Below are 57,671 nucleotides of genomic sequence, written 5' to 3' on the forward strand. Positions count from 1 at the left end.
TTATAAATCCCTTCACTCGGAAACGTAACGCGAAATTGCAATTGTCCTTCATCATTAACAGGAACAACGTACAAGAAATGTTGTTTTTTTTCATCTACTATGTGCAGTGCAGCACGTTCTCCTGTATTTGAGCGAAATTTTAGTTTTTGCCCTTTTTCTATTTGAAATTGAAACGTTAATGTTTCCTCTTCATTCGGATGTAACGTACGAAATAAAAGCGATGTTTTGTAAGTACCAATATTTTTTGTTAATACACTATCTACAGCAATTGGCTTTTGTTTTTTTTCTTCTTTATTGCCTACTATAATATTTTTTTCAGCAAACTGTTTTGTTGTCTCTCCTATTTCTTCATATAAGAAAATTGTATATTCCCCTGCTTTTTTAAATTGATACGTGGCTTTATATGAACCATTACCAGTAAACGTTGGTCTCACCTGATACGACTGCGCTAACTGCTTGTCCACAATAAATAACCGAATGTGGTCGTTTACACCATGAATCTCATTCCCTTTTTTATCTTGTAATTGAAATGTAATATGTGCATTTTTATTTACATCGATATCATCAAGTTGCCACTTCACTTGTTGTACTTGTCCCGTTGTTTCTTCGCTGCTTTTGTATTTTTTCATATAAAATCCGCCAAGAACAATAAGAAGCAAAGCGATAATTCCTATTATAAGATTTTTCACGAAATCACCTATCTACTTTTTGATAAATTGTAACACAATTCAGACTATTTTATATATAAAAACATCTAATCTATATTCTTTTTTGTGCAATTATTTTATCTTACACTCTCTCCACCTACCTTCCTTGTCTTTTCATAATCTTGAGGTGGGATTTTACCGCCCATAAATAGCAATATAAATAGAAATACACGTTTGAAAACACACTATTGAAAACGCTCTACTTCGTGTATACTACAAAGAGAAAACTGCTTAATCGATATTATAATCACTATATAATATCGATTGCTACATAACGAGGAGGATATATATGAGCGTTCATATCGGAGCCAAAGAAGGCGAAATTGCTGAATCTATTTTATTACCCGGAGACCCTTTACGTGCAAAGTATATTGCAGAAAATTTTTTAGAAGATGTAACATGCTACAACAATGTACGAGGTATGCTAGGATTTACAGGAACATATAAAGGCAAACGTGTCTCTGTTCAAGGAACAGGTATGGGCGTTCCTTCTATTTCTATTTATGTAAACGAATTGATTCAAAGTTATGGTGTAAAAAACTTGATTCGTGTAGGGACATGCGGTGCGATTCAAAAAGACGTAAAAGTACGTGATGTTATTATTGCAATGACTGCTTGTACCGATTCTAACATCAATCGTTTGACATTCCCTGGATTTGATTTTGCGCCGTGTGCAGACTTTGAGTTATTAAAGAAAGCATATGATGCTGGTGTAGAAAAAGGTTTACATATTCGCGTTGGTAACATACTAACAGCTGATGTATTTTACCGTGAAAGTATGGACATGGTGAAAAAACTTGGCGATTACGGTGTTTTAGCTGTTGAAATGGAAACAACTGCACTATATACATTAGCAGCAAAATACGGTGTAAATGCATTATCTGTTTTAACAGTAAGTGACCATATCTTTACCGGTGAAGAAACCACAGCTGAAGAGCGTCAAACGACATTTAATGAGATGATTGAAATTGCATTAGATGCAGCAATTCAATCGTAATTTTCACAAGAACTTGTCATACGTCTGGCGAGTTCTTTTTTATCCCGCATTAACGGGCAGTAAGCCCCCACCTCAAGATTGAGAGAGAAACAAATAAGATAGGTTTGGGATAACTGCTGGCATGCGCCCGATTGATTCAACTAACCATCAGGGGGGATGAAAAAATCCCCCCTGATGGAAGTTTCATTTTATATGACTTTTTGAAAAAAAACTGTCTCAACAAGCGACAGATTTCCTCTCCTACTCTCTTTATTCGTTTGCTATAATAAGAAGACTACTATGGAATTTACAATTTATGAGGTGAAGAAGTGAAAAAAAGAAGCATTGTGTTTAAGCTTTTTCTATTAACATCAGCATTGTTTACTGCTACATTTTTACTCTTTTTCCTTGGACAATCACTGTTTTTAGAAAAATTTTATATAAAGAAAAAAATTCATACGGTCCAAACATCTTTCGAAAAATTTGTAAGTAAATATGAAAAAAGCGATCAGTCAGTTGAAGAACTTTCAAAGTTAAAACAAGAGTTTTATGAAAAAACAAATGCTGAACTCGTCTTACTAGATCGTAATGGCATTATTCAGGATGACAAAAATTATCACATTGAACTTGTTGATAAGTCTAATAAAACATTTTTTATTCCACTCAATAACATTTTCACAAACGATGAATATTCTTCGTTTATAAAATTAGGATTAAACCTTAATGATCCAATCCGTGTACAAGGGATCTTAAAACAAGATATGATTATTCCTATTACAATTACTACTGCCGACAACAGGATATGGCAAAATGATAATATCATTTCAGACTTGAAGCAATTTGGTATACAACTTCAAGACGTGAAAAAAACTTTATATACAAAGGATTTCGGTGTTGGTGTTAGTACATTTGACGGTACTATTTCAAAACTGCACATTCCTTCCTCAAGTGATATTCGTCTTGCAAATAAAGATACATTAATCCAGGGCATTCAGCACTGGGAGCTTTCTGTCGCATTAGGAAAAACAAATACAAATGAAATGACGACGTATACAATGGGCGGGGAAAATGAAGTGAAATATCAGATTTTTGTTAAACCCGTTGTTAAAAATGGTGAAATAAAAGAATTTGCATTTGCAATGACATCACTGCAGCCCGTTGATGAAGCTATGCTTGTTTTGAAAGATTATTATGTTTATGCATTAATTATCGTCTTTATTGTCATTATTTTATTGTCATTCTATTACTCAAAAATTATTGCAAAGCCGCTTATTAAAATGAATCGTGTTACAAAGAAAATGGCGAACTTTGATTTTTCTGAAAAACTTCCAATATCAACAGACGATGAAATTGGAAGCTTATCAGGTAGTATTAACAGCCTTTCTGTAAATTTAAAAGATCGAATTGACAAATTGCATGTAGCAAATACAAAACTACAGCAAGATATTGAAAAAGAGAGACAGCTAGAGAAAACAAGAAAAGAATTTATCTCTGGCGTATCTCATGAATTAAAAACACCGCTAAGTGTAATCCGTAGTTTCGCTGAAGGCATTAAAGATGGTGTAAGTAAAGATACTACGTATTATACCGACGTTATTTTAGAAGAAACTGATAATATGAACCGCCTTATTGTCGAAATGCTAGAACTTGCAAAACTTGAATCTGGCACATATAAATTAGAAATTGAAGCTTTTTCAATTGGAGAATTAATCCAACAAGTTTATACAAAGCTATTATTTAGTATCGAAGAAAAAAATTTACACGTAGAGCTTGCATTAGATCCAACTATTTATGTACAAGCAAATCGCAATCGCATTGAACAAGTTGTCGTCAATCTATTAAGTAATGCAATTCGTTACACACCAAATGGGAAACAAGTAAAGCTATCTGTCATTGAGTATGAAGAAATGGTAAAAGTAGAAATTGAAAATAACGGTACGCCGATTCCTGAAGAAAGTTTAGATAAAATATGGGACCGTTTCTATCGATTAGACGCATCCCGTAGCCGTCATACAGGTGGAACAGGTCTAGGCTTATCCATTGTAAAAAATATTTTAGAACTTCATCATGCCGATTACGGTGTGTATAATAAAGAAAATGGTGTTGCCTTTTATTTCGAATTACAAAAAGCAAAAGAAGTCAAATAATTTGTTCTAATTTCACGAGGAGTTCACATGAAATTCACATACTCCCTTTATAGTAATAACTAGTTAATCCTTTCCTTTACACATATAAAAGAGGAGAGTGCGTGAAATGAAACAAGTAGGACAACCAATTCAAAATGAAAAACAATTAGAAAAAATCAAAGATATACTATTACAATCTTCGAAGCGTGATGCTTTATTATTCGTGTTAGCTGTGAATTCAGGATTAAAAGTAAGCGAGATTTTACAATTAAAAGTTGGCGATGTTATTGATGAAAATGAACATGTTCGTCATTCTATTTTGTTCTATAATGACAAAATGAAAAAACATAAATGGTTCGCTGTAAATGAAGAATTGCAACATACTATCGAACAATACATGAAAGAGCGAAAAGTATGGAAACGAAATGAACCATTATTAAAATCTCAAAAGGGAACAAAGTCTATTACAAGACAACACGCTTGGTACATTTTAAATAAAGCGGCAAAAGAAGTTGGTTTAGAAGGGATTAGCTCACATACACTTCGCAAGACATGGGGATATTGTGCTTACAAATCTGGTGTAGATATTGCATTTTTACAACACTTTTTTGATCATAACACCCCATCCAAAACTTTAAAATACATCGGTATTGCTTAGTCATAATTACTGTAAATAGATTTTAAAAAAGGTAACTATTTTGTCAATAGTTACCTTTTTTAATCCAATAAACTCTATTACTTTCTTCACCATATTAATATATCTTTCTCTTTTCTTGTTTCTCCTATCTTCTAGTGATACTCTAGTAGTAGGGGGGAGAAATATGAACACATTAACAATTGAATTACCTAAAGAAACATTGGAAAAACTGCAATTATTACAACAAGCTCACAAACAGAAAACAGGTGCTGTCGTTACCGAAAGCACACTCATTCAATCTCTTATATCAAGAGAATTCATTCAAGAAATTACACCGTTTGATTTACAGAAATATGTACAACAAAAAGAACAGCGATAAAGTTCAACTTTGATTAGTAAGCGTTTTCACTACTGATTATTAGTTGAATCAAACTTGCCATTATAGGCAGTAAGACTCCCACCTCTTTTCTTGATGGTGGGAGTCTTACTGTTCGCAAATAGCGGGATAAACACCACTATTTTCTATTGAATTGATTTTACATATTCCGCAATTGCATGAACTTCCTGTTTTGACAGTTGTGGCTTTTCTTCATATTGATGCTTCTCTACTGCCTCTTCAACGGTTTTCGCACTACCATCGTGTAAGTACGGGGCTGTTGCCCATACACCGCGAAGTGTCGGAGGATCAAAGTATCCTTTTAGTCTTTTATTTTGGAATCCCCCACGTGCATCACCATCATAATTTGTATCTGTTTCATTAGCAGTCCCAATGTTATAAAGGAAGTTTGTATTGTTCGTCGTTAATTTACCATTTTCATCAACAGCTTTTGTGCTATTTGTGAAATTATCTCCGCCGTGACATGTTAAACAATTTGCCTTGCCTTTAAACAGCTGCTCTCCATCCTTCGCAGTAGGTGTTAATTCTCCATTCCCTTGACGATATGGACTTTTTGGGACAGGAAACGAATTCGGATCGTCCAAAAAGGCTTGCAAAGCATCATACATATGCTGCACATCTTTTGGAAGTTCTTTTCCAGGATCAATTTCCATCATACCGCCCATTTCACCTTGTACGGTATGAATATAATCTGTAAAATCATCACGTGATCCATCCCACATAAATAAACCTGTTTTTGTCGTTAAAACGTTGCTTGGTACATTTCGCTTCCCTTTTGGTGTCATTAATGATAAACCATTAATTTCTCCATCACTATGACATGTTGCACAGCTCATCCAGTTGTTTCCTGTAATCCCTGCTGCATATTTATCGCTATTTGCACTGTAGAATATTTCTTTTCCTTCACGTACAAGTTTCGATAAGGAATCTTTTGCAATTAATTTAACTGTCTTCTTATCAGCTTGCACTTTTGCATATGAATCATTACCACCTGTTTCTAAGAAAGCAAGATCATGACTCATCGCATTATGAACTACTAATGTGTTTTCTTTTGGAAGCAACATAATACCGCGCGGATTACTTCCTGGAATACGCCTTACAATTTGCGTTGCATTCCCTCCACGTGTTAAATCAAATACCATAAGATCTTCACTACCAGACATCACAACAAATGCCTTTGTTCCTTTTTCGTTAAAGGCTACATCGTATGGGTTTGATACAATCATCGTTTCATTTTTTGTATTCTTCACATTCATTGCTTCGAATAATTGTTTACGCTGATCTATAATTTCCTCATCTTTTTCTAAATCAATAATCGACACAGCTGGGAAAACTGTTTCTTCAAACTGAATTGGTGTATCTACATTTGTAAGCATATGTGGAACCCAGGCTGTTTTTCCATCTGGTGCAATAACAAATTGCTCTAATGTGTTTGGAATTCCTTGACTCTTTTTACGGTCTTCTTTATCTGGTGAAGATGCAAGTGTAATCACTTTCTTCACTTTATTACTCCCTGTATCTACAACACTAATTTTCCCCTCTAAATAGTGCGGTACATACAATTTCTTTCCGTCTTTTGTCATTGCAAGCGTACGTGGGCGATCACCAATTTCAATCTTTTGCACTGTTTTCTTCTTTTCAAGATCAATAACTGATACATTACCAGAGCGAAAATTCGATACATATAACTTCGTTCCATTTGGATTTGTAACAACACCAAATGGCTCAATTTCAGTTGGAATTCGATCAATGACTTTCTTCTTATCAAGTGAAACAACATCAACTTTATTATCGTACATACAAGAAACATATAATTTCGTTCCATCCGGACTGATTGTTAATTGTCTCGGTTCTTTACCAACTGCGATCTCTGACACTACTTTTCTACTTTTTGCATCCATAACTGTCACTGTATTAATATCAATATTCGCTGTATAAATCCATTTCCCATCAGCACTCGTTACAATGTTATCACTATGAACAGCGGTGCTGCGCTTCTCTTCTTTTCCTGATGTTTTCATCCCACAACTAGCAAAAATCCCTATACTTAGGAGTAATACAACCGCCATAAACAATCGCTTCATTATCTAACCCTTCTTTCTCACTCTACCGAGCATCCCCTGTTATCTATATCTCCTACTGATGGAAATTTACTTTGTTACACCCTTTTTTCATAAAAACCGAACAAGTTTATCAACTTGTTCGGTTTATTAATATCATAAACTTATTTTTCTTTCTTCACTTCAACATTGACAAGCACTGGAGCAATACCATTCTTACCATGACCTGCTTGAATTTGTGGTACATTATCCTTATCTGCATTTCCAAGCTTCCCTTTTATATAAACATCGCCTGTATCCCAGAACTCACTTGTTTGCATCCCTTCTTTTAATGAAGGCCCATTGATTACTTGATCATAAAAATCAACATAACGAGAAGTAATCGTTTTTTGTTCTAATGAATCATATTTCGTTTTATCTGCATCTGTATTACTTAAATTTTGCAATGCAACACGCAACACTGCTGATACACTTCCAGCTGTATAAGGCGTATATTTCATTTCACCTTTTTTCGTTTCATATGCATGTGCTTCTTTGTTCCACATTTTACGATCTACTAAATCATATAGTTTACGCGCTTCTTCGCGATACGTTTCATCTTTCGTTGCTAAAAAGGCCGCTGTTAATCCTCGGATTGCTCCAAGCTGTGCTTCTAATGTAACAGGTTCAGTATCTTGTCCTTTTCCAATTGTATAACTATTTGCCATAAAACCATCTTTTGTTTTCATATTCTTTAATAAGAAATCTGCTTGCGTCTTAATCATATTTAGGGCACGTTTTCCTTCTTCTGTTTGTAAGCCTTGTGCCTCTGCCCCGCTTGCATATCCAACCGGCATACCATCAATGGCACGCTGGAATATACGAAGTGCCTCTACCATATAACCTGCATCAAACGTATCAATACGTTTGCCTTGTTCTGTTCCGCTATGCTCTGTAACAAATGCACCTGTTTCTTTGTTATAATGCATTGCTTCAATATTTTCAAAGACTTGTAACATGACATCACGATTCAATGAATAAGGGTCATCTGCTTTTACATCGTTAGACGTGTCACCATCTACATTTTCTACTGCTGCTTTAGCAAATGGTGCTCCATCAAATGCTGCTTGGAATGCTGGATTCACATTTTTATTATTAGGACGCTGATCTGCCATTCCAAAAAATTCAGCAGTTGGCCATAACATCATCCATTGATCGCGAAGCACACTGCGTGCATCTTTCACTTCTAATTGACCAGCTTTAGCAATGCCATTCTTTTCATCTTCATTTACTTTAATCTCATGAGGTAAGTAAACAAGGCCGCCCTCAGGGCTATATTTACTTCCTGCTCCGTTCGTTAATTGCTTTGTATTTGCATCATAAAATAGACCATCACGAATATATGAAAGTTTATTCCAAATTTCTTCTGTTAAAATAACACCTTGCATACCATCAGCACTACTTTTTCCAAGGCGAATATTCGGATCTTGATCTTGCGTATTTGATGTAGCTTCTAATTCTTCGTCCTTATCTACTGTATGGAAACCACCTAAAAAATCTCCCGCCCATAATGCTTGTTTTAAAAATGCTGAACCGTATGCGGCTGGTGTTAACGTTTTATTCATTTTCGAACGATCCCAGCGCAATGTTTTAAAATCCATTTGGAAGGCTGGTACATACGTCTTATCATCATTTTCTGCATATATAGACGTATCTACTTTTTGCATATAATGAGGGTCACCGCCAGCATATTCCATAAATGTCGGATACATATTTGCAAAAATTTCTTTACGTGGATATCCTACACTATCTGCTAGTGTATAAAACCGCTCTTCTAGCCAAGATGGAGCTTCTTTATTTGTTTCTTTTGTCATCTTCTGTACAATTGGGGCATGAAGTAAATGGAAACCAAGCCCTGATTTTTCTACTACCTCATACATTCCTTCTTCTGAGTACTCATAAGACTCGATTCCAGCCATATAATCAAATTTCGTTGGTTTATTTTGTTTTTGTGCATCTAAAAGATCTAAATCTAATCCTAAGCTTTCTGCTAACGGTTCCCCAGCTAATTCAAATTCTGCATATGCAAACATGTTTGCAGCTGTATCAAATGTATAGTCCGTTACTGGTACACCATATGTACTTTTTTCTTTTGCCGTCGTCTCTTCCTTTTTACCTGTACACCCTACTGAAAGTAACAGTGAGGAAACAACAGCAACTGTTGTCATCACTTTCCATGGCTTTTTCATCTATTCCCGCCCCTTTTAACGATACTGATAATTATTATCATGTAAACGCTGTTATTATATTATTAAATCAATCTTTTGTAAACTTTAAATTTTTCAAAACAAAAGATACAAAAACTATTGACAATGATAATGATAACCATTATCATTTATTATGAAGCCAACAATTGATGAATCAACCAAACGCTCAGTAACATTGTTACCCCTCTTTTTTCATAAAGAAAAACACTGTACATTCCCCCTGTTTGTACAGTGTTTTTCTTTTTATCCTAATTAGCGCTTTCAATCAATGAAGGTGAAGTCCCTTGATAAAAATACTACTTTATCCTACTACTATTTCACTTCATTCAAATAAATTTAGTTGTTCAGGTCTAGGTTCGCCATACGTAACACCAAGCATATCCATCATTTGTTTTGCATTATCTGCCGCATCTCCGCCAGAGTTATTGTTAAATAAAAGGTAAATTTCCTTTGTTTTTGATTTTAATTCTTGTAACCTCTCTATCCATTCTTCTAATTCCTGTTTGTTATAGCGATATAAACAGCGGACTGCTCTCCAATTCTCTCCCGTATTCAGCCACCCATGTACATTGCGCCCGTGAAATCGAACTAAGGTCATCTGTTCATGCGTTGCTTCTAGTACAATTGGAATAGAACCAATTCCTGCTTGTGGTTCATCACAAATAGTATGAATCCAACCTTCTTGTTTCATAAATTGCAATGTTTGATTACGAAATTGTGGATAAAACCACGTTTGATTACGAAACTCTAATGAACATGGTATATCTCTCATCTTTTCTTTCGTATAGCGTAATAAATCCACATTTTTCTTTTGACAGTCGAACCAAGGTGGATACTGGAATAAAACCATTTTTAACTTATTTGCTTTTTGGAGAGGAACTATCGATTCTTTAAATGCCTGAAACATATCTTCAATATTTGCAAAAGGGGTCTCTCCGCGCATATGCCCTGTCATTCCTTGATAAGCTTTCACAATAAATGAAAAATTTGGTGGTGTTTCTAAAACCCATTTCTCATAATTTCTTGCAGGCTGTATGGCATAAAAAGAACTATCTACTTCTACGATTGGAAAATACTCACTATATGTTTGTAGTTTATGCTTCATTTCATAGGCATCTTTATATAAAGCGTTATGATCTCCCCATCCTGTTAACCCAATAGAAATCATCCGAACACCATCTCCTATCCACCTCTAAATCTCAAAAACATATTATGATATATGGAAAAAATCCAAATTACAGAGTCATTTAATTGTCTCACATTAACGGGAAGTCCCACACACATACTAATGTAAGTTTCACTTTATAAATAATTCATCACAAAATTACAATCTTAACAATTTCTATTCCATTGTTATCCTATGGCTTCTTAATCTACTATAACAAACCGAAAAAAAGTTTTGCTATACAAAAAACTCTCTTTCTTTACTTTTCTTTACCTCAGCTTAACGTTAATTTAACGCTTATTTTGTATAATTCATAGTGAAAGAACTTATACGAAACGAGGGTGAATGCAGATGAAAGTATTATCATCTATCCGCTTTTGGATTATTTTCATGTCATGTATAACGTTATGTTTTGCACTCTTTGTAATTGGAGAATACAATAAACCAAAAGCAGCCTCAAACGAAGGCACCATACCCTATGACGTCCTATATACAAAACAAAATCATATACCCCTGGTGCATGATGCGCAAAAAGAAAAGGTTGTTCTGAAGGGGATGGTGATAACCGACGCCACTTCGTATAAACAATTAGAAATAATTGCCAAACAAATCAAAGAAAAATATGCACATGAAAAACTCGATTCAATTGAACTTACAATCCACAATAAAAATAACAGTCAATATTATGATGATCTTGCTTTTGAGCCAACCGCTAAAGGAAACATTGTCATCTCCTATACACCGGTAACTAAAACCGCGCACAGTATGAATACAAATATAAATATTCAACTCAACAAGCACCCTTAATCTAAAAGGGTGCTTGTTTCTATGTATACGCACATTTTTTATAAATTAGTCAAGTATCCTAGGTCTTGTCCTGCAAAGATGAATATCATATATCGACAAATGATTTAAAGAGAGAGAACTTACATTAAGGAGGAATTATGTATGATGTATCCATACAATCAGTTCAATCAGTCGTATTATTCTAGAAATGCGATGAGAAATTACAAAAATTTAATTGGCACAAACGTTCAGGTTAATTTAGGAGGTCCAGAAAAAGCAGAGGGAACATTATTAAAAGTTCAAAGTGATTTTTGTGTCGTACAAAATGACGATGGTGTTGTTTACTATCCGTTACATCATATTAATGGCTTTGCCGAGCAATATGAAGATGACTCTGAAGAATCAGATGATAATGAACAAAACAACAATCAAAATAACCAATATGAGGCCCCTATCATTGTAAGCGGAAACCGTTTTGGAAGTGTTATTAACCGTCTAAAAGGAGAAACAGTTCAATTTAATCAAGGTCCGAAACAAATAGAAGGAACTGTTGTCGGCCGTACTAGAGATCATATTCTTCTTGAGGTTGATGGTCAGGTTACGTATGTACCAACGTTCCATGTTCAAAGTATGCGTTGGAACTATAATAATGATAATAATGACAACAATAACGATAATAACAATAACGATAACAACAATAATAACAATGATGATAACGAAACACGTAATCAAGATAACAGCGAAAAAAAGAGATGCAAACGATGCAAAAAACGCCGTTAAGACAATAACGGCTCATGTACTAGAAAATAAAAACATAAGTAAATCCCAGATTACTCATTTCATAATCTGGGATTTACTTCTTAAAAGAATGGAATCCATTCTTTTATTTTATTCATCCAATTTTCTTGCTGTTCTTTTCTCTGCTTTTCTTCCTCTTGTCGTTTTTTCTCTTCTTCTTTTCGCTTTTTTTCCTCTTCAATGGTTTGTAAATGTTTTGTATACTCAGCTTCTGGTATAAGCGACAAATCAAAGTTTTTTTGACTTGGCTGCCCAACTGCTTTTTTCATAATATCTTGAAACATCGTTGTCGTTATTTGACTACCACCAGGGACAAAATGTTCACTATCTGTTTTATCGTAGCCAACCCAAATGGATGCAACTAATTCTGGTGTATAGCCAACAAACCATGAATCTTTTGCACCGCTGCTCGGGCCATCTACAAGTTGTGTTGTACCCGTTTTTCCAGCAGTCTCTACAGATTTAAGTTTTGCTTTTTCTCCCGTTCCTTTCTCTACAACCCCTTGTAATAAATACGTCATCTTTTGTGCCGTTTTTTCATCCGTAACACGAGTTTCTTTTTTATACCATTTCCCTACTACATTCCCTTCACTATCTTGCAGTTCCCGAATCGCATGTGCTTCCATTTGTACACCATCATTCGCAAAGGTCGCATACGCTTGTGCCATGACAAGTGGAGACGTTCCTTCACTCATCCCTCCTAGCGCTAACGCATAAGATTGATCATCATCTTGAAGCGGAATACCAAAACGTTCTAAAGACTTCACACCCTTTTCCAGACCAATTTGTTCCAGTAGCCAAACGGCTGATACATTATAGGAATTAGCAAGTGCTTCATACATCGTTACATTACCATGGTATACATTCCCGCTATTTTTCGGTGTATATCCATTAATGTCTAGTGGTTCATCTTTTAATACATCATATACCTCATATCCTTGTTCCAATGCTGGTGTATACACTGCCAATGGTTTTAATGTTGAACCTGGCTGGCGTTTTAATTGCGATGCATGGTTAAACTGTAAAAATTGATACGGCCCTCTTCCTCCTACAAGAGCTGGAACATCACCCGTTTTGGGATTCATGAGTACAACACCTGTTTGCATAATTTGATCAGAAGTAGTCTTTGGAAAATAATGATCATTATTCACAACATCTTCTACCGCTTGTTGCATCTTTGGGTCTAATTCTGTGTAAATTTGATAACCACCTGATAAAATTTCATTTTGTGTCAAGTCGTATTTATTCATTGCCTCACGAACAACATAGTCAACATAGTAAGGATATTTTCCCTCATATTGCTTTTCGACACCACGGTGAAGCGAAAGCCCTTCGTCTTTCGCTATTTGAAATTGTTTGTCTGTAATATAGCCTTGTTCCTTCATTAAAGAAAGAACAACATTTCTTCTTGTAATTGATTTATTAAAGTCTTTAAACGGTGAATACGTAGAAGGCGCTTTAATTAATCCAGCTAAAGTGGCAGCTTCAGGAATCGTTAATTCCTTCACTTCTTTATCAAAATACGTCTTAGCAGCATTTTTAATCCCCCATGCTCCCTCACCAAAATAAATTTGATTCAAATACATTTCTATAATTTCATCTTTTGTATATGTGCGTTCAATTTTCTTTGTAATAAAATACTCTTTGAATTTTCTTGTAAACGTCCGATCTTGTGTTAAAAATACGTTTTTAGCAAGCTGTTGTGTAATTGTACTTCCCCCGGCAACAACTTCTCCTGCTGTTATATTTTTAATGATAGCATTAAAAATTCCGCTATAAGATATACCGCGATGCTCATAAAATTTTTGGTCTTCTACTGCAACAACAGCTTGAATCATAACGTCTGGAATATCTTTACGCTTAATTCCTTCTATTTTCGAAGAAGACAATTTTGCTGCTACCTGCTTATTTGCATCGTAAATCACTGTTGGCTGAGGTACTGCATGTTTTAATGCCGATATATCTTGGATTGTAATCATAATGTTCACAAAGATAAACAAAGATAAGCCAAAACTTCCTAAAATCAACAAAAATATCCGCAATTTTTTTCTTGTTTTGAACCACTCTCTTATCCTTTGTAATTGAGTACTGTTCCACTTCATTCATTCACTTCCTCTACCTTACTTTCAAATGTATATATATGGGTAACATCTTTATCTTTACAAATTTTCTATGATATCGTTATAATTCGTCAAGTCTAAGCTACCTTTTTCATACTTTTTGTATGAAAAGGACATTCTATAAGTACGAGTATTACTAAAAAAGTGTTAACATTACTAATTTTTCAACTTGTCTAATGTTAAGTTTTTGTAAACTTTTCGATAAAATGTTTTAAAAACCGACAACTTTTTGGTAGAATGAACTAGCCAATATGCTTTACATAACTATTTTTTGGTGGGGGTAACAATATGGTTTTCAAATCGAGAAAAGATAAATTTTCAGAAATGCTAACGAATATTTCTGAAAATTTAAAAGAAGGCGCGCAATTTTTTGTGGAGTATAAAATTAAAAACGCAAGTGATTTAAAAGAATTCTCCATGCGCATGAAAGAATATGAGTCAAAGGGTGATTCATTTATTCACGAAATCATTATGGAATTAAACAAAGCATTTATCACTCCAATTGAACGTGAAGACATTTTGCAACTTGCAATGAGTATGGATGATGTATTAGACGGATTAGATCATAGTGCAGGTCTATTTGAAATGTATTCTATTACAGAAGCAGACGAATACATGATTAAATTCGTTGATGCAATTAATCAGTGTGCGATTGAAATTGCGTCGTCTATTGAATTAATGTCCAACAAAAAGCTACTCGATATTCGTACAAATGCAATCAAAATTAAAGACTACGAATCAAAATGTGATGATATTCGTAGACATGCTATTAAGCATCTATTCTCTCGTGAGAAAGATCCTATTAAGATTATTCAATACAAAGAAATTTACGAAGAATTAGAAGAAGTTGCTGACAGCTGTCAAAGCGTAGCAAATGTTTTAGAAACAATTATTATGAAGAACGCATAAGGAGTTTGATCATGGATACACTCTTGATTTTAACCGTTTTAGTTGTCATTTGTGCTTTGGCTTTCGACTTTATTAACGGATTCCATGATACAGCAAATGCTATCGCAACAGCTGTTTCAACAAAGGCTTTAAAGCCAAGACAAGCCATTCTTTTGGCATCTATTATGAACTTTTTAGGTGCAATGACATTTACGGGTGTAGCACAGACTATTACAAAAGATATTGTTGATCCATTTACATTACCAAATGGTAGTGTCGTTATTTTAGCAGCGCTGATTGCTGCTATCGCATGGAACTTAATTACTTGGTACTATGCAATTCCAAGTAGTTCATCTCATGCAATTATCGGTGCTATTGCTGGGGCAGCTATCGCTGCTGCTGGGGTACATTCATTAAATTATAAAGGCTTCATTAAAATTCTTGAAGCTTTAGTTATTTCACCGATTATCGCTTTCGTTATCGGTTACATCGTATATAGTATTTTTAAAATTTTCTTTAAAAATTTTAATCTGACGAAAACAAATAAAAATTTCCGTTTATTCCAAGTGTTCACAGCCGCATTGCAATCTTATACACATGGCACAAACGATGCTCAAAAAGCGATGGGTATTATCACAATGGCCCTTATCGCAAATAATTATCATACTTCAACAGATATCCCTTTTTGGGTACAACTCGCGTGTGCAACCGCGATGGGTCTTGGTACTTCTATTGGTGGATGGAAAATTATCAAAACCGTCGGTGGACAAATTATGAAAATCCGCCCTGTAAATGGCGTAGCTGCTGATTTATCATCATCAATTGTTATTTTCGGTGCAACTTTCATTCATTTACCGGTAAGTACAACACACGTTATTTCATCTTCTATTTTAGGTGTTGGTGCTTCACATCGCGTAAAAGGCGTAAAATGGGGAACAGCAAAACGCATGTTAATTACATGGGTTATCACACTCCCTATTTCAGCTTCATTAGCTGCTTTATGCTATTACGTATTAGATCTTATTCTCTAAAGAAAAGTCGTCTTCTTATGTAGAAGACGACTTTTTTGTGAACACACATCATTCTGATTCAAAACATTGTATAATAAATGATGTATTTGTTACAAAAGAGGAGATGTTACAGTTGGATTATATTATGCTATTACTTGTTGGATTATTAGCAGGTACAATTGGAAGTCTAGTTGGTCTTGGCGGGGGAATCATTATCGTTCCGTTACTGATTAACTTACATAGCCTTTCTCCCCAATTGGCTGTTGGTACTTCAATTGTTACTGTCGTATTTACAGGTTTAGCTTCTACCCTCACATACATGAAGCATAAGCGGATTGATTACAAAAGTGGCCTTATTTTATTTATTGGGAGTGGTCCTGGAGGAATTATCGGATCGTGGGCAAATAAATTTTTAAATCAAGATTCTTTCTCTTTATATTTCGGGGGTTTTCTCATTTTGGTATCCATTTTACTCATGATACGAGATAAAATGAAACCTCTATCGCTTTCGACCGGTTCTATTATTAAACGCTCCTTTACAACTTCTGAAGGAGAAACAATAACTTATCAGTTCTCACCTTTTCTTGCTATCATTATTTCATTTGGTGTAGGTTTTATTTCTGGTTTATTCGGAATTGGCGGGGGTGTCTTATTAGTTCCAGCAATGATGATTCTTTTCGCTTTTCCAGCACAAATCGCTGTCGCTACATCAATGTTTATCGTTTTTTTATCCGCAATTGTAAATTCAGCAACTCATATTTCACTTGGTAATGTAAGCTGGCTCTATGCCCTTGTTTTAATCCCTGGAGCATGGATTGGCGGGAAAATTGGAGCTTATATTAATACAAAACTAAGTGGTAACGCTATTATCAATTTATTACGCATTACCTTAATTATTCTCGGTACACGTATGATTATTAGTTCCATTTTGTAACGCATTCTTTTAGAATGCGTTACTTTTATATACATGTGTAAAGAAACACTCCTAAAATAATACATAATAATGAGCAAACACATAATAAGAGAAAGTTAGAAATATGGAAATTCCTCATGATAATCACTCCTATGTTCATTACATTTTTGGTATTTCATTCCACTCTAACATGTAGTAATGCTTTCCTAAATTCAATAGGTAAACATAAAACTTTCATAAGAGCTTGCTTGGTTCAACTAATCATCTGTAGAGGATGAAGAATTCCCATTGACCATATCATACCGAAAAAAAGCAACATTTACATTTACAATGCCCTAACAATATAGAAGTGAGTGTTACAAATCATATGTAATTATTACATTATATATACAATCTTATTGTTTTCTATTTATAAACAAAAAACAAGCCGAGAAATGCTTCTCTTTACCTATAAGAGAAGCATTTCTCAGCTTGTTAAGCTTTCCTTAGTGTACAAGCGACCATCCCATAAAATCTTCATGGACTTGTCTTGCTCGTCTATCATTTCTATCATATAACTCTGCATAACTATCTGTTTCTTCATCATAAGCCATCGTATAAATGATTTGTCCATCTATTTCGACCGATAGAACAACTCCACCCTTCATTTCTTCCACATGTATCACTGCATCTGTTGAAATCTTCACATCAGTCATTTTTTCATCTAACATGGTATGCCCCCTAAAAAAATATTCCTTTCTAGTACCGTCCTTACACATACACACTAAACAGTATACTACTGTAATATGATATATTTCGTCAATAAATTAAAATTTCCATTAGCAGGAGACTACTAAATTGCAGAATAAAACTATAAGGTTTCTTCTGCAATTCACAAGTATAGTCTTATGCAAACAATTCCTCTATAATAAAATGAATAGCAATATATAAAGAGGTGCTTACATTGATTTTACATAAAGGAGAAATACTATTTCGTCAAGGAGAGGAAGGCCCTCTATATTTTGTAAAAAGCGGTCTATTAAAAGTAGTTCGCCTCCAAGAGGACGGCACGCCTTTTTTATTTAATATTATTGTTCCAGGTGAAACGATTCCTCACCACTCTTTAATCTCTCCAAAAGAATATCACGGCACTGCAATCGCTTTAATTAAGACAGAAGTAGAGCCAATTTTACGCAACGCATGGTATGAACAATTACATGCAAATCCCGAATCTTATGCCGATCTCGCCCTTCAGCTGCAAACAAAATTACGAATGATGCAAGAACGTATCGATCAGCTTACAACCGTTTCTCCAAAAGAGAGGCTACTTCGTTTACAAAAATGGTTTACAACATATTTAGGAGACATTCCGGTCTATGAAATTTTAAACCAAACAGAAATTGGTCAACTCATTGGCATCCGTCGTGAAACAGTAAATCGGCTACTTCGAGAACAAACAAAAAACGAGGTGAATTAACACCTCGTTTTTTTAATTATTGCAAGCTAGCTGCTGGACCAAAGAATTCAAAGTGAATATTCTCTGGTACCACACCCCATTCTGTCAAATCTGCATGAATATGTTTCATAAACGGTACCGGTCCGCAGAAGTAGAAATCTGCTTCATTGGAAGGAATAATAGTTTGTAACCACGCTAAATCTATGAAGCCTTCTTTATCATAATTTTTTACTTTCTTATCTTGCTCAGTTGGATTAGAGTAGCAAGTATATACTTTTACTTGTTCATGCTCTTTTGCTACATTTGTAACATAGTCTTTCATTGCGTGTACATCACTGTTTAACGCGCCGTGAATAAAGTATACATTACGGTTTAGCGATTGCTCAATTAATGTATTTAACATACTCATCATTGGTGTAATTCCTACACCACCACTAATCAATACAACTGGTAACTGTGAATCCATATTCAGTACAAAATCTCCTGCTGGTGCGCTTAACGGTAAAATATCTCCTTCATTTACATGATCATGTAAATAATTCGATACCATTCCATCTAGACCTTCTGCACTTTTCTCACGTTTTACACTAATACGGTAATAATTCTTTCCAGGTGCATCTGATAAACTATACTGACGGTTATGTGTATATGTTTCTCCTTCAATATTTAACTGTGCACTTACATATTGTCCTGGTAAGAATGAAGATAGCGCTCCCCCATCTTCTGGTTTTAAATAAAAGGATGTAATCACATCACTCTCTTTTTCTTTTTTCACAACGATAAAATTACGGAAATCTTTCCAGCCGCCTGCTTTTTCAGCAGCTTCTTCATACATCTCTGCTTCTATACTAATAAATGCGTCAGCGATCACACCATAAGCTTCTCCCCAAGCATCTAATACTTCTTGCGGAGCATCAGCTACTTCTTTAATTGCTTGTAGCAAGCATTTACCAACAATTGGGTAGTGCTCTGCTTTAATACCTAAGCTACGATGTTTGTGTCCAATTTGTTTTACAACTGGAATGATCACCGCTAAGTTATCAATATAATTAGCAGCTGCGTATACTGCATTTGCTAATGCTTGCTGCTGTCTCCCTTGTTTTTGATTTGTATGGTTAAAAATATTTAATAGTTCTGGATGCTCTGAAAACATAATTTGATAAAAACGTGTTGTAATCTCCACACCTTTTTCTTGTAATAACGGTACAGTTGATTTTACAATTTCAATTGTTTTTGGACTTAACATACTATCCACTCCTCTATTCCCTTGTCTATTCCCTTGTCTATTTCCTTGTCTATTTCCTTATCTATTCCCATTGTATACGATATCCAAACTATAAGTTGTGATTTTAATCACTATAAACATGATGGTTTTGTGAAAAACATCATAAAGTGAGACTTTAATCAGTGTCCTCACCCATCTTCTGTGCTTGTCTCTCCATCTTGAGATGGGGTCTTCCCGCCCGTTAATGCGGGATAAAGTGCAACTTTCATCAGCGGAATATAACCGTCTGTTAGAGTGGCATCAATAGTAAAAAGGCATACTTAGTTTATATCTAATACCATGTTTGTCCGCTTTTACGTGTATGATTGCTCGTCTTCTATAAAATGAGCAACATATATGAGGAAACAAGAAAAGGGATAGTTATAGTTCCCTATCCCTTTTTACTGTAATAATGACTCCTTAAGACACTTATTTACCACGACATTTTCATAACTCATTGCCGCCGTTTACCACAACATCTTATATAATAAACTACTCAAATTCCCCTGATGTCCATCTTTGATTTTGCGTCGCGATATATTCTTCCGCTGCCAGTATGCGATCAATCCGTTCTCTTTTTGTAAAGGTATTGTATCTCTTTCTCATTTGAACAACCTATAACGCGATATTCATAAATTGCCATCTCTTTTTATACCGTTTTTTGTTGTTGTAGTTATTTTTCTATGACCGAAAAACACGACGACGGCTAAAATAAGAAAAAGGAAAGGCATCATCGCAACTCCAAAGCCTTGACCAGCCTGTAAGTGCGTGAATACAGCACCAGCCATAACTACCGCTAATAATCCACCAAAAATAGGTACCAAATCTTTCTTCCAGTAACCAATTAGTAATCCAATGGCTGAAATGACCTCGATTGCTCCTACTATATACATGAAACCTGTGCCATACCCATACACATTATTAAATGCCTCTACCTGCATAGGATCTGCACTCAATTTCATAAAACCAGACAAAAGAAATCCAATACCCAATAATCCTTGTATAATACGAACTGTCCATTTCATCGTAACAATTCCTCCTTGTTTCAAATTAACTTCTAAAGAAACAATAATACCCAAGTCTAATTATTGGATGTAGACACTTTAATGTGGCATAGTATACAAAAAGATGCCTTATAGTAAATAAGAAAAATGGTTTACAAACGTAGTGGGTAAATATACAAAAAGAAGGATAAAAGTTATCCCTCTCCCATTTCATGATACATAAAATGAATTATCGCAAAGTTTTTAATGCACCGCTCCAAGCGATAACTTGGTCAAGCATATTATTGACATTATTAAGGTGTAATTCAGCTGGATTAAATGTAGTGAAATTTTCAAAATCTGTAAATAAAGATAGTGTTGGATGTACCCTAACATCCGCTATTTGTAATTCTGCACAGATTCCACGTAAATGTTCAGCTGCACGAGCTCCACCAGTCGACCCATAGCTAATAATACCAGCTGCTTTATTATTCCATTCATCACGAGCAGAATCCAATGCATTTTTTAATGCACCTGTTATGCTGTGATTATACTCTGCAACTATGAACACGAAACCATCTAAGTTATTAAGCTTTTCTGACCAAGCTTTTAACCCTGGCTCGTCACCAGCAGTTGTAAATACAAACGGCAAATTGAAGTCCGCAATATCAACAATTTCATAATCTGCATCTCCACGTTTATCCGCAATACCTTTAATCCATTCTCCAACTTGATGGCTAACTCGTCCTTGGCGTGTACTGCCTAAAATAATTCCTATTTTCAGCTTTTGATTTGTCATCGTTTTTTCCTCCTTGTCTTGTATTAACTTCTACTGTAAGAATAATCCTTGAGAATATTTTTTAGAACTTCTACTGTAAGAGTAATCCCTGAGAATATTTTTTAGAAGTAGACACTTAAATGTGTCATAGTACACAAAAAGATACCTTAAAGGGAGGAAAATAAAGTACCATTCGCTGCAACAATGTGGTCGCGGTAAGTAAAGGGGAATATGTTGTGGTAAAAGAGGTCTTTTAAAGAGGTCTACCCCATAAGAAAAGAGGTATATCATTCTACCTAAAGCAGTAGATGAAATACCTCTAAACAATATAATGTGTAACCTTATTTACTAGATCGCTCTAGCTCGCAATCAGAATACAGCAACTAGGATTTTACCTTACATATGTATGCCTTTTTTACTGTGCTTGTAATGCCTGTTCTATTACTTTTACATCTTTCCCATTTCCAAACTCTGTATACCCCCAAATATTCGTTTCACCTGTATATTTATTTACAAGAATATCAAGATCATGATATACACGATGTGCATAAATAACATATTCAATATTACGAGCTTCTACCCCTTTTTTCAAAATTTCATAACTTCGTTTCACATCTCGTTTTATTTGCTTGTTTTTCACTTTTGTCTCAACATCTTTTAAAGCATGTTCCTGTTCTTGAAACCATTTCATTAAATGGTTCCAGTCTCCATCTGTGTATTTTTCTGCTTTTCCATAATTTAAAAAGCCATTGTAGCTTTCATGTGTCGTGCGGATGAATTGCAGCACTTCTTTTGTCTCATCAACCTCTTCTACTTTCGGCATTGCCGTTACACCAACAGGCTTACTTGCATAGTGTACAAAAACTTTGCTTAAGCCGTAACTAGCGATTCCCATTACTATAAGAATTCCAAGTATACTGCACACCTTTTTCATACACCCGACTCCTTTTCTATACATAAACATTACATTTATTTCTAAAAAACGTAATATTTGTAATGTTCTATAAAAAAGAGAGAATTCCTGTTCAAATCATTCTTTCCATTTCGACAACGTTTTTCTACAAATTATTTGTAGGAAGTTGATTTTGTAAGATTGCATTTCCTTGATATGTAGCATATCCGAGTATTGCGAGTAAGAGTACGTATAAAATGAACATACCCATACGTGTTTTCATATTTGCAGAGTAGTACTTTTCATACTGTTCTTTTTCTTCTTCCCACTTATGTAATTTTCGCTCTGACACTGCTACTGCATCTTGCATCAATAGAAGATGCTGCTCTTTTTCCTCTTCATACGGCACGTAATCAAGTGGTTCAAATTTAGGAAACAAGTACTCTAATGCTATTTTTCTTTGACGCTCTTCTTTTGTTAATGATTTACCTCGCTCTTTCTGGCGAAGCATCGTTACTTCTTGGTGCATCATATAGATGGTACGATGTAGTGCTCCTGTTTCTCGTAATTCTTCTTTCAAACGTATCATATATTCTTTTACAGTATCTATTTTCCAACCAAGCTCTTGAATTGGTTGATTTCGTTTCGATACTCTGCGCCATTCTAAACAGCCTAATAGAAAAATAAACCCAAGAAAAATACTTTTTTGTACAATTGCATAACCAAGCAATATAACAAGGCCTACCGCCCAAATTTTTGTACTTACAACAGAAACAATTCGTCCCCCATCAAGTGGTGATACGGGAATTAAGTTAAAGAAATTAATCATACTACCAAGCATAATAACAAGTGCCCAAAACGGTTCTTTTGTTGTCATATACAGCGGAATTGCTGGTAAAAAAGAGAGTAAACCAAATAGCGGTCCCATATATGCAATGTATGCCTCGTCTTTTGCGTTTTTAGGCAATTCTTTCATTCCTATAACCGCTCCCATAAATGGGATAAAAATAGCAGGTGAGGTTGCAATTCCTTTTCGTCTTGCTGCCCACAAATGACCCATTTCATGAATTAGTAATAAGTATACGAGTGCAACACCAAATTTCCATCCGTATATCGCTGCATAAGCGCCAAGAGATAACAGCATACTAAATATAGTAGAAAACTTTGCTAGTTTGACAATCGCAAATACAAACTTTAATTTAGACAACAGAAAAAGACCAACTGCTACAATAATCCCCCATAATCCTTTTGTATTTTGTTTCATATTCCTCTCCCTACCAATAATCTTTTTCTTCTTATTATGCCATATATTTTAAGTTTATTGGAAATCACTGTTTAATTGATCCATTTTTGGCCAATACTATACATGCAAGGAGGTGAAAACGGTGACATTACAATCTGTTATGATCGGTGCCTTATCTTTTCTAGCTTCTATGCTTATTTTTTATACTGTTGGACACGTATTACTATTAGATTGGCTACCAAACAATATTTTCATTAGCTCCATTATCCTTTCTGCACTTATTATCGCTTATTTTATTACGCGAAAATCTATGAGTGAACCGTCAACAAAAACAAAATAAAAGAGTGATGATATCTATCACTCTTTTTCTCATCTCCTAAAAGAACGCCTCTTTATCTTTCTAACTCCATCTTTTCTCCATATTCTTTCACTATTTGAATAATATTTTGAAACGCACCAATCTCTTCTTTTTTATGATTAAACATTTTTAAATCATATTGATCATAATACGCTTCTAACATTTTTAGTTGAGACGATGATAAATTGTTAGCAGGAACAAAAAAGTTCACTTCATATTGTTTATATCCTTCTTTCACTATTTCACCTTGAATTGAATCACTTTTTTCTTTATTTATTATCTTTTGCACTTTCGGAGGAAAATGTAATTGAAAATAATAATTTTTTTCTTTTTCTAACTTTTTATATAATGCATCTGAAATCGTGTAATACACCGTATAATGAACTGCATTTTCCTTTGTTTTAATGTGAAAACGCGTAATTTGTAAATCCTTTTTCGTAATTTCAGTTATAGTTGATTGTTGTTCATCCTCATTTTGTGTTGAGGGTGCTGTCGGAAACAAAGAAAGCAGCTTTTCTGTATCCACCTTTGATATAAGGTAGAAATTCTTTGTATCGGTTTCTTTTTGTAACCAACCTGTTCTCGCTTCTGTACGAAGCCAAACTTTATACTTTTCTTCTTGTCCGTTTTTCTTAATTTTAATTACATATTCCGGTTCACCTAATTCACCTATTACGTTTTGTTTCTCCGCTTTATTTATAATATTTGCAACAATTTTTGCTTTCTCGTCCTTCAATATTTTTTCCTCTTGTCCTGTTTGGGATACAATTATTTGTATGCTCTCTTCCATAACACTCCCCGCTTCTTTTGCTGATTTCTCACCTTGTTCTATTTTCTTACCCATTTGGTTACATCCGACTAATAAGAAAAGAACAAACATGAATAACCATTTTTTTCGCATAGCTCCCATCCTCATTTCTCAAAATAAGAAAAGCTTATTGTTCTCAAAAGAAAACAAAATCAACCTAACAAACAAAATCGGATATAATATACATGAAAGGGGGCTTACAGCATGCCAATAGATTTTCACAGCCCAAACAATAAATATACGTATACAAATCGTCAAGCAACGGATTCATGGACGTCTATGATTCAAAATATTGTAGACGTCAAAGAAAAGAGAGTGATTGATATTGGATGCGGTGGTGGTATTTATACAAAACAACTCGCTATGATGGGGGCAGCTGAAGCAATTGGTTTTGATTTTTCAAATGAGATGCTCGAAGCTGCCAAGGAAAATTGCGCTCACATACAACACGTTTCATTTGTACAAGGTGACGCTCATAACCTTCCTTTTGCAGATGCAACCTTTGATATCGTTATATCACGAGCTGTTATTCATCATCTAGAGCATATTCCACAATTTTTACAAGAAGCATATCGTATTTTAAAGCGAAACGGTCTACTTATTCTCCAAGATCGAACAATTGAAGACTGCACGATTCCAGGAAGTTCAGAACATATTCGCGGCTATTTCTTTTCTTGCTATCCAAAATTACTCCATACAGAAGCTAAACGAAGACCTAAAACAAATCAAATACTATATTGGTTACACAACAGCGGCTTCCATACAAATCCTATTGAAACTCTTTGGGAAGTTCGTAAAGTCCATCCTTCAATTGAAAATTTACTTCAAGATTTATCACCTCGGACAGGTCGTTCTATTTTACATGAATTATCCGATGATGAACTCTCTCAATTATTAGAGCATATTTACTCTAAACTTCATAACAAATCTCCTATTATAGAACAGGATCGCTGGACTATTTGGACAGCCTTGAAAGAGTAGCAAGCCTCANNTGAGGCTTGCTACTCTTTCATAACCTTGTTCGGCAACACTCTTGATATCCACCGCTTCTTGCCTGTGCTCTTCCACACTTCGAGCATACTAAAAATCTGGATTGATTTCCAAACAAACTACCTTTATCAAAAAGTAACACTCCTGCTTGTTTAAACGAACGAGAATAATATAACCATATAAAACCACAAATTGCAGTAATACATACCAATACACCCATTACAAGCATCTTCGTCACCTCTGCTTTGTCTGTTCTTTCCAGCAAGTGGATGATTACATTATTCTCTACATTGAGCAATAAATCCTTCTTTTTCTCATAAAAACTCCCCGCACTTATCTTCCTCTAATCTTACAGTGGCAGATTTTCTCCTATTTTGATAAAGTGAAACTTCCATCAGTAGGGGGATTACTGCCTGTTCATATGGGATAAAAAACCTTACAATTTTCACAAAAAATTTACGATTTTTTAATAAAGTAAAAAGTTGTCCTTCTATTACAATAAAAACACCAGTATATGTAAGGAGTGACAACATGATTAACTTTCTTTTATGTATCCCTTTTCTCATTTCTATAACTCTTTCTTCATTGTTTCCCACTTCAAAACCTTCCGAAATACATGTGCAAATAATCGGATTAAATGATTTGCACGGACAAATCAATACAACTACAATGCTACACGGACAACCTGCTGGCCGCGCCGATTATATAGCCTCTTATATCAAATCATATAAAGAACAATTCCCTCATACCTTACTTGTTCATGCCGGTGATATGGTTGGTGGAAGTCCTCCCATTTCTGCTCTCTTTCAAGATGAGCCAACAATAGAATTTTTAAATATGCTGAAATTTGATGTCGGAACAGTTGGTAATCATGAATTTGACGAAGGTATAGACGAACTAAAGCGACTTATTGATGGGGGTTTTCATCCAAAAACAGGTATGTTTTCAGGTAGCTCTTTTCCTTACGTTTGTGCAAATGTAGTAGATACTAACACAAATGAACCTCTATTTCCACCATATGCGATTAAGTGGATTAATGGTATTCCCATTGCTTTTATTGGCATCGTTACAAAAGATACACCTTTTCTTACTATGCACAATGATATTTCAGCGGTCACTTTTTTAGATGAAGCTACTGCTGTTCAAAAGTACGTACGAGAATTACAGCAAAAAGACATCCATGCAATTATCGTTCTTGCTCATGTAGCTGGCAAGACAACAGGCGGAATTACCTACGGGCCACTTGCTGATTTAGCAAGCAAAGTTGACGATGATGTAGATGTATTATTTGGTGGACATAATCATTCTTATATGAATGGATATGTTAATGGAAAACTACTCGTTGAAGGGTATTCTTACGGAAGAGCTTTTGCAAATGTGCAGCTCACAATTAATCGCAAAACGAAAGATATTACAAAAAAATCAGCAAAGATTATTCCTACTTATCATAATCAAATACAACCTAATCCAATCATCCAAACATGGCTACAGAGCTATCAAACAAAGATAGCTCCATTAACCGAGCAAATACTTGGAAAAAGCGTACACAAGCTGACACGAGATCAAAATAGAAACGGGGAAACAGACCTTGGTGCTCTTCTTGCTGCATCTCAACGTCAAGCTATGCAGGCTGACATTGCATTCGTCAATCCAGGTAGTATCCGTCATGATTTACCAGCTGGTTCCATTACATGGGAAAATACCTTTCTCATTCAACCTTTTGAAAATAAACTCATTAAAATGGATCTAACGGGTAGAGAAATTCGAAGTGCACTGCATGAACAATGGACTGATGAAATACGTATGTTACAAGTATCTGGAATTCGTTACACATGGAAAGAAAATAAGTTAATATCAATTACACTAGAAAATGGGGAACCACTCGAAGATGATGCAACATACTCTGTCGTAGTAAATTCTTTTCTGGCAAACGGAGGCGATAAATTTACAATTTTCCAAAAGGGACGAAATCGCGTTGAAGGCCCGACAGATCAAGAAGCATTCGCAAATTACATTCGTTCTACTCCATCTTTAGAAAGCATTCAAGCCAATCATATTCAAAAATTGGATTAACATCATGAAAAATATGTTAAAAATATCTACCTTTATATACAGAAAGAATTGAATAATCCTTACTATATATTGGATATTTTTTCACGGAATCTTCCAAACAAGTAAACATAACACTAAACAATGCAAAATAAAAAGGCGTTTCTACGGCCTTTTTTATTTTGTAAGCTGGTGGCGAAACGCATAAATAACCGCTTGCGTACGATCACTTACATGTAATTTATTTAAAATATTACTTACATGCGTCTTTACTGTTTTTAAAGCAATGAATAGCTCATCTGCAATTTCTTGATTACTCTTTCCTTGTGCAATTAATAATAAGATTTCAAACTCTCGCTCTGTTAATTCTTCGTGTAGCGGCTGTTCTTTCTTTTGACGCATACGTGACATCATTTTCCCGGTAACTTTCGGTTCAAGCACTGTTTCTCCATCGTACGTTGCCCGCACTGCATCTGCTATATCACTTGCTCTTGATGTTTTTAATAAATAACTAGTTGCACCGGCTTCAATGACTGGATACAGTTTTTCATCGTCTAAGAAACTTGTTACAACAACAATTTTCGCTTCCGGCCATTCTTGAATAATCGCACGCGTTGCCTCGACACCATCCATTTCATCCATAACAAGATCCATTAAAATAATATCTGGTTTTAATGACAATGCTAATTCTGAACCTTTTCTTCCGTTTTCTGCTTCTCCTACAACTTCAATATCCGGCTGAGTTGATAAATAAGCAGATACACCCATCCGAACCATTTCATGATCATCAACGAGCAATACTTTAATCATGCTGTTCCTCCTCTCTATCTATAAGAATCGGCACTTTTACCTCAATTTGCGTTCCTTTATTCGGGAAGCTTAATACCTTTAAAGTTCCGCCAATTTCATGGACACGTTCTTGCATGGAACGAAGACCGTATGATCCAGCTTTATTGACGCCTACTTCAAAACCTACGCCGTCATCAATAATTTTTAAAATTGCATATTCATCAATTTGACGCAGCCTTACTTCTGTTTTCTTTGCTTGTGCATGTCGCAGTGTATTTGACAACGCTTCCTGTACAATACGGAATAAGTGATCTTCTACACCTTTTTTCAATTGAATTGGCTCAATCAACCATTCAATCTTCATATGTTGTTTTCTTGAAAGCTCCGTTAATAATTCTTCAATACCTTCTGTTAATTTTTTACCTTCTAATTGAACAGGACGTAAATGAAGGAGCAATGCTCTCATTTCTGATTGTGCATTTACAACCATATTTTCAACAAGTTGTAATTGTTTTTGAGTAGTTTCTGATATATTAGCAGTTTGCTCATTAATTGCTGCCATCATCATTGACATAGCGAAGAGTTGTTGACTTACAGAATCATGAAGCTCCCTAGCTAAACGATGCCTCTCTTCTGAAATAACCTTTTGTCTCATTTCTTCATTCCAATGCGCTCGTTCATTCGTTACTTTTTGAAATAATCCTGCTTGCTCCTCTAATCTCCTAGCAAGTACAATTACCTTTCGCTCCACTTCATGAAATTCATCTTCTGCAGTAAACGAAGCATCTTTCGGGAAATTCCCTCGTTCTACTTCAAATAAAAAAGTCGTTAAACCTTGAATACGCTGCTGCATATAATAACCAATCGCATACCCAACAACTCCACCAATGAGAAGACTCATGCAGATAAGAAACAATCCAACTGGAACAGAAGCAATCGATTCTTTCCATAATAAATCATATACAGATTGCCCACTTTTCCATACATATACGATGGTACAAATGAATGCAATACTACTAGCAGATAACATAGAGTAGCGAATATACATCCATGAAATATTCTTTTGCCTTTTCATTATACTTTCCTCACTTCCGTATCGCCTACGATAAGCGAAGAAATAATTTTAATACGCCTAGGAGCCTCATTATAGTGTTCTGTTTTGAATGTTACATTGCGATTAAAACCTGTTTCTTCATGATTAGGAAGCAAAACTTTTCCAATAATAACAGAATGATTTAAAGATAGTTCAATATCGTATGGAACATACAAACGAATATTACCAATAACACCACGAATAACAATGACGGTTTCTCCTTCTGGAATCATAGCTGTTGTTAAATCAATTTCAACATCACCGATTCCATACTGGACATTAATATCTTCTAACTCATAAATATGATCCATTATTCGTACGTTACCAACCATTATATTCTTAAGATACGGTTCTGTTCGATAGATTTGTTTTTCTTCATTTATATATCCTTTTTCCTTAATTTCGACCTGTACCATTTTTGACTTCTGCTGACCTTGCACAAGCTGATAACCAACGAAAGCTAAACAAGCAAATAGAACAAGCACGAAGGCTGCTGATGAAAACAGGAAAAATACGAAAATGAGTCCTCCGACAAATAAAAGCACATTTCCTCTCACATATCGGTTCTTTTTTCGATAATTCCTTCCAAACATAATCATAATAAAAGCAAAAATAAGGGCACCCGGCTCAAAATGTCCGAGAATCATATCAAGAACAAGACCAAATCCAAATATAATGAGGAGCATTCCTACAAATTGTGTTTTCGAAAATTGTTTCTTCATCTCAGCTCCCCTTTCTTTGTCATATGTAAAGTGAAACTTCCATCAGTGGAGGTTTTTTCATCCCCCACTGATAGTTAGTTGAACCAATCGGGTTTTTACGGGCAGTTATCCCCACCTATCTTCCTCGTCTCTCCTTGAATCTTGAGGTAGGGGTTTTACTGCCCGTTAATGCGGGATAAACAGAAGAAAAAGGTATTGCATTCCAACACCTTTTCTTCTATCACTATATCATAAGCTTGTTTTATAATGTACTACAATTATTTTACTGATTCTTTTGTTATAGATACTTCTTTTTTCTCCTTCATTTCGCGCTCAAGCTTTGCAATCTTCATATCAAATGTGTCACGTTCATGATCTTCATTGATGCGAAGCTCTAAATCAAGAATGTGATTTTCAATTTCTTCAAAGCGTAAAAATGGGTTATTTTCATCCATTTTATGCAGAGCCGTATTCATGCGACGGTTCGCATGTGCCATATTTTCACGTGCCATTAATTCCATACGTTTTGCATTCATTTCTTTTAATTTATTTTTCATTTCAGAAAGGCGACGCTCTAATTCATCAATTTGTTCCATAACACCTGCATACATTTCTTCTAAGCGAGCTACTCGCCCTTCGTAATATGCGACTTCTTCTAATGCACGTTCTTGCAGTTGCATTTCTCCTGCTTCTTGCGCAATTACAGCTTGCTTGGATCTCTTATTTACGAAATAACGCGCCTGCTCGAGCTCACGAGCAAAATTAGATTTTAATGTTTTATGACGCTCAATTAACTTTTCAATTTTTGTTACCTCACGTTCGCTATCACGTAAATATTGATTTAACATCGCAATTGGGTTCTTTCTTTCTTTCTCGTCTAACACATTATGAAGATCTGCAAGTATTGCCTCGCGTACACGTCCGAATAATGATTGTTTCATTTTAAATCTTCCTCTCTTCTACTTTATTATTTTAGTTGTTTAATATTAGTTATTTTTCATTAATTTGTTCCATTCATCTTCAAAATTGCTATATGGTTTAGAACCTTCTGAAGCAGACTCTACTACAACTTTTTCTTTTTTCCATTCGCGGTATCCATAATATAGAACGACTAATGCTACGATACCGATTAATGCTGGTGAATTAGAAAGGCCGATTGACAAGCCAACTAAACCGACAATACCCCAAGCTAACTTTCCAAAAAATGATCGTGCTCGCACAAATGACTTGTAGCTCCAATACACAATCCCTGCTCCAATTGCAAATCCTATAATACCAGCAAGACTTCCAAGAGCAATTAAAGCTAAAATACCGGCTGCGATAAACGCTAGAAACTGTTTCATCTTGTGCTTGCCTCCCTTCGATTTGATACTCTTATCTTAACTATTTTTTCATTTTTCTATAACGAGCTTAAGAACCGTTTTCTTCTCAGACTTAAGTCCTATTCATCATCAGACCTATATTTAAAGTAATCTAAAGTTAGTCTTTATATTCAAAACAAAAGAGGATGCCTTATACAAGACATCCTCTTTTTCATTATGCTGTTTTTTCATATTCCTTTTTCTTAGCTATAGGTGAAAGACGCGGAAAATTAATTACAATTGAAATAATACCGCAAACCGCAACTAACATTGGATAAAATGAATACGGTAATAACTCAACTGGTGAAAGCGAAGCAAATCCTGCCGCTGTTAACATTTGTGCACCGTACGGGATTAACCCTTGCACGCTACAAGAAAATAAATCTAACAGGCTCGCAGATTTTTTCGGATCAATATTGTATTGATCTGCAACATTCTTTGCCAGTGGACCCGTGAAAATAATAGAAATCGTATTGTTTGCTGTGCACATATTTGTCATACTTACAAGACCAGCAATTCCAAATTCCGCACCTTTTTTTGAGCGAATATTACGCGTTAATATATTCATTAAATACTGAATACCGCCGTTATATTGGATAATTTCAACCATTCCACCGATTAAAATCGCTAATAATACCATCTCCATCATACCATTAATTCCTACTGTAATACTTTTAAAGAAACTTGCTAATGTGTAGCTTCCATCTAACATGCCAATGATACCAGCTAACACTGTTCCTCCAGTTAATACAACTAGTACGTTACATCCGAGCAGCGCTGTAATTAACACCCCTGCATACGGTAAAATTTTCACCCAGTTAAACGCATGTGCTGTCATATTTGTATGAGTTCCTAACGTAAGAACGATTAAAAGTATACTCGTAATAATGGCAGCTGGTAATACAATCAAGAAGTTTGTTTTAAATTTATCTTTCATTTCCGTTCCTTGTGTACGCACCGCAGCAATTGTCGTATCTGAAATAAAGGATAAATTGTCACCAAACATCGCTCCGCCAACAACTGTCGCCATAGCTAGTGCCATAGAAATATCCGTGTGCCCACTAATTCCTACTGCAATTGGCCCCAATGCTGCAATTGTCCCCATTGACGTTCCCATCGCTAATGAAATAAACGCACCAATAATAAACAGTCCAGCAACTAACAAGCTTTGTGGAAAAATAGTAAGAGCTAAGTTTACTGTTGCTTCAACAGCGCCCATACCTTTTGCCGTTTCAGAAAATGCACCTGCTAATACAAAGATTAATACCATAATCATGATATCTGGATTGCCAGCCCCTTTAGCAAAACGTTCAACCTTTGTCGTAAAGTTTTCTTTTCTGTTCATTACTAACGCGATAGCAACTGCAATTAAAATAGCAACTACGATTGGTAACTTATAAAAATCTCCTGTAATCACACCAGAACCAATAAATAGCGCTAAAAATATACCAAGCGGCAATAATGCCCATCCATTTCCTTTTGTTTGTTCCAAAGTAATATCCTCTCCTATTTCTAAACCTTTCCTTCACAAGAGCGAAAAAGACCTCTTCTGAAGAGAAGAGGTCTTATATATCATATAAGAAACACTCTTCTCATCTATCAAGCATATCGCTTGCTGGATTTGGCACAGCACTCTACATGAGTCCGCTGCCGAGGCATCGTAGGGCCAGTCCCTCCGCCTCTCTTGATAAGAAGGTTTCATATTATATTTTGTGTAAATCAATCCTTTATTACTTTACTCGCTGCAAAAGAAAATGTCAAATATTATTTCTATCAAAATAGTTGGTATTTTTTTGATATTTATACGAAGTTATATTAAATACGCTTTATCAATTAACCGTTTCCACGATGATCCATCTCCATATTTCCGTTTCATTTACAGTCACTCCTTTCATATAGAAAAACCCTCACGTATAACGTGAGGGTTTTGTTGTAATTTAAGCTGCTTGCTTCTCTGAAATCTCCTTCAAATAAGCTTGTCCTTTTTCTTCGTCGTATTGACCTTCCCATTTAGACATAACAACTGCAGCTAATGAGTTACCTACTACGTTTACTGCTGTACGTGCCATATCTAAAATACGGTCAATACCAGCGATAAACGCTAAACCTTCAGCCGGAATACCTACTGTATGAAGCGTTGCTAATAATACAACGAATGATACGCCTGGTACACCTGCAATACCTTTTGAAGTAACCATTAATACAAGAAGCAATGTAATTTGCTCTGAAATTGATAAGTGAATACCATACATTTGCGCTAAGAAAAGAGCGGCAATTGCTTGGTATAATGTTGAACCATCTAAGTTAAATGAATAACCTGTCGGAATAACGAAAGATGTAATGGCTTTCGGACAACCGAAACGCTCCATCTTTTCCATAATCTTTGGTAGAACCGTCTCTGAGCTTGCTGTAGAATACGCTAAAATAAGCTCGTCTTTTAAAATCTTAAAGAATTGAAAAATATTAATTCCAAATATTTTTGCTGTAATACCTAATACAACAACAACGAAGAAAATCATTGCGCCATAAACAACAATAACTAACTTACCTAATGGGATTAATGACGCTACACCAAACTTAGAAACCGTTACGCCAATTAACGCAAATACACCAAACGGCGCAAATTTCATTACTTGATTTGTCACCCAAAACATTGAATCTGCTACACCCTGGAAGAAATTCAGAACTGGCTTTCCTCTTTCTCCAATGGCAGCTACTCCTAAACCAAATAATACAGAGAAGAAAATAATTGGAAGCATATCACCTTTTGCCAATGACTCCATAATATTCGTTGGAACAATATTTACAAACGTATCAGCAAATGAATGGTGCTGTACTTGTTCTGTTGTCGCTGTATACTTAGAAATATCTGTTTTTTGTAACTGTGACATATCCACGCCTTTTCCTGGTTGGAAAATGTTCGCTACTAATAAACCAACAATAATCGCAATTGTTGTAATGATTTCAAAATAAAGGATTGTTTTTCCGCCCAAACGTCCAAGCTTTTTGACATCACCAACGCCTGCCACCCCAACAATAAGACTGGCAACAACGATCGGTACGACGATCATTTTAATTAAGCGGATAAAAATATCACCAATCGGTTGTAAAATTTTAGCAACCATCGGATCACCATAAAAAATTGCTCCTACGGCAATACCGAGAGCAAGACCTATTAAAATTTGCCATGCAAGTCCAATTCTTTTCATACTTGCTGCGACCCCCTTCTTAGATGTTCTAAATTTCCATATTCTATTTTTCTATAAAATACAAAAATCACAGTATTAAATATTATAAGACTATTCAATACTTTCGCCCCTATTAAAATGATAAGACAAAAATAGAAATCTGACAACTAAAAAAACTTTCCTCTATGCAAATTTTTTTCTTGACAAAAATAAATCCAATGTCAGAAAACCTCACATGAGAACGATTCCTCTCTTCCTTATTTCTCGATATATGTTAGTTCGTAACATCAATAAACTTCTATAGTAGAGACGAACCATTTTTATGTGATTTCTTTGTAATTTTCGACATTTAATAACAATTACTTAAATTTTTTTTACATTATCATTACAACAATAGACATTTTTCTCCTTCCTGTGATTATATAGAATAGGGAAAGGGGATAGACAGATGAACAAAAAAATAACAGCGTTTAGTTTACTGACAGCCGGCTCTATTTTCGTTTCTCCATTGCTTTCACCAGTATATGCGGAGACGAGTCAAGATAAATTATCTAATATCCAATCACAATTAGAAGGTAAACAACAAGAAATACATACGAAATCAGCTGAAAAAGAACAAATCGAAAAAGAAATACAAGATTTACAGAAAAAAATCGATGAATTAACTGCTTCTATTAATAAAAATGAAGCAGATTTAAACGCAACAAAAGCTGAAATCGAAAAAACACAAAACAGTATTGATGAGAAAAAGAAACATATTGAAGAACTACAGAAAAAAATCGATACACGTCAAGAAGTAATTAAGCAGAGATTACAGTCCATGCAAGAGCAACCACGTACAAATTTAATTACAGAAGTATTAATTAACACGAACAATATCGCTGAACTAATAGAAAATATGTATTCTGTAAGTGTAATTTTAAATAATGATACAGATATCGTAAAACAGCAAACTCAAGATCAAGAAACTGTTAAAAAAGAAAAAGAAGCGATTGAGAAAAAAGAAACACAACTTAAGGAATCTGAACAAACATTACAGAAACAACAGCAAGAACTACAAGCAAATCAGCAACAACAGCAAGCATTAATTACCGATTTACACGAAAAAGCTTCAAAGATAGATTCTGAGATGGAAAGTTTAGAAGAATCAAAGACTATTTTAGAAAACCAACGTCAAGCTGTTCAAAATGCAGTTGAAGAGGAAAAACGTGCAGAAGAAGCGAAAAAGGCTGAAGAAGCAAAAAAAGCTGAAGAACAAAAACGATCTCAGCAAGCCGCTCCTTCAGTGCAAGCCGCTCCTTCAGTGCAAGCCGCTCCTTCAGCGCAAAGCCAACCTGCACCTCAAGCGAAAAATACTGGCGGTTTTATTAAACCAGCAGCTGGTAGATTTTCTTCTGGATTTAATGATCCATCACGTGATCGTCATAAAGGACTTGATATTGCAGCTCCTGGAACCGTACCAATTGTCGCTGCAGCCGATGGAGTTGTTATTCGCTCCGATTTCTCTAGTAGCTACGGAAATGTTGTATACTTATCGCACCGTATGAACGGTCAAACATATACAACTGTTTATGCTCATATGAGTAGCCGCTCTGTTTCAGTTGGACAAAAAGTAACACAAGGCCAGCAACTCGGTTTTATGGGAAATACAGGTGATTCACAAGGACAACACTTGCACTTCGAACTACACATCGGTGAGTGGAATCAAGCAAAATCAAATGCTGTAGATCCAGCTCCTTATATTAAATAAAAAACTCGGCAATTGCCGAGTTTTTTATTTATGGAAAACAAGTGAATCTCATCTTTCACATGCACTTCTTATATATATTTTATGATTTTTAACACCTTCTAGGCATTACACATACAATAACATAAAAGCCTTTTTGAGGAGGTCTACACATGAATCAAGAATCACAAGCAGTTGCAGTATTACAAGAAGCCAAAGAGACATTTATAGGCCGAATATTTTCAGTAGTTGGATCCGGTATCTTTTTTATTGGTTCCTTCATCGCAGCCGTTGTAGCTTTTAAAACATATACTCGTCTATTACAAACTTCTACATCATAATAAAGTGAAACTTCCATCAGTGACGCTTTTCTCACTGATAGAAAGCTCTCACCAATCGGGCGCATGCCAGCAGTTATCCCCCACCTCTCTTCTTTGTTTTTTCTGAATCTTGAGGTGGGGTCTTACTGCCCACGAATAGCGGGATAAAAAACGGAGAATATTCTCCGTTTTTTATTAACTAAAGTACACCAATAACGTTTAAAAAGACAAGAATAACCGTAATCGGAATCACGTAACGAAGCAAGAAAAACCATACATGAAATAATAGTTTCCCTCTTGTTTCTTTGACTTCTAATTCTTGCATTATCAACTCTTTCTTCATTTTATTTGGTACAAAGAGCGAAATTGCTAGCACACCAAGTGGAAGTAATACGTTACTCACCGAAAAATCTAATAGATCAAAAACTGTCTTTCCAAATAGCTTTACATCGCTCATAATCCCAAAAGATAATGCCGCTGGAATTCCAACTACAAAAATAAGTAATCCAATTAAGAGCGATGCTGATGGACGCTTCTTTTCATCCTCTTTGGCCACGGAAGCAACAACAATTTCGAGCATAGAAATTGCTGATGTAAGCGTTGCAAAGAAAAACAAAATTAAGAATAAAACAAAGAAAAAATGCCCGAAAGGAATTTTTCCAAACACAGCTGGAAGAACGATAAATAGTAATCCCGGTCCTTCTGTTGGACTGACACCTAACGCAAAAATCGCTGGAAAAATTGCTAACCCTGCAAGTACAGTAATAAAAACTGTTAAGCTTGTAATCGATATTGCTGATTTTGCTAAATGTTCTTCTTTTTTCAAATAGGAGCTGTATGTAACCATAACAGAAGCTCCAACTGTTAATGAAAAGAATGATTGCCCCATCGCATATAAAATTGTTTTTGCTGTTAATTTCGAGAAATCTGGTTTTAAGAAAAATTTAACCCCTTCCCATGCTCCGTCCAGTGTAAGAGAACGAACAATAATTGCAAGAAACAGAACAAATAATAGCGGCATCATATACTTACTTGCTTTTTCAATTCCTTTTTCTACACCTTTACTTACAATAAAAATTGTACAAAGCATGAAAACAAATTGTGCTCCAATTGCACTTACTGGATTTGAGATTGTTTCTCCAAACAACTTTGCGTAATCAACGGCATTCCCCCATAATCCACCTGTTACACTATAAAATAAATAAAGTAAAATCCAGCCTCCAACAACACTATAAAATGCTAAAACACAAAAACACGTTACAACTCCCATGCGGCCAATCCATGGATATAATTTATTATTTGGTACTAATACTTTATACGCTGTCACCGCTTCTTTTTGCGTACTGCGACCGATAACAAATTCCGCCACTAAAAGCGGCAGACCGATAAATACTGTCATTAATAAAAAGACAAGGAAAAAGGCTCCTCCTCCACTATTTCCGGCAACATACGGAAATTTCCAAATCGCTCCAAGCCCAACTGCTGCCCCGGCTGCTGCGAGTACAAACCCAATTTTCGACGTCCATTGCTGTGTTTCTTTCATTTTCACTTCTCCTGATCTGAATATTTCTGTTTTTTTCATTCATATGCTTTCAGTTCATACTCGCCCACCTCCTTTAGAAAATAAAAAAGTCCCCTACACGCTATGATGCATGTAGAGGACGATATATGTAATATAATACCGTGGTACCACCTCAATTGGATAAATTATCCCACTTTTCAGGTACAGGAATGCTTCCGATACCTTATCCTTGTAACGGCGGAACCCGGGTTGCCTACTATCAATTCAACATACCTCTCGCAAGCCCATTCTGTATATTTTATCGTACCGGGCTCACACCTTTCCCCAGCTCTCTGAACGCTTCAAATATACGTACTCTTCTTGCTCATTGATTTCATGTATTGAAGTCAACTGTGATTATAGAGGAGATTTCTGTATTTGTAAAGGACAAATTAATTTACATCTCCTAAATATACTTCCGTCTTTTCACGATGAATAAAATGTTGTTGCAATCGCACACGTAGTATTTGCGGATAGAGGCGATACTGTGTAATGTTACGTAGCGGCAACCACTCTATTCCAATTTGATTCGTATCTAACTCTGTTGCTCGTTCTACATTCGGTTCACTAAGAAGTGTACATGAGAACATATATTCAATTTGATGAATATCAAAATCAAACACGGCATATTCATGATTTTTACCTATATATTCTCTAATAAACAATAACTCATTTGGTTTAACTTCCGCACCGATCTCCTCTATACACTCTCGTTTTACCGTTTCCGTAAATGTTTCACCCGGTTCTTGACCACCGCCAGCCAGTGTATAATATTCCCCATATTGGTCACGCTTTTTAATTGCCAAAAAATGATCATCCCGTACAATTAATGCTTTTACTGAATTTCTGATTTTCATATCTCTTCTCCCCCTTTTCAGTAATGCATTCTTTATTTTATTCAAAAGAGGGAAATGTTACAAACTATCAAAATACTAGCTTTTCATCTAACGAATAGAAAAATTTTTCTCGTTGCTGTGCATTTTGTACATAAACAGACTTAAGTACTTCCTGTAACACAGCATTCTGCGTCTTCTTATCTACTTGTAACTGCTTCACTTTCATACGTACTTCATATAAGAAATTCACATATTCCTCATAACTATCATCATATTTCCCTGCAATTTCATCACGAATTTTTTTTGCAAGCTTTGGGCTTGCCCCCCCAGTAGATACAGCAATATTTAATTTCCCACGATGAATAGCTGCCGGAAAATGAACATTACCGCTCTCAGGATTTGTAATTACATTTACAAGTTGATTCGGCGCTGCGTCATTTGCAATTCTCTCATTTAACAGTGAATCACTTGTTGCAGCAACGACTAAAAATGCATCTGCAAGATCACTTGCTTCATATTCTTTTTGAAACCAGCGAATTTTTTCTTCTTCTACAAGTTGAATTAAACTTTTATCAAGTTTTCTACTAATCACAATAATATTGGCTTCTTCTTGCAATAAAGGTACAATCTTAAATGCTGCGACTCGTCCACCGCCAATGAAAACAACACGTTTATTCTTTATTCGCACTGTTAATGGGTACATATACACTCCCCCTTATCATTTCTTCTGTACATTTTATTAGCATGTCTTGAAAAGCCTGGTTTTTGCTTAAATACGGACATAATACAATGTGAGAATGGTTGTTTTTCCGAACCGCTTTTTCAATTCTCTTCATTAACAATCCTGTGAACAAAAGATACGGAAGGATAACAATAGGGGCGTTCGTTGTTTGGACAAGTTCATGTAACTTCTCTTCAAATTGTGGCTTGGCCGCTGCTAAATAACATACTTCGACCTTTGCTACTTCATCTGCCGTTTCAAATAATGACGCAATGTCCCTTACATCTCTTAACGTTTCTTCATCACTACTCCCTCTTGCTACAAGTAAAAGGGTAACTCGTTTTTCAATCGCTTTAATTCCGCTGCCATCTAGAACTGCAGTAACAAGTTCACGAGAAACGCCAAATGGATTTCCATATGAAAATGACACATGAGGATACTGATTTTGTAACCATTCTAACTCCTCAGGAATATCCTTTTTCACATGAACTGCCGCTAATAAAAAGACAGGGACAATCACAATTTCAGTTGCCCCTTTTTGCACACAACTTGTAATCCCCTCAGCGATAGAAGGTGGTGCTAATTCTAAAAAACATATTTGTTGAATAGGAGCCGATACACGTTCCATACACGATGTAACAAAAGCAACCGCTTCTTCACGTGCTTCCTGTAAACGACTGCCATGACAAATATATAATACTGCTTTCATATTAAAGTACTCCGCTGAGTGGATACGAATGTTCAAGCGTTTGTTCAAACCAATGAATTTTCTCACGGAATCGGACAACTTCACCAATTACAATCATACTTGGATTTTGAATTTGCTCATTCTCTGCCACAGATACAATACTTCCTAATGTTCCTGTAATTGTACGCTGAGATACTGTTGTCCCCCACTCGATCATCGCCACTGGTGTATGTTCACTTTTTCCATATTTTAAAAGCTGTTCACATATATAAGAAAGGTTGCTTACACCCATATAAACAGCAAGCGTATCCACACCTTTCGCTAAGTTTTCCCACTTCACTTCTTCCTCTGCACCTTCTTTCCGGTGCCCTGTTACAACCGCAAAACTTGTACTAGCGTCTCGGTGTGTAACAGGGATTCCTGCATACGCAGAAGCTGCAATACCAGCTGTAATGCCTGGAACAACTTCAAATGGAATACCATGTTTCACCAATGCTTCCGCTTCTTCTCCACCTCTTCCAAACACAAAAGGATCTCCGCCTTTTAGACGCGTCACAATCTTGCCTTTCTTTGCATATTTCACTAGAAAAGCATGAATCGTTTCTTGCTTCATTGTGTGGTAGTTCGGAAGTTTCCCGCAGTAAATTAAATCCGCTTCTGGCTTTGCATAAGAAAGTAACTCTTTATTCACAAGACGATCATATAAAATGACATCTGCTCGTTGAATACATTTTACTCCTTTAACAGAAATTAAATCTGGGTCGCCAGGTCCTGCACCAACAATGTACACCTTTCCCATACTTTCTCCCCATTTCTTTTATAATGTGAACCTTCTATAAATGGATTTTCCTCCCATATTACATTAACCGGACCGATCAGGATTTTGTGAGCATTTTTCCTTTATGACATGCTTAACATCAACCAAATAATAAAGTGAAACTTCCATCAGTGAGGGGGCTTCATCCCCATCTAATGGAAGTCTACAAATCTTCATCTTACTGCCTGTTAGCATCGTATTAAGTCGTTTCTTGTTCATGCAAAACAAAAGCTGCACCCTTTCGAATTTTCTTCTTCTCATATAAAGAAATCTCTTTCACTTCCGGTAAAGGCAGAAAATATTTTTCAAGTTCTATTTCAACGAGACGAAATGCCTGCTCTTCACTTTGCGCAACAACGACTACAGGAACAACACCATTTGCTAAAACTGCTTCAAAACGATATAAGTCCATATTGTTCCCCTCCTAAGATGCAATCACTTCTTCTAAAATCGTATTTAATGCTGCTTGTAAATCCGTTATTCCAATACGACCAACAAACTCATAAAATGTTTCACTAGGAAGTTTATTTTCTTTAAAATATGTTAAAAACGCAACGAGAACATGCGGCAAATCTTCACCATCTATTTTCCCTTTTAGCTTTTCATTATAAGTACCGCCGTCTAGTAACGTTCCACCTACATAAATTTCAAAAGCTTCAACAATCCCTTTTTCTTTCGTTTTCATTTTGACACCTTGCAAACCGATATCCGCAATTTGTCTTTGTCCGCAAGAGTTTGGACAACCGATCATATGAATACGAACTGGCACATCTAATACAAGCTGTGTATCTAAATAATCCGCAATATTGCGTAATCTTTCTTTCGTCTCCACTAATGCCAAGTTACAATATTCAATACCTGTGCAAGAAACTGCATAACCGATAAATGACTTTGGTTTTGCAGAGATTGCTTCCAATAGTGGTTCTTGCAATAGGACATCAATATTTTCTTTCGGTACATTCGGAATAATAAAGTTTTGCGAATTACATGTACGAATTTCACCGTTTCCATACTGTTTTGCAATTCTAGCAATCTCATACATTTCTTCTGCATGCAGGCGACCAACTGGTACATTAAAACCAACATAGTATAAATCATCTTGCTTTTGCTTATGAACACCGTAAAAATAACCAGCATTCCAACCCTTTAGGGCACTTTCTCCTCTATCATGTAAAGTTCCTGTGTATTGTAATAACTGTTCTCTAAATTTTTCTGGTCCCCAATCTGCAACAAGAAATTTTAGACGAGCAAGATGACGCTTTTCACGATATCCAAAATCACGGAAAATGGTTGCGACGGCAATTGCTACATCTTTCACTTGCTCCGGTAAAATAAATACATCTAGTTCTTCTGCTAAATATGGACGCGCTGATAAACCGCCGCCTACTTTTAGATGAAAACCAATGACTGTTTCTCCGTTAATTTCTTTCGTTGCAGGTGTAAATGCTACGCAGTTAATCTCAGCATTTGCTGAATTGTACACATTCGAACTAATCGACATTTTAAATTTGCGAGGTAAATTTGAAAACTCTTCATTATGCTGAAAATATTCATATACTTCCTGTACAATTACTTGTGTATCAAACAATTCATTTTCATCAATTCCAGCAAGTGGATTCCCTGTAATATTACGTGTAATATCACCGCATGCACCGGCTGTGGATAACCCTACTTTCTCTAGCCGCTGCAGAATATCTGGAATTTGCTCAATTTGCAGCCAATGAAACTGAATAGCTTGACGCGTTGTAATATCAAGCACATCACGGCCGTAATCTTCAGCGATAGAAGCAAGAGTTTCCACCTGTTCGTTTGTTATAATTCCAGATGGTATATTTACACGCATCATGAAATATCCCGCCTCTTTTGGGCGCTGCAAATATAAACCTGCCCACTTAAAAGAATCCCATTCTTCTTTCGGAATAGACGAAAATCCATGCTCAGCATAATACGGAATATCTTTAAAAACTTCTAAACCGTCTTTTTCTAATTTCTTTTTTTCAGTTGCATTTAGCTTTTCATTGTTTGCCCATGCTTTTTCATAACTCATCATGTATCTCCTCCTAGATAAAGCTTCGTTCTTGCAAATAAGCAATAATTTGATCTGCACATTGTTCAATAGAATAGCGATGCGTTTCCACAATAACTTCAGCTTGAATGGGCTCTTCATAAGGAGAATCAATTCCCGTAAACTGCTTAATCTCCCCGCTTCTTGCTTTTTTATAAAGTCCTTTCGGATCACGCTTTTCACACTCTTCAATCGGACACTTTACGAACACTTCAACAAACTCACCTTGTTCTAATATGTCACGCACTTGCTGACGATCTTCACGAAACGGTGAAATAAACGCTGTTAATACAATTGTTCCATTATCAACAAATAATTTCGCTACTTCACCGATGCGGCGAATATTTTCTGTGCGATCACCTTCCGAAAATCCTAAATCTTTATTTAAACCGTGACGGATATTATCTCCGTCTAACACATAATTACTAATTTTCTTATCAAATAACTTGCGAGTTACTGCATTTGCCACCGTTGATTTACCAGAAGCCGACAATCCTGTAAACCAAAGAACAAAGCTATGATTTTTGTTTTGCTTTCGGCGTTCTTCCTTTGAAACAGATGCTGTATGCCAAGTAATATTTGTTCCCATCTTTTTCTCCCCTTACTTTGTCACAACTTCTTTTTGCAAACCACGAATTAAGACTTCTACGACTTCTTTACGGCTAAATGTACTTGGTGGCAGTTCTCCATTTCGCAAGAGCTCTCTTACCTTTGTACCTGATAAAATGACATGATCTTCCTTTTCGTGCGGACATGTTTTCGTTGATGCCATTCCCTCACATTTCGCGCAATAAAAACTATGTTCAAAAAAGAGGGGTGTAATTCCTAATTCTTCTATTGTAAAGTTCGTAAAAATTTCCTGTGCTTCATACGTGCCATAATAATTTCCAACACCAGCGTGATCACGGCCAACAATAAAATGCGTACACCCAAAGTTTCTTCTTACAAGTGCATGGAAAATCGCTTCACGCGGCCCAGCATATCGCATCGCTGCTGGAAATACTGCTAAAAAGACACGATCTTTTGGATAGTAGTTTTCTAGAAGTACTTCGTAACTTTCCATTCGAACATCAGCTGGAATATCATCTGACTTCGTTTCTCCAACAAGCGGGTTTAAAAACAGGCCGTCAACAATTTCAAGCGCCGCTTTTTGAATATATTCATGTGCGCGATGAACTGGATTTCTTGTTTGAAAACCAACGATTGTTTTCCAATCACGCCGTGCAAACTCTGCTCGCGTTTCATTTGGATCTAAATGATAAGCGGCAAATTTTTCTTTTCCAATCCGTTTCACAAGCGTAATTGGTCCTCCCACGTATATATCCGGACGATCGTATAATTTTTTAACACCCGGATGTGCTTCTTCTACCGTTTTATAGACAAGCAACGCCTCCTTTTCTTTATCAGGCGCATAAATCTCTTGAACTTGAATCACGCCGTAAGTTACACCTTCTTTTACAAGTCGAACTTCTTCCCCCACTTTTAATTCCTTCGCTTTTTCTTCTGTTATAGGTAATGTAATTGGAATGCTCCATACATCTCCATCTGCTAATCGCATTGTTTCTACTACTGATACATAATCATTCTTTCCTAAAAAGCCAGTAAGTGGACTATATCCACCGATCGCAATGAGTTCTAAATCACTTAATGCAATTCCATCTAACTCAATTTCTTTTACAATATGTGCTGTTTCATATGTTTCATCAATTCGATTGACTAATATTTTTGTATCACTCATTTTCTTTTTCTCCTTCTTTATCAAGTATTAACGAATAGTAGTCTTCATTGATAATGAAGACCACATTCTGTTTTCAACTTCCCGGCCCAGCGCCCATCTCGCGAATCTCCACCCTCTTGCACCTGCACGGTACATGTTTCACATCCGATGCTCGGATACCCAATATCATGGAGTGGGTTGTACGGCAAATTATGCTTGTATACATAGCGCCATACTTCTTTCCAAGTCCAATGAATAAGCGGACAAATTTTAACAGATTGAAAGCGATGATCTCGATTGACAAACTGCGTATGTTTTCGTGTTTCAGACTGTTCTCTTCTTAAACCTGATATCCATGCTTTCCTATCTGTTAGCGCTTCTTCTAACGGCTTAATTTTCCTTAATTGACAACAAAGATTTGGATTATGTTTCCATAATTGATCACCATGCTCTTTTGCTTGTTCCTCAAGTGTAAGTGCCGGCTGCTTTTCAATAATATTCAACTTAGGAAATCGTTCTCGAACTTTTTTGATCAAATCATATGTTTCTTGAAAATGAACATTTGTATCTAAAAATACAACCTTTGCAGATGGATTTACTTGGTTAATTACGTGCAATAAAACCATTCCTTCTATCCCAAAGCTGCATGCATAAACAATATCGTCCTCATAATGTTCATACGCCCAGCGTACTGCTGCCAAAGCGCCTTTCGTTTCGTCGTCTTCCTGAAATGAAACAAAATTATCTTGCCAAGTTTCATACGTTAACATCGTTTTCTCCCTTCACGACGCCCATACAAAAAGGCGACCTTAACCTATAGAAATAGATTAAGACCGCCTCTAGTTTTTCTAGTCAGCGTGCTTATTTTAAGCGTACTTTTTCACTTTTTTCAAGCTGAATCACTTTACCATCTTGCACAACAATTGTAATAGAACCATATTTCATATCAGCAAGCATAGATTGAATCTTACTTGCTACTTCTTCAAATTGTCCGCGTACTCCCACGAACAGCCCCCCTTTTTCATAAAAAAAATCTTTCCCATTTCGAAAAGACTGTTCCGGTAACGTATCTACCTTATCTTCCAAAATGGATGCCATTTTGCTGGAAGTAGCACCTTACTCCTTTAAAGTAGGTTGCCGGGCTTCTTCGGGCCAGTTCCCTCCGCCACTCTTGATAAGAATTATATTTGTATTTTATCACAATTCTGATTTTTTTCAATCCTAGTTTTCCGATAAATTTTATTTATTATAAAAAAAGGAGTTGTTCACCTAAACAACTCCCACTTCAGCTAAGTAAGGACGCAGTCATACAAGTTCCTTTACACGTATGCGATCGTTCTCAATAATATTTTCATACGATTCTCTCTCTACAACAACTTGTGATTTTCCGTTTTTTGCAAACACAACTGCTGGACGACGAATACGGTTATAATTATTTGCCATCGAATAACCATATGCCCCTGTACAAGAAATAGCTAAGAGATCACAAGAAACAACTTTTGGAAGCTCTACATCCCAAATGAGCATATCCCCACTTTCACAACATTTGCCTGCAATTGAAACAACCTCTTCAGCAGATTCATTTGCTCGATTTGCTAGCAATGCTTCATAACGGGCTCCATAAAGTGCTGGGCGAAGATTATCTGTCATACCTCCATCAACCGATACATATTTACGGATACCTGGAATATCTTTAATCGCTCCAACTGTATACAGCGTTGTTCCTGCATCCCCAACAATGCTACGGCCTGGTTCCACCCAAATTTCTGGAAGGGGGTATTCGCATACTGTAAACTGCTCACGTACCGCATCCGTCACAGCTTTCACATATTCACCAAGAGCAAGAGGTGTGTCCCCTTCCGTATAGCGAATTCCAAAACCGCCTCCTACGTTTAATACTGGGGCTACATAGTTCATTTCTTTTCTCACTGTTTCCAAGAAGTTGCGAAGCACTTCAATTGCACGAATAAATCCTGCCGTCTCAAAAATTTGCGATCCGATATGAGAATGAATTCCTAATACACGATAGTTTGATTTTTCTAATGCACTTTTTACCGCTTGTGATGCATGCCCTGTTGAAATACCGAAACCAAACTTAGAATCATCTTGACCTGTTGTAATATATTCATGTGTATGCGCTTCTACTCCCGGCGTCACACGCAGCAAGATATTCACAACTTGCCCGTATTCTTTCGCTAAATCATGCAATACCTCTAGTTCAAAAAAATTATCTACAACAAAGCAGCCAATATTAGCTTCTAATGCCATTCTTATTTCTTCTTCTGTTTTATTATTACCATGAAAATGGATGCGCTCTGCTGGAAATCCCGCTTGCAACGCTGTATATAGTTCTCCGCTAGACACAACATCTAGCGACATATTTTCTTCGGCAGCTAACCTGCACATTTCCATGCACAAGAACGCTTTGCTTGCATATGCTACTTGATAAGAGAACCCACTTTCTCTAAAAGCACGATGAAATGCACGACATTTCTCACGAATTGCTGCTTCATCGTAAACATAAAGTGGTGTCCCATATGCTCTTGTAAGTTCAGTAGCATCGCATCCTCCAATTTCTAAGTGTCCTTGCTCATTAATGCGGCTTGTGCCGTGTAAATACATGTGAATTCCTCCCTTGTTTTCGCAAAACCCTCTATTACATTTCTTATTTATTACTATTATTCCTAATTTAGATAAACAAAAAACGCGCGGAACAATGTTCACACGCGTTTCTTATTAGAAGAATTTATGCCGAAAAAATAAACGTATTGTTATTTTCTCAAATAAGAAACCGCATCAAACATCTCCTAATAGCTCTCCATAAGCAAAATACTTATGACAGTACTACATTTATTCAATGCAGTCCCAATATATGAATGAAGTGGTCATTCATATATTTCGGCGATAACCCCTTTCAACCTATGATCATGAATACCACTTTATTTCCCATAGTTTACTTTTGATTACCGCGGCCTCTACCTTCGAGTGTAGATGAGGTAAGTCTATTTAATTTTCAAGCATCTTTTTGTTGCTATTAACAATATCAAATGACTAATTTATTTGTCAACCACTTTTTTCAAATCGGTTTACGGCAATTAATTTTCGTATCATCTGGTAAGCGCTTTACATCTATATTTTTCACAGTCCATTCACCACTATCATTTTCAAATGTAATCGTTACTTTTTCAAATGGCGGAAGCTTTCTCCCACCTGTTCCTGGCTCATATTTAATCATTTCGATAGATGTCCGAAACAAATATGTACCGCTGTACATTTTTTTCATACTAACAATTTTAGGGCACTCATACGGCTTTTGTTTTCCATAATGTTTTTGAATCGCTTCATTTATTCTCGGAAACAGCACGGAATAAAGTGCATCTTCTAGTAATAATGGCTCATGCTCAGCAGAGAAAGAAGCTGGATTTCCAAGTAAAATGAAACAACTTAATATAAAACAACATATTTTCTTCATAGTACTCCTCCATCTATCAATCAATGCCTTTATTTTATCCTTCTCTTCTTTTTCTATCCAATTGTTAGAAAATCATCCACAATTTCGCTATGTTTTTATATAATAGTACACATAGTAAAAAACATATAAATATGTAGCCTGTCATATACATAAAAGAGGCGGTTACTTGTAGGTAGTAGGAGGAGCCCGTTATGATACAACGTTTGTTTCCAAAAGTACGATTTGCTCTCGTGGCTGTCGTCTTATTGTGGATTAAAACATATATTGTATACAAATTAGCTTTTGATATGAAAATTGATAACGCTTTCGAACAAATTATGTTGTTCTTTAATCCATTAGCTTCATTATTATTATTTTTCGGTTTCGCTTTATTAGCAACAAAACATCGAAACCGAATCATTATCAGTATTAGTATCGTGCTATCCTTTATTTTATTTGGCAATGCTATGTTTTACGGATTTTACGATGATTTTGTAACATTCCCTGTATTATTTCAAACAAATAATATGGCTGATTTAGGGACAAGTATTAAAGAACTATTTACATATAAAACACTTCTTTTATTTGCTGATGTAATTATTTTAGCCATTTTATCTCGTAAATTCCCTAATTTTTGTGATACTACTCCTCTATCTCGGCAAGAGAAACGAACGTTTTTTAGTGGTGTAACAGCAGCATTAGCTTTGCAAATGGTTGTTTCAGTTATTTATAAACCACAACTTTTTTCACATTCATTTGATCGCCAAACGGTTGTGAAAAATCTTGGTTTGTATACTTATCATGTTTATGATATTGCACTGCAATCGAAATCTTCTGCTCAGCGTGTTTTTGCAAGCGGAGATAGCTTTTCTGAAATTGATAACTACGTAAAAACAAAGGATAGACAAGAAAACAAAGAGTTGTTCGGCGTGGCAAAAGGTAAAAATGTTATTTTAATTTCAATGGAGTCCACACAAAGTTTTGTCATCAATCAAAAAATAAATGGAAAAGAAATTACACCATTTTTAAATGACTTCATTAAAGACAGCTATTATTTCGATAACTTTTATCATCAAACTGGACAAGGGAAAACATCGGATGCCGAGTTTATTATTGAAAACTCCTTATACCCGCTTGATCGTGGCTCTGTTTTCTTTACACATGCTAATAATGAATATACAGCCACACCAGAGCAACTCAAAAAATATGGATATTACTCTGCTGTATTTCATTCAAATGATAAAACATTTTGGAATCGTGATTTGATGTATCCTGCACTCGGATATGATCGTTATTTTAATTTACAAGACTATACAGGTACAGAACAAATGTCTGTTGGTTGGGGATTAAAAGATAAAGAATTCTTTGAACAATCTATTTCAAAATTAAAATCTTTACCACAGCCGTTCTATACGAAATTCATTACATTAACAAATCATTTTCCTTTTTTGCTACAACCGGAGGATCAATCCATTGATGAATACAATTCAGAAAGCGACGTTGTAAATCGTTATTTTCCAACTGTACGTTATACAGATGAAGCACTGAAACATTTTATTGAACAATTAAAAAAAGAAGGCTTATACGACAATTCTATTATCATGATCTACGGAGATCATTATGGTATTTCTGAAAATCATAATGCTGCTATGGCACAATTTGTTGGAAAAGAAACACTTACTCCTTTTGATATGATGCAGTTGCAAAGGGTACCGCTCATCATACATATTCCTGGTCAGAAAGGAAAAATCATTTCAAAAGTTTCTGGACAAATTGATGTAAAACCGACGCTTCTTCATTTACTCGGTGTGAAAACAAACAACTCTATTGAATTTGGCACAGATTTATTTGAAACAAACGATGAACCACTTGTGGTTATGCGTGACGGTAGTTTCGTAACAAATGATTATATGTATACAAAAAATGTATGCTATAACAAAAAAACTGGTGAGCCAACTGATATTAACATTTGTCAACCATATATCGAAAAGGCAAAAACAGAATTGAATTACTCTGATAAACTCATTTACGGTGATTTGTTACGATTTGACCCGCATAATAAATATAAGACTGGTACGATGATAACGAAATTTGAATAAGGTGAAATTTTAATCAGATAGGGGTTTTCCATCCTCCACCTAGCTTCTTTGTTTTCTCTAAATATTGATGTGGTTGTAGGTTTTACTTCCTATTGATACAGAATAACGAACTAACCTCGAATTATGACAATTCGAGGTTTATTTTTAACGTAATATGTCCTTTATTTCTCCAAAAAGCAGGTTGTATTATATACTTTATTCATTCCAACAACATAATGGATTTCCTTGATTAATACTTCCGGTTTTACAACAAATGAAAATCCAATGAAATCTTTCTCAAAACGAAGAATTTTTTCATACTAGCACAGGAAATTTATGTTATGATAAAAAGGATAAACTTCCATAAACTAATCAAGAATCTATAAAAGAAAGCAAGGGATCAGATTTTGTACAGAGCAGCCATTCCAAACTTATTTACGCTCGGAAATTTATATAGTGGATTTCTATCCATCGGCTACGCTTCATTAGGATACTACAAATCAGCGGCAATTTTAGTTTTAATCGGAATGATGCTAGATAGCCTTGATGGAAGAATCGCGCGCTTACTTCGTGTCGATTCACAACTCGGAAAAGAACTTGATTCATTAGCAGACGTAGTTACATTTGGTGCTGCACCCGCTGTATTGATGTATTACACATCCTTCTCTAATTACGGTATTATCGGATTATACATAGCAGGACTTTTCCCTCTATTTGGAGCATACAGATTAGCTCGCTTCAATGTCACACCATCATCAACATCAATGAAATACTTTACTGGTGTACCAATTACAGCTGCAGGCGGTATCGTTGCTTTCTTAACGTTATTTTCACATGTGATTCCAAAAATAGTACTTATTACAGTATTCGTGGCATTTGCATTTCTTATGGTTAGTCGTATTCGTATTCCAAGCATGAAAGATGTACCCATTCCAAAATATAGTATTATCGTAACACTCTTTTTAATTGGGATTATTTATACGATGTATAAAACGAGCTTTGGTAATATTTCAGTTTTTCTATTCATTGCTATTCCGCTCTATATTTTGTTTATGCTGTCACAATTTCTTAGACAACGACCGGCACAAAAGAAGCGAGCAAACAAATAGTAAAAAAGAATCCTTCCTATCATAAGGAAGGATTCTTTTTTATCCCGCATTAACAGCTGTAAGAGCTCGATTCGATTGGGCGGGCTGTACACAAATAATAAAGTTGTTATAAAAATTATCAAGACCTTTATGGCGGTTCATGTTTTTCTCAAAACGGACTTTCAATACTCTGAGTAATTCTTCACTTTGTTCTTGTGACAACTCCTTTTTATCACTGATTTTATTTCTCTTTGTCATGTTAGTTCCCCCCTTATTGTTTTTACTCATAATGGTTTAAGTATAACTATCTATTTGTTTTATATTGAACTACCCCCACCTACCGCTTCGCGCTTGAGGTGGGGGTCTTCTCGCCAGATATGATAAATTATATGATTAAATAAATCCAACCCTCCACAATATGGCCCTTTAGTTCAATAAGAATTTGTATTGATACTCCTGCCTTTCATCTTGATCACAAACAAATTGAATTTGCCAATGCCAGTAAATCTGAAATTGATATTGGTTTGTATGCTACCCCATATGAACTCCTCTACTCTCCAATTAATTTTAGGAGTGTGTGCTGCAGGATTTCGATCTAAATGAAATATAGCTTGCCATGATTTGCATGTGCCGATTAGTTTCCACCATACGTTCGGTGCAAATGGGAATGATCGACAGCAGCTGGATAAATATCTAGCGCTTAGGAAATTCCATTGAGGTATTAATTACTTTGGGAGTTCTCTTCTTCATAATGAATCGTCTGTCTATATAGAAGGCTACCAAAAGAGCCAGTAAACCGGTTAAAATCATATCGCTGTATGTTCCAAGTGGAAGGGGTTTGCCTTCAAGATGGATACCATTTGCACGATATTCAAATCGTTTTACAGCATGCTTGGCAGTTAAAAGGTCTTCTTGTTTAGCTAAGTCTTCCAATGGCGCTTCGAATACATATCTGTTTGGGGAATCACTATGAATAAAGAGGGTCTCTTTAGCATTACCCTTTTCACCCCAAAGTCTTACATCTACTGCCGCTAGTGATTTTGCGTCGCCACCTGGTATGATCATTTTGTCTAATTTTGGAGCATTAGATATTTGATGCCTAGCCAGTATATTAAGATGATGTTTCGTAGTAATTGGTGCATCCGAACTAGAAACGGTCAAGACTTGTGTCGTTCCTGTGTCTCCATAAGAATCAAATATAGAAGATAAAGCTATTTCATCCATATCTTTATACAGAAGTACCCCCATTTGTTTCTTATTCCAATGGAATCCAAGATTTAGCCAATATGTTAAAATTTTTATATCCCAGTGAAAAGGATGGTCCACTTTTGGATTTTGAACGAATTGGTAAGAAGGGTAACTAATTTCCTTAGATATTTTTGCAGCCACGGGTTCTCCTAGTTTCTGAGAGATTAGGTGAAGTACTGCATCGATACCTGCGCTTTGACCGGCTGAAGTTAAGGTATTTCCTTCGTGAACATACCTCACATCCTCTTTCCACTGTGTATCAGGATATTGCTTCATTAATATGGGTAGGAATTGCCAGTGTGAGGTGGCTGATTTCCCTTTTAATAAACCTGCATCGGCAAGATTCCGTGACCCACCACAAATGCTGAAAAAAGTGGTGGTTTTACTGCTGGAATGTTGTTGAATCCATTCGCGAGTTGGTTGATATTTCTGTTCATTTACTCCGGGCATATAAGGGACCACAATAATATCTGGACTTTTATTTAATAGGTTATCCAGTTCTTTATAAGAGTAATGTGGTATTACATCCAGTCCGCCTGATAAGGATTTCACGCTTTTGTCCGGTGCAACGGCGTATACATTGTAGGCATCCGTCATAGAAAACAGTGTGTATGGAATGAGAAAATCGAAATCTTCAGTTGGTATTGATGAATCGGCCATCACAACTGCCACAGTAGGTTTATGGGGGTCATACTGAGGGACTTTCACTCCTTGTAGCGAAGGAACTGGCTCATGGCGAACGTTATAGTAAAAATCTTTTTGATGACGATCAAAGCCATAGAACCAAATCCCCCCCACAAACATAATAAAAATTAATACATAAACAGCTAAACGTAAGAATAACTTCTTCATTTTTTTCCTCCCCGTAATTTTATACACACTACCATCCGCCATCAATCAAAATCTTGCCAGACTTCGGCAAATCAAGCCCTCCTAGTAGTTGCAGCAAGGTGCTCTATCCCGCCCCCGCTCGGACCCATGATCACAACGAATTCGCCTTTCCAGATGTGAATGTTGTTATTCTTTAACGCAACTTAATCTCCCGATTCCAATGAATAGACTTTTGATACATTCTGAACAAAAATCATTTATTCTACCTCTAAAATGTGCTACTTGTTATCTACCCTCACATTGTACTGAATTTGAATTGGTAAAAACCGCACACTTTGCGGAGTATCACGCAAAATTTCATGATACCCCTGTAAGGTATATGTTCCATCTTGGTTTCATATTACTTTTTTCCCAAGGATTTCATAATTGTGCTAGAGCTTGATTTTTATATCAGACTTCAGACTTAACTAGTTTCAGGCCACAAAAAATGACAGAGACTGAAATAGTCTCTGCCAAATATATTTCTTTAAAAACCGATATCAAGTTAAAAGAGATAGACCGTAACTTGAACAATAAATAATTACTTCGCTTTTCGTGTCAAATATCACTTAAAGGGAGAGAATTTTCTCCTCTCTCCTCAACTAAACTGCCCGTTAGTTTGAGTGAAACCTTCACAATCTCTACTCTATATTTCAACATAAGTATCCAATTTTATTCTCTCTACACACGAGCTCTCCATCAGTGGGGATGAAGAAAATCCCCACCTTTATTTCATTATAAGTTCTTTTTTATACACTGGAGTTAATGGCTCATTTCCTTCTAGTACTGCTAAAATATTACGCACTACCATTTCTGCCATTGCATCACGTGTCTCAATCGTTGCATTTCCAATATGAGGTGTTAACACAACGTTTGTTAATCCTTTTAATTTTTCTGTAATTTTCGGTTCAAACTCGAACACATCAAGTGCTGCTCCTTCAATTTCCTTTGTTTCTAAAGCATGAGCAAGCGCGGATTCATTCATAATGGGACCACGTGCCGCATTAATAATATAAGCAGTTTGTTTCATCATTCTAAACTGTTCTTCATCAATCATATGATGCAACTTTGGATTATACGCACAGTTGATCGTAATAAAATCTGCTGTTTGTAATAGTTCCTCTAGCGTTACATATGTTGCCTCTAATTCTTGCTCTGCCTCATACTTACGACTTGGCCCTGTATACACGATATTCATACCAAATGCTTTTGCTCGTTTTGCTACTGCTTTTCCAATTTCTCCAAGACCAATAATACCAATTGTTTTACCGTATACTTCACGCCCTAAGAAAAAGAGCGGTGCCCAGCCATTAAAACCAACTGTACGACATAGCGTATCGCCTTCTGGAATACGGCGCGCTGCCGCTAATAAGATAGCAAACGTTAGCTCTGCTGTTACCTCTGTTGAAACTTTTGGCGTGTTTGTTACCGCTATGTCTTTTTCCACTGCATATTTATAATCAATATTGTCATATCCAGCACCGTAGTTTGCAATAATTTTCAAATGTGGTGCAGCATTGATAACTTCTTCCGTAACTTTTGTTGAAAGTAAGCTTAATAATGCATCCTTATCTTGTACACGTTTCACTAGTTCTTCTGTGCTAATTAACCCTTCCTTATCATACATTTCTACTTCATGACCTCGTAACAACCGTAGTCCGATTTCTGGAATTTGTCCTGCTACTAAAATTTTTGCCATAATTAAGCATCCTTTCCTTTTAACATAGAATGAACTCCTATTAGTGAAAGCTTTTATCATCTTCGGCTTCTCTGAATCTTGAAGTAAGAGGTCTTGCTGCCCACTAATAGTAAGATAAACACTTTCAATATTATTGTAAGAAATTCTATCGAAAAAAGACAAGGAATTTAATTGTTCTTGTAATCTTTCTTTACAAAATCATGAGAAAGAGGCTGAACACATTCAGCCTCTTTTTCACTATAGTTTAATTCCGCACTAATAGGCAGTAAAAGCTCGATTGGTGTGACTAACTATAAACGAGCCTTTATCCTCCACTTATGAAAGTTTCACTTTATCCCGCATTAACGGGCAGTAAAAGCTCGATTGATGAGAGCTTTCCATCAGTGGGGGGCTTCATCCCCCCACTGATGGAAGTTTCACTTTATTTCTCTCTTCCTTGCTCTAGCTTTACATCAATCGTTCCTTCAGCTAATGTATCACTAACTTGTTCGTGTGTAATTGATTGCTCTGATTGGTCTTTTTTTGCAACATTGCTCTGATTCGTTAACTTCCCAGTATCTTCATATTGTTGTTTCGCCATAAAAAAAGCCTCCTTTTTTGTTCAACGTTAGTGTAAACAAAAAAGGAAGTTTTCATCCCCCATTAACTGGAAGTAAGCCCGATTGGTGAGAGCTTTCCATTGGTAGGGAATAAAGCCTCCCCTACTAATGGAAGTTTCACTTTATCTCAAAACATTTTCTTCTACATATTCGATCGGTTTCATGTTCCGGATTCGTTTTTCAAATGTTGCAATGTGCGTCACACCATGATTACGAAGTGTCTCTATATTTTCTTTTACGTAGCTACCTAAATCATTCGGGAAATGCGCATCTGAAGAAATTGTAATTGGAACACCATAATGCACTAAGCGTTGTAAAAACAAAGGGCTCGGACACATTTCTCTTACAGGATATCGATAATACAAGCCAGCATTCACTTCCGTAGCCGTATTTGTTTCAATTAAAGCCTTAGCAATTTTCTCATAATACGGTAATTGCAGATTTTCATCTATGCGATAGTTAAACACTTTAATATTATCTAAATGTGCAACAATATCAAATAAACCAGAACGTATCGCTTTTTCTAAAGTACGGAAAAATTCAGGATATAATACATGTAAATCATGCTGTCTAAAATAAGCGTCCGTGTCTGGATTATCAAATCCCCATCCATTAATAAAATGTACAGAACCAATGACATAATCCCAATTTCCTAACGTTAATAACTTCGCTAGTTCCTCTTCCCCGCCAATAAAATAATCTGCTTCTATTCCAAGCCGTAATATCACGCCTCGTTTGCTCCATCTTTCTTTCGCATCTTCAATTGCTTTAGTAAAATTTACAATTGACTCTACTCTCACCTGATCCAGCCATTCTTTTTGCAGATGTCCAAGTTCTGTATCACTAATATCGACATAGCGCTCATAGTATTCCTTTGCTTCGTAAAAACGATATAAGTGGTCAACTATTCCAACTTCCCGTATTCCTTTACGCACTGCTTCCTCTAAATATAAATCAATCCAATCCGATGAAAACGCGCCTTCCTTTACACGCTTTTGCAAACGTTCCCCAGCTTTTAAGATCCATTCCATTGAATGTTTCTCTTCCTCAATCGGTGCAAAATACTCAAGCGCTTCATTTGTGCGAGATAACCACCGCATTGAATACGGACCTTCTTCTAAATGAAGGTGATAATCTACTCTCATCTTTCTCCCCTCCTATAATGTATCAATTTCTTTTCGTTCGCCCACTCTCGATAATTGTCCTTGACGTTTATTTAATTCTTCTACTATCTCTTGTAATGATATATTTTTTTCTACTAGTAACACTAAGCAATGATACGTAAAATCAACAACTTCTTTTATAAGCTCGTCTTTCTCATTATTTTTCGCTGCAATTACAACTTCAGTACATTCTTCTCCTAATTTCTTTAATATTTTGTCTTCTCCTTTTGTAAATAAGTAATTCGTATACGACTCAGAGATAG

56 protein-coding genes, 2 pseudogenes, 3 riboswitches and 1 other annotated feature (2 of these 62 cut by a window edge) are annotated in these 57,671 nt (G+C 35.8%); of the genes and pseudogenes, 17 read left to right on the plus strand and 41 right to left on the minus strand.

The annotated features are described in order from the left end of the window. A protein-coding gene (locus CN326_RS13075; protein WP_098309454.1) for a hypothetical protein crosses the window boundary here: on the minus strand, positions 1 to 689 show its 5' portion. Its footprint begins 82 nt before the window's first position; only the first 689 of its 771 coding nucleotides appear in the window; the start codon lies at positions 687 to 689; its stop codon lies off the left edge, out of view. A gap of 307 nt (positions 690 to 996) precedes the next feature. Here CN326_RS13075 and deoD point away from each other — a divergent pair, with 307 nt between their 5' ends. From deoD to CN326_RS13095, 4 genes are all read left to right on the plus strand, one after another. Next, positions 997 to 1,704 carry a purine-nucleoside phosphorylase gene (gene deoD / locus CN326_RS13080; protein WP_098309455.1) on the plus strand — a complete coding sequence of 236 codons (708 nt, stop codon included), beginning with the start codon at positions 997 to 999 and terminating at the stop codon, positions 1,702 to 1,704. Positions 1,705 to 2,012: 308 nt separating this feature from the next. Continuing rightward, positions 2,013 to 3,830 carry a HAMP domain-containing sensor histidine kinase gene (locus CN326_RS13085; RefSeq protein WP_098309456.1) on the plus strand — a complete coding sequence of 606 codons (1,818 nt, stop codon included), beginning with the start codon at positions 2,013 to 2,015 and terminating at the stop codon, positions 3,828 to 3,830. Between the two features lie 106 nt (positions 3,831 to 3,936). Continuing rightward, complete coding sequence (locus CN326_RS13090) at positions 3,937 to 4,467, plus strand: tyrosine-type recombinase/integrase (protein WP_098309457.1); 531 nt, start codon at positions 3,937 to 3,939, stop codon at positions 4,465 to 4,467. A gap of 163 nt (positions 4,468 to 4,630) precedes the next feature. Beyond that, positions 4,631 to 4,825: a DUF3924 family protein gene (locus CN326_RS13095; RefSeq protein WP_098309458.1), complete on the plus strand. Its 195-nt coding sequence runs from the start codon at positions 4,631 to 4,633 to the stop codon at positions 4,823 to 4,825. A gap of 143 nt (positions 4,826 to 4,968) precedes the next feature. Here the strand turns inward: CN326_RS13095 and CN326_RS13100 are convergent, their stop codons facing one another. The 3 genes from CN326_RS13100 to CN326_RS13110 all read right to left on the minus strand — a co-directional run bounded on the left by CN326_RS13100 (position 4,969) and on the right by CN326_RS13110 (position 10,317). Further along, positions 4,969 to 6,927, minus strand: coding sequence for a beta-propeller fold lactonase family protein (locus CN326_RS13100; protein ID WP_098309459.1), 1,959 nt, complete (start codon positions 6,925 to 6,927; stop codon positions 4,969 to 4,971). A 140-nt stretch (positions 6,928 to 7,067) separates the two neighbouring features. Continuing rightward, positions 7,068 to 9,131 (minus strand): hypothetical protein, encoded by a 2,064-nt coding sequence (locus CN326_RS13105; RefSeq protein ID WP_098309460.1) that lies wholly within the window; start codon positions 9,129 to 9,131, stop codon positions 7,068 to 7,070. A 340-nt stretch (positions 9,132 to 9,471) separates the two neighbouring features. Beyond that, complete coding sequence (locus tag CN326_RS13110) at positions 9,472 to 10,317, minus strand: DUF72 domain-containing protein (protein WP_098309461.1); 846 nt, start codon at positions 10,315 to 10,317, stop codon at positions 9,472 to 9,474. A 348-nt stretch (positions 10,318 to 10,665) separates the two neighbouring features. On the opposite strand from CN326_RS13110, the gene CN326_RS13115 reads away from it, so the two are divergent. Both CN326_RS13115 and CN326_RS13120 read left to right on the plus strand, forming a co-directional pair. Next, positions 10,666 to 11,121 (plus strand): hypothetical protein, encoded by a 456-nt coding sequence (locus tag CN326_RS13115; protein WP_098309462.1) that lies wholly within the window; start codon positions 10,666 to 10,668, stop codon positions 11,119 to 11,121. Between the two features lie 141 nt (positions 11,122 to 11,262). After that, the gene (locus CN326_RS13120) at positions 11,263 to 11,880 is read left to right on the plus strand and encodes a hypothetical protein (protein ID WP_098309463.1); all 618 of its coding nucleotides are present in this window, start codon (positions 11,263 to 11,265) and stop codon (positions 11,878 to 11,880) included. Between the two features lie 80 nt (positions 11,881 to 11,960). Here CN326_RS13120 and CN326_RS13125 read toward each other — a convergent pair whose 3' ends face one another. After that, positions 11,961 to 14,000, minus strand: a complete 2,040-nt coding sequence (locus CN326_RS13125; RefSeq protein ID WP_098309464.1) for a transglycosylase domain-containing protein — start codon at positions 13,998 to 14,000, stop codon at positions 11,961 to 11,963. A gap of 306 nt (positions 14,001 to 14,306) precedes the next feature. On the opposite strand from CN326_RS13125, the gene CN326_RS13130 reads away from it, so the two are divergent. The 3 genes from CN326_RS13130 to CN326_RS13140 all read left to right on the plus strand — a co-directional run bounded on the left by CN326_RS13130 (position 14,307) and on the right by CN326_RS13140 (position 16,850). After that, complete coding sequence (locus CN326_RS13130) at positions 14,307 to 14,927, plus strand: DUF47 domain-containing protein (RefSeq protein ID WP_098309465.1); 621 nt, start codon at positions 14,307 to 14,309, stop codon at positions 14,925 to 14,927. 11 nt (positions 14,928 to 14,938) lie between these two features. Continuing rightward, the gene (locus tag CN326_RS13135) at positions 14,939 to 15,937 is read left to right on the plus strand and encodes an inorganic phosphate transporter (protein WP_098309466.1); all 999 of its coding nucleotides are present in this window, start codon (positions 14,939 to 14,941) and stop codon (positions 15,935 to 15,937) included. 112 nt (positions 15,938 to 16,049) lie between these two features. Continuing rightward, positions 16,050 to 16,850 carry a sulfite exporter TauE/SafE family protein gene (locus CN326_RS13140; RefSeq protein WP_141525046.1) on the plus strand — a complete coding sequence of 267 codons (801 nt, stop codon included), beginning with the start codon at positions 16,050 to 16,052 and terminating at the stop codon, positions 16,848 to 16,850. A gap of 464 nt (positions 16,851 to 17,314) precedes the next feature. Here the strand turns inward: CN326_RS13140 and CN326_RS13145 are convergent, their stop codons facing one another. Further along, positions 17,315 to 17,539 carry a hypothetical protein gene (locus CN326_RS13145; RefSeq protein WP_098309467.1) on the minus strand — a complete coding sequence of 75 codons (225 nt, stop codon included), beginning with the start codon at positions 17,537 to 17,539 and terminating at the stop codon, positions 17,315 to 17,317. Between the two features lie 233 nt (positions 17,540 to 17,772). On the opposite strand from CN326_RS13145, the gene CN326_RS13150 reads away from it, so the two are divergent. Beyond that, positions 17,773 to 18,285 carry a Crp/Fnr family transcriptional regulator gene (locus CN326_RS13150; protein WP_098309468.1) on the plus strand — a complete coding sequence of 171 codons (513 nt, stop codon included), beginning with the start codon at positions 17,773 to 17,775 and terminating at the stop codon, positions 18,283 to 18,285. A gap of 16 nt (positions 18,286 to 18,301) precedes the next feature. On the opposite strand, the gene hmpA is transcribed toward CN326_RS13150, so the two are convergent. From hmpA to CN326_RS13175, 5 genes are all read right to left on the minus strand, one after another. Beyond that, on the minus strand, positions 18,302 to 19,510 hold the full coding sequence (gene hmpA, locus CN326_RS13155; RefSeq protein ID WP_098309469.1) for an NO-inducible flavohemoprotein: 1,209 nt from the start codon (positions 19,508 to 19,510) through the stop codon (positions 18,302 to 18,304). Between the two features lie 647 nt (positions 19,511 to 20,157). Then, on the minus strand, positions 20,158 to 20,553 hold the full coding sequence (locus tag CN326_RS13160) for a DoxX family protein (protein ID WP_098309470.1): 396 nt from the start codon (positions 20,551 to 20,553) through the stop codon (positions 20,158 to 20,160). Between the two features lie 208 nt (positions 20,554 to 20,761). Beyond that, positions 20,762 to 21,310: an NADPH-dependent FMN reductase gene (locus CN326_RS13165; RefSeq protein WP_098309471.1), complete on the minus strand. Its 549-nt coding sequence runs from the start codon at positions 21,308 to 21,310 to the stop codon at positions 20,762 to 20,764. A gap of 394 nt (positions 21,311 to 21,704) precedes the next feature. Beyond that, positions 21,705 to 22,223 (minus strand): hypothetical protein, encoded by a 519-nt coding sequence (locus tag CN326_RS13170; protein WP_098309472.1) that lies wholly within the window; start codon positions 22,221 to 22,223, stop codon positions 21,705 to 21,707. A 124-nt stretch (positions 22,224 to 22,347) separates the two neighbouring features. Next, the gene (locus CN326_RS13175; RefSeq protein WP_098309473.1) at positions 22,348 to 23,445 is read right to left on the minus strand and encodes a site-2 protease family protein; all 1,098 of its coding nucleotides are present in this window, start codon (positions 23,443 to 23,445) and stop codon (positions 22,348 to 22,350) included. A gap of 121 nt (positions 23,446 to 23,566) precedes the next feature. Between CN326_RS13175 and CN326_RS13180 the strand changes: the two genes are divergently transcribed. Further along, positions 23,567 to 23,764 (plus strand): hypothetical protein, encoded by a 198-nt coding sequence (locus CN326_RS13180; protein ID WP_098309474.1) that lies wholly within the window; start codon positions 23,567 to 23,569, stop codon positions 23,762 to 23,764. Between the two features lie 52 nt (positions 23,765 to 23,816). Here the strand turns inward: CN326_RS13180 and CN326_RS13185 are convergent, their stop codons facing one another. Then, positions 23,817 to 24,683 (minus strand): YhfM domain-containing protein, encoded by an 867-nt coding sequence (locus CN326_RS13185; protein ID WP_098309475.1) that lies wholly within the window; start codon positions 24,681 to 24,683, stop codon positions 23,817 to 23,819. 111 nt (positions 24,684 to 24,794) lie between these two features. Between CN326_RS13185 and CN326_RS13190 the strand changes: the two genes are divergently transcribed. Further along, positions 24,795 to 25,571: a class I SAM-dependent methyltransferase gene (locus CN326_RS13190; RefSeq protein WP_098309476.1), complete on the plus strand. Its 777-nt coding sequence runs from the start codon at positions 24,795 to 24,797 to the stop codon at positions 25,569 to 25,571. A 28-nt stretch (positions 25,572 to 25,599) separates the two neighbouring features. Here the strand turns inward: CN326_RS13190 and CN326_RS13195 are convergent, their stop codons facing one another. Continuing rightward, on the minus strand, positions 25,600 to 25,809 hold the full coding sequence (locus CN326_RS13195) for a hypothetical protein (protein WP_098309580.1): 210 nt from the start codon (positions 25,807 to 25,809) through the stop codon (positions 25,600 to 25,602). A gap of 85 nt (positions 25,810 to 25,894) precedes the next feature. Then, entirely contained in the window at positions 25,895 to 26,176 is a 282-nt protein-coding gene (locus CN326_RS24635) for a hypothetical protein (RefSeq protein WP_176524609.1), read from the minus strand. On the opposite strand from CN326_RS24635, the gene CN326_RS13205 reads away from it, so the two are divergent. Next, on the plus strand, positions 26,112 to 27,653 hold the full coding sequence (locus CN326_RS13205; RefSeq protein WP_098309478.1) for a bifunctional metallophosphatase/5'-nucleotidase: 1,542 nt from the start codon (positions 26,112 to 26,114) through the stop codon (positions 27,651 to 27,653). The two genes, CN326_RS24635 and CN326_RS13205, sit on opposite strands and share 65 nt — an antisense overlap. A gap of 153 nt (positions 27,654 to 27,806) precedes the next feature. On the opposite strand, the gene CN326_RS13210 is transcribed toward CN326_RS13205, so the two are convergent. The 7 genes from CN326_RS13210 to gltP form a co-directional block, all read right to left on the minus strand. Continuing rightward, positions 27,807 to 28,439, minus strand: coding sequence for a response regulator (locus tag CN326_RS13210; RefSeq protein ID WP_098309479.1), 633 nt, complete (start codon positions 28,437 to 28,439; stop codon positions 27,807 to 27,809). Then, positions 28,432 to 29,493 (minus strand): sensor histidine kinase, encoded by a 1,062-nt coding sequence (locus CN326_RS13215; protein WP_098309480.1) that lies wholly within the window; start codon positions 29,491 to 29,493, stop codon positions 28,432 to 28,434. Before CN326_RS13215 ends, CN326_RS13210 begins: the two co-directional genes overlap by 8 nt. Further along, positions 29,493 to 30,233, minus strand: coding sequence for a cell wall-active antibiotics response protein LiaF (gene liaF / locus CN326_RS13220; RefSeq protein WP_098309481.1), 741 nt, complete (start codon positions 30,231 to 30,233; stop codon positions 29,493 to 29,495). Before liaF ends, CN326_RS13215 begins: the two co-directional genes overlap by 1 nt. A 257-nt stretch (positions 30,234 to 30,490) precedes the next feature. After that, positions 30,491 to 31,153, minus strand: a complete 663-nt coding sequence (locus CN326_RS13230) for a PspA/IM30 family protein (protein ID WP_098309482.1) — start codon at positions 31,151 to 31,153, stop codon at positions 30,491 to 30,493. 45 nt (positions 31,154 to 31,198) lie between these two features. Next, on the minus strand, positions 31,199 to 31,555 hold the full coding sequence (locus CN326_RS13235; RefSeq protein WP_098309483.1) for a lmo0954 family membrane protein: 357 nt from the start codon (positions 31,553 to 31,555) through the stop codon (positions 31,199 to 31,201). Between the two features lie 193 nt (positions 31,556 to 31,748). Further along, a complete protein-coding gene (locus CN326_RS13240; RefSeq protein WP_098309484.1) occupies positions 31,749 to 33,065 on the minus strand; it encodes a Na+/H+ antiporter NhaC family protein in 1,317 nt (438 codons plus the stop codon). A 97-nt stretch (positions 33,066 to 33,162) separates the two neighbouring features. Next, positions 33,163 to 33,267: riboswitch (SAM riboswitch) on the minus strand. A 243-nt stretch (positions 33,268 to 33,510) separates the two neighbouring features. Further along, the gene (gene gltP / locus CN326_RS13245; RefSeq protein ID WP_098309485.1) at positions 33,511 to 34,782 is read right to left on the minus strand and encodes a glutamate/aspartate:proton symporter GltP; all 1,272 of its coding nucleotides are present in this window, start codon (positions 34,780 to 34,782) and stop codon (positions 33,511 to 33,513) included. A 427-nt stretch (positions 34,783 to 35,209) separates the two neighbouring features. On the opposite strand from gltP, the gene CN326_RS13250 reads away from it, so the two are divergent. After that, the gene (locus CN326_RS13250; protein WP_098309486.1) at positions 35,210 to 36,511 is read left to right on the plus strand and encodes a murein hydrolase activator EnvC family protein; all 1,302 of its coding nucleotides are present in this window, start codon (positions 35,210 to 35,212) and stop codon (positions 36,509 to 36,511) included. A gap of 149 nt (positions 36,512 to 36,660) precedes the next feature. Beyond that, complete coding sequence (locus CN326_RS24640; protein WP_176524617.1) at positions 36,661 to 36,828, plus strand: hypothetical protein; 168 nt, start codon at positions 36,661 to 36,663, stop codon at positions 36,826 to 36,828. A gap of 178 nt (positions 36,829 to 37,006) precedes the next feature. Here the strand turns inward: CN326_RS24640 and CN326_RS13255 are convergent, their stop codons facing one another. The 13 genes from CN326_RS13255 to CN326_RS13315 form a co-directional block, all read right to left on the minus strand. Beyond that, entirely contained in the window at positions 37,007 to 38,350 is a 1,344-nt protein-coding gene (locus CN326_RS13255; RefSeq protein WP_098309581.1) for a sodium-dependent transporter, read from the minus strand. Positions 38,351 to 38,461: 111 nt separating this feature from the next. Then, positions 38,462 to 38,706 (minus strand) — a binding site (T-box leader). Between the two features lie 54 nt (positions 38,707 to 38,760). After that, a complete protein-coding gene (locus tag CN326_RS13260) occupies positions 38,761 to 39,225 on the minus strand; it encodes an NUDIX domain-containing protein (RefSeq protein ID WP_098309487.1) in 465 nt (154 codons plus the stop codon). A gap of 67 nt (positions 39,226 to 39,292) precedes the next feature. Then, the gene (locus CN326_RS13265; protein WP_098309488.1) at positions 39,293 to 39,907 is read right to left on the minus strand and encodes an NAD(P)-binding protein; all 615 of its coding nucleotides are present in this window, start codon (positions 39,905 to 39,907) and stop codon (positions 39,293 to 39,295) included. Beyond that, positions 39,876 to 40,634, minus strand: coding sequence for a sirohydrochlorin chelatase (locus tag CN326_RS13270; RefSeq protein WP_098309489.1), 759 nt, complete (start codon positions 40,632 to 40,634; stop codon positions 39,876 to 39,878). Before CN326_RS13270 ends, CN326_RS13265 begins: the two co-directional genes overlap by 32 nt. A 1-nt stretch (position 40,635) precedes the next feature. Continuing rightward, on the minus strand, positions 40,636 to 41,412 hold the full coding sequence (gene cobA, locus CN326_RS13275; RefSeq protein WP_098309490.1) for a uroporphyrinogen-III C-methyltransferase: 777 nt from the start codon (positions 41,410 to 41,412) through the stop codon (positions 40,636 to 40,638). 217 nt (positions 41,413 to 41,629) lie between these two features. After that, on the minus strand, positions 41,630 to 41,842 hold the full coding sequence (locus tag CN326_RS13280) for a DUF3906 family protein (RefSeq protein ID WP_098309491.1): 213 nt from the start codon (positions 41,840 to 41,842) through the stop codon (positions 41,630 to 41,632). A gap of 12 nt (positions 41,843 to 41,854) precedes the next feature. Further along, the gene (locus tag CN326_RS13285) at positions 41,855 to 43,477 is read right to left on the minus strand and encodes a nitrite/sulfite reductase (protein ID WP_098309582.1); all 1,623 of its coding nucleotides are present in this window, start codon (positions 43,475 to 43,477) and stop codon (positions 41,855 to 41,857) included. 13 nt (positions 43,478 to 43,490) lie between these two features. Continuing rightward, complete coding sequence (gene cysC / locus CN326_RS13290) at positions 43,491 to 44,084, minus strand: adenylyl-sulfate kinase (RefSeq protein ID WP_098309492.1); 594 nt, start codon at positions 44,082 to 44,084, stop codon at positions 43,491 to 43,493. Between the two features lie 12 nt (positions 44,085 to 44,096). Continuing rightward, on the minus strand, positions 44,097 to 45,233 hold the full coding sequence (sat, locus tag CN326_RS13295; protein WP_098309493.1) for a sulfate adenylyltransferase: 1,137 nt from the start codon (positions 45,231 to 45,233) through the stop codon (positions 44,097 to 44,099). A gap of 44 nt (positions 45,234 to 45,277) precedes the next feature. Then, a complete protein-coding gene (locus tag CN326_RS13300) occupies positions 45,278 to 45,982 on the minus strand; it encodes a phosphoadenylyl-sulfate reductase (RefSeq protein ID WP_098309494.1) in 705 nt (234 codons plus the stop codon). Positions 45,983 to 46,073: 91 nt separating this feature from the next. After that, positions 46,074 to 46,217, minus strand: a complete 144-nt coding sequence (locus CN326_RS13305) for a YezD family protein (RefSeq protein ID WP_098309583.1) — start codon at positions 46,215 to 46,217, stop codon at positions 46,074 to 46,076. A gap of 67 nt (positions 46,218 to 46,284) precedes the next feature. Further along, positions 46,285 to 46,393: riboswitch (SAM riboswitch) on the minus strand. Positions 46,394 to 46,517: 124 nt separating this feature from the next. Continuing rightward, positions 46,518 to 47,834 (minus strand): diaminopimelate decarboxylase, encoded by a 1,317-nt coding sequence (lysA, locus tag CN326_RS13310; RefSeq protein ID WP_098309495.1) that lies wholly within the window; start codon positions 47,832 to 47,834, stop codon positions 46,518 to 46,520. 181 nt (positions 47,835 to 48,015) lie between these two features. Beyond that, a riboswitch (Lysine riboswitch) is annotated at positions 48,016 to 48,198 on the minus strand. A 90-nt stretch (positions 48,199 to 48,288) separates the two neighbouring features. Further along, on the minus strand, positions 48,289 to 48,684 hold the full coding sequence (locus tag CN326_RS13315; protein WP_098309496.1) for a DUF3888 domain-containing protein: 396 nt from the start codon (positions 48,682 to 48,684) through the stop codon (positions 48,289 to 48,291). Between the two features lie 191 nt (positions 48,685 to 48,875). On the opposite strand from CN326_RS13315, the gene CN326_RS13320 reads away from it, so the two are divergent. Continuing rightward, positions 48,876 to 50,762, plus strand: coding sequence for an LTA synthase family protein (locus CN326_RS13320; RefSeq protein ID WP_098309497.1), 1,887 nt, complete (start codon positions 48,876 to 48,878; stop codon positions 50,760 to 50,762). Between the two features lie 386 nt (positions 50,763 to 51,148). Further along, positions 51,149 to 51,850 (plus strand): CDP-diacylglycerol--serine O-phosphatidyltransferase, encoded by a 702-nt coding sequence (gene pssA, locus CN326_RS13325; RefSeq protein ID WP_098309498.1) that lies wholly within the window; start codon positions 51,149 to 51,151, stop codon positions 51,848 to 51,850. Positions 51,851 to 51,967: 117 nt separating this feature from the next. Here the strand turns inward: pssA and CN326_RS13330 are convergent. The 7 genes and pseudogenes from CN326_RS13330 to CN326_RS13360 all read right to left on the minus strand — a co-directional run. Continuing rightward, positions 51,968 to 52,087, minus strand: a pseudogene (locus CN326_RS13330) (DUF4256 domain-containing protein); the annotation flags it as partial. 435 nt (positions 52,088 to 52,522) lie between these two features. Then, positions 52,523 to 53,929 carry a DJ-1/PfpI family protein gene (locus tag CN326_RS13335; RefSeq protein ID WP_098309499.1) on the minus strand — a complete coding sequence of 469 codons (1,407 nt, stop codon included), beginning with the start codon at positions 53,927 to 53,929 and terminating at the stop codon, positions 52,523 to 52,525. 40 nt (positions 53,930 to 53,969) lie between these two features. Continuing rightward, positions 53,970 to 54,165 (minus strand): annotated as a pseudogene (locus CN326_RS25565) (ATP-binding cassette domain-containing protein); the annotation flags it as partial. A 509-nt stretch (positions 54,166 to 54,674) separates the two neighbouring features. Beyond that, positions 54,675 to 55,646 carry an NAD(P)-dependent oxidoreductase gene (locus CN326_RS13345; protein WP_098309500.1) on the minus strand — a complete coding sequence of 324 codons (972 nt, stop codon included), beginning with the start codon at positions 55,644 to 55,646 and terminating at the stop codon, positions 54,675 to 54,677. Positions 55,647 to 56,067: 421 nt separating this feature from the next. Next, a complete protein-coding gene (locus CN326_RS13350; RefSeq protein WP_098309501.1) occupies positions 56,068 to 56,226 on the minus strand; it encodes a DUF4025 domain-containing protein in 159 nt (52 codons plus the stop codon). Between the two features lie 141 nt (positions 56,227 to 56,367). Beyond that, positions 56,368 to 57,390 (minus strand): histidinol phosphate phosphatase domain-containing protein, encoded by a 1,023-nt coding sequence (locus CN326_RS13355; RefSeq protein ID WP_098309502.1) that lies wholly within the window; start codon positions 57,388 to 57,390, stop codon positions 56,368 to 56,370. A 12-nt stretch (positions 57,391 to 57,402) separates the two neighbouring features. Beyond that, a protein-coding gene (locus tag CN326_RS13360; RefSeq protein WP_098309503.1) for a phosphoribosyl-ATP diphosphatase crosses the window boundary here: on the minus strand, positions 57,403 to 57,671 show its 3' portion. Its footprint extends 55 nt past the window's final position; 269 of the gene's 324 nt are visible here — the last part of the coding sequence; the start codon falls outside the window, past its right edge; the stop codon is at positions 57,403 to 57,405.

This window comes from Bacillus sp. AFS018417, from assembly GCF_002560985.1.
In the GTDB taxonomy this organism is placed as follows: Bacteria; Bacillota; Bacilli; order Bacillales; family Bacillaceae_G; genus Bacillus_A; species Bacillus_A rhizoplanae.

Excerpts from the sequence above, each read along its gene's own strand:
- CN326_RS13100 (WP_098309459.1), bottom strand. The coding sequence starts at position 6,927 with ATGAAGCGATTGTTTATGGCGGTTGTATTACTCCTAAGTATAGGGATT.
- CN326_RS13145 (WP_098309467.1), bottom strand. The coding sequence starts at position 17,539 with ATGTTAGATGAAAAAATGACTGATGTGAAGATTTCAACAGATGCAGTG.
- CN326_RS13250 (WP_098309486.1), top strand. The coding sequence starts at position 35,210 with ATGAACAAAAAAATAACAGCGTTTAGTTTACTGACAGCCGGCTCTATT.
- gltP (WP_098309485.1), bottom strand. The coding sequence starts at position 34,782 with ATGAAAAGAATTGGACTTGCATGGCAAATTTTAATAGGTCTTGCTCTC.
- CN326_RS13165 (WP_098309471.1), bottom strand. The coding sequence starts at position 21,310 with ATGACAAATCAAAAGCTGAAAATAGGAATTATTTTAGGCAGTACACGC.
- CN326_RS13235 (WP_098309483.1), bottom strand. The coding sequence starts at position 31,555 with ATGAAACAGTTTCTAGCGTTTATCGCAGCCGGTATTTTAGCTTTAATT.
- CN326_RS13270 (WP_098309489.1), bottom strand. The coding sequence starts at position 40,634 with ATGAAAGCAGTATTATATATTTGTCATGGCAGTCGTTTACAGGAAGCA.
- cysC (WP_098309492.1), bottom strand. The coding sequence starts at position 44,084 with ATGGGAACAAATATTACTTGGCATACAGCATCTGTTTCAAAGGAAGAA.
- CN326_RS13110 (WP_098309461.1), bottom strand. The coding sequence starts at position 10,317 with ATGATTTCTATTGGGTTAACAGGATGGGGAGATCATAACGCTTTATAT.
- CN326_RS13090 (WP_098309457.1), top strand. The coding sequence starts at position 3,937 with ATGAAACAAGTAGGACAACCAATTCAAAATGAAAAACAATTAGAAAAA.
- CN326_RS13095 (WP_098309458.1), top strand. The coding sequence starts at position 4,631 with ATGAACACATTAACAATTGAATTACCTAAAGAAACATTGGAAAAACTG.
- CN326_RS13135 (WP_098309466.1), top strand. The coding sequence starts at position 14,939 with ATGGATACACTCTTGATTTTAACCGTTTTAGTTGTCATTTGTGCTTTG.
- liaF (WP_098309481.1), bottom strand. The coding sequence starts at position 30,233 with ATGAAGAAACAATTTTCGAAAACACAATTTGTAGGAATGCTCCTCATT.
- CN326_RS13195 (WP_098309580.1), bottom strand. The coding sequence starts at position 25,809 with ATGCTTGTAATGGGTGTATTGGTATGTATTACTGCAATTTGTGGTTTT.
- CN326_RS13205 (WP_098309478.1), top strand. The coding sequence starts at position 26,112 with ATGATTAACTTTCTTTTATGTATCCCTTTTCTCATTTCTATAACTCTT.
- CN326_RS13345 (WP_098309500.1), bottom strand. The coding sequence starts at position 55,646 with ATGGCAAAAATTTTAGTAGCAGGACAAATTCCAGAAATCGGACTACGG.
- CN326_RS13105 (WP_098309460.1), bottom strand. The coding sequence starts at position 9,131 with ATGAAAAAGCCATGGAAAGTGATGACAACAGTTGCTGTTGTTTCCTCA.
- CN326_RS13160 (WP_098309470.1), bottom strand. The coding sequence starts at position 20,553 with ATGAAATGGACAGTTCGTATTATACAAGGATTATTGGGTATTGGATTT.
- CN326_RS13190 (WP_098309476.1), top strand. The coding sequence starts at position 24,795 with ATGCCAATAGATTTTCACAGCCCAAACAATAAATATACGTATACAAAT.
- CN326_RS13125 (WP_098309464.1), bottom strand. The coding sequence starts at position 14,000 with ATGAAGTGGAACAGTACTCAATTACAAAGGATAAGAGAGTGGTTCAAA.
- CN326_RS13260 (WP_098309487.1), bottom strand. The coding sequence starts at position 39,225 with ATGAAAATCAGAAATTCAGTAAAAGCATTAATTGTACGGGATGATCAT.
- sat (WP_098309493.1), bottom strand. The coding sequence starts at position 45,233 with ATGAGTGATACAAAAATATTAGTCAATCGAATTGATGAAACATATGAA.
- cobA (WP_098309490.1), bottom strand. The coding sequence starts at position 41,412 with ATGGGAAAGGTGTACATTGTTGGTGCAGGACCTGGCGACCCAGATTTA.
- CN326_RS13210 (WP_098309479.1), bottom strand. The coding sequence starts at position 28,439 with ATGATTAAAGTATTGCTCGTTGATGATCATGAAATGGTTCGGATGGGT.
- CN326_RS13215 (WP_098309480.1), bottom strand. The coding sequence starts at position 29,493 with ATGAAAAGGCAAAAGAATATTTCATGGATGTATATTCGCTACTCTATG.
- CN326_RS13335 (WP_098309499.1), bottom strand. The coding sequence starts at position 53,929 with ATGAAGAAGTTATTCTTACGTTTAGCTGTTTATGTATTAATTTTTATT.
- CN326_RS13255 (WP_098309581.1), bottom strand. The coding sequence starts at position 38,350 with ATGAAAGAAACACAGCAATGGACGTCGAAAATTGGGTTTGTACTCGCA.
- CN326_RS13350 (WP_098309501.1), bottom strand. The coding sequence starts at position 56,226 with ATGGCGAAACAACAATATGAAGATACTGGGAAGTTAACGAATCAGAGC.
- CN326_RS13315 (WP_098309496.1), bottom strand. The coding sequence starts at position 48,684 with ATGAAGAAAATATGTTGTTTTATATTAAGTTGTTTCATTTTACTTGGA.
- CN326_RS13185 (WP_098309475.1), bottom strand. The coding sequence starts at position 24,683 with ATGCGAAAAAAATGGTTATTCATGTTTGTTCTTTTCTTATTAGTCGGA.
- CN326_RS13230 (WP_098309482.1), bottom strand. The coding sequence starts at position 31,153 with ATGAAACAATCATTATTCGGACGTGTACGCGAGGCAATACTTGCAGAT.
- CN326_RS13115 (WP_098309462.1), top strand. The coding sequence starts at position 10,666 with ATGAAAGTATTATCATCTATCCGCTTTTGGATTATTTTCATGTCATGT.
- CN326_RS13285 (WP_098309582.1), bottom strand. The coding sequence starts at position 43,477 with ATGAGTTATGAAAAAGCATGGGCAAACAATGAAAAGCTAAATGCAACT.
- deoD (WP_098309455.1), top strand. The coding sequence starts at position 997 with ATGAGCGTTCATATCGGAGCCAAAGAAGGCGAAATTGCTGAATCTATT.
- CN326_RS13175 (WP_098309473.1), bottom strand. The coding sequence starts at position 23,445 with ATGAAACAAAATACAAAAGGATTATGGGGGATTATTGTAGCAGTTGGT.
- hmpA (WP_098309469.1), bottom strand. The coding sequence starts at position 19,510 with ATGTTAAGTCCAAAAACAATTGAAATTGTAAAATCAACTGTACCGTTA.
- CN326_RS13300 (WP_098309494.1), bottom strand. The coding sequence starts at position 45,982 with ATGTTAACGTATGAAACTTGGCAAGATAATTTTGTTTCATTTCAGGAA.
- lysA (WP_098309495.1), bottom strand. The coding sequence starts at position 47,834 with ATGTATTTACACGGCACAAGCCGCATTAATGAGCAAGGACACTTAGAA.
- CN326_RS13320 (WP_098309497.1), top strand. The coding sequence starts at position 48,876 with ATGATACAACGTTTGTTTCCAAAAGTACGATTTGCTCTCGTGGCTGTC.
- CN326_RS13170 (WP_098309472.1), bottom strand. The coding sequence starts at position 22,223 with ATGAAAAAGGTGTGCAGTATACTTGGAATTCTTATAGTAATGGGAATC.
- CN326_RS13280 (WP_098309491.1), bottom strand. The coding sequence starts at position 41,842 with ATGGACTTATATCGTTTTGAAGCAGTTTTAGCAAATGGTGTTGTTCCT.
- CN326_RS24640 (WP_176524617.1), top strand. The coding sequence starts at position 36,661 with ATGAATCAAGAATCACAAGCAGTTGCAGTATTACAAGAAGCCAAAGAG.
- CN326_RS13265 (WP_098309488.1), bottom strand. The coding sequence starts at position 39,907 with ATGTACCCATTAACAGTGCGAATAAAGAATAAACGTGTTGTTTTCATT.
- CN326_RS13130 (WP_098309465.1), top strand. The coding sequence starts at position 14,307 with ATGGTTTTCAAATCGAGAAAAGATAAATTTTCAGAAATGCTAACGAAT.
- CN326_RS13120 (WP_098309463.1), top strand. The coding sequence starts at position 11,263 with ATGATGTATCCATACAATCAGTTCAATCAGTCGTATTATTCTAGAAAT.
- CN326_RS13355 (WP_098309502.1), bottom strand. The coding sequence starts at position 57,390 with ATGAGAGTAGATTATCACCTTCATTTAGAAGAAGGTCCGTATTCAATG.